The 47,840-nt window shown below is 53.8% G+C and carries 50 protein-coding genes and 1 pseudogene (1 of these 51 cut by a window edge); 31 read left to right on the forward strand and 20 right to left on the reverse strand.

The features are described from left to right. The 3 genes from QOL67_RS20430 to dusA all read right to left on the reverse strand — a co-directional run. Positions 1 to 298 carry the 5' portion of a calcium-binding protein gene (locus QOL67_RS20430; protein ID WP_283427844.1) on the reverse strand. It extends 1,040 nt beyond the left edge of the window, so the window shows 298 of its 1,338 coding nt (coding positions 1-298); it begins with the start codon at positions 296 to 298; its stop codon lies off the left edge, out of view. Positions 299 to 670: 372 nt separating this feature from the next. Then, entirely contained in the window at positions 671 to 1,498 is an 828-nt protein-coding gene (locus tag QOL67_RS20435; RefSeq protein ID WP_283427845.1) for a sulfite exporter TauE/SafE family protein, read from the reverse strand. Positions 1,499 to 1,576: 78 nt separating this feature from the next. Then, on the reverse strand, positions 1,577 to 2,617 hold the full coding sequence (dusA, locus tag QOL67_RS20440) for a tRNA dihydrouridine(20/20a) synthase DusA (RefSeq protein ID WP_283427846.1): 1,041 nt from the start codon (positions 2,615 to 2,617) through the stop codon (positions 1,577 to 1,579). 112 nt (positions 2,618 to 2,729) lie between these two features. On the opposite strand from dusA, the gene QOL67_RS20445 reads away from it, so the two are divergent. The 4 genes from QOL67_RS20445 (at position 2,730) to QOL67_RS20460 (ending at position 7,293) form a co-directional block, all read left to right on the forward strand. Continuing rightward, positions 2,730 to 3,764, forward strand: coding sequence for a site-specific integrase (locus QOL67_RS20445; RefSeq protein ID WP_283427847.1), 1,035 nt, complete (start codon positions 2,730 to 2,732; stop codon positions 3,762 to 3,764). Further along, a complete protein-coding gene (locus QOL67_RS20450) occupies positions 3,757 to 4,194 on the forward strand; it encodes a hypothetical protein (protein ID WP_283427848.1) in 438 nt (145 codons plus the stop codon). Before QOL67_RS20445 ends, QOL67_RS20450 begins: the two co-directional genes overlap by 8 nt. A gap of 71 nt (positions 4,195 to 4,265) precedes the next feature. Further along, entirely contained in the window at positions 4,266 to 4,619 is a 354-nt protein-coding gene (locus QOL67_RS20455) for a helix-turn-helix transcriptional regulator (RefSeq protein ID WP_283427849.1), read from the forward strand. A gap of 346 nt (positions 4,620 to 4,965) precedes the next feature. After that, positions 4,966 to 7,293, forward strand: coding sequence for a VapE domain-containing protein (locus QOL67_RS20460; RefSeq protein WP_283427850.1), 2,328 nt, complete (start codon positions 4,966 to 4,968; stop codon positions 7,291 to 7,293). A gap of 588 nt (positions 7,294 to 7,881) precedes the next feature. Here QOL67_RS20460 and QOL67_RS20465 read toward each other — a convergent pair. Beyond that, positions 7,882 to 9,621, reverse strand: coding sequence for an RNA-directed DNA polymerase (locus tag QOL67_RS20465; protein ID WP_283427851.1), 1,740 nt, complete (start codon positions 9,619 to 9,621; stop codon positions 7,882 to 7,884). Between the two features lie 390 nt (positions 9,622 to 10,011). Here QOL67_RS20465 and QOL67_RS20470 point away from each other — a divergent pair, with 390 nt between their 5' ends. The 11 genes from QOL67_RS20470 to QOL67_RS20520 all read left to right on the forward strand — a co-directional run bounded on the left by QOL67_RS20470 (position 10,012) and on the right by QOL67_RS20520 (position 15,769). Then, entirely contained in the window at positions 10,012 to 10,254 is a 243-nt protein-coding gene (locus tag QOL67_RS20470) for a hypothetical protein (protein WP_283427852.1), read from the forward strand. A gap of 32 nt (positions 10,255 to 10,286) precedes the next feature. Then, positions 10,287 to 10,484: a hypothetical protein gene (locus tag QOL67_RS20475; RefSeq protein ID WP_283427853.1), complete on the forward strand. Its 198-nt coding sequence runs from the start codon at positions 10,287 to 10,289 to the stop codon at positions 10,482 to 10,484. Positions 10,485 to 10,572: 88 nt separating this feature from the next. Further along, complete coding sequence (locus tag QOL67_RS20480) at positions 10,573 to 11,124, forward strand: hypothetical protein (RefSeq protein WP_283427854.1); 552 nt, start codon at positions 10,573 to 10,575, stop codon at positions 11,122 to 11,124. Continuing rightward, positions 11,121 to 11,543, forward strand: coding sequence for a hypothetical protein (locus QOL67_RS20485; protein ID WP_283427855.1), 423 nt, complete (start codon positions 11,121 to 11,123; stop codon positions 11,541 to 11,543). The genes QOL67_RS20480 and QOL67_RS20485 overlap by 4 nt, the downstream gene beginning before the upstream one ends. After that, the gene (locus tag QOL67_RS20490) at positions 11,536 to 12,945 is read left to right on the forward strand and encodes a phage major capsid protein (RefSeq protein ID WP_283427856.1); all 1,410 of its coding nucleotides are present in this window, start codon (positions 11,536 to 11,538) and stop codon (positions 12,943 to 12,945) included. The genes QOL67_RS20485 and QOL67_RS20490 overlap by 8 nt, the downstream gene beginning before the upstream one ends. Positions 12,946 to 12,950: 5 nt before the next feature. Then, positions 12,951 to 13,256, forward strand: coding sequence for a hypothetical protein (locus QOL67_RS20495; protein WP_283427857.1), 306 nt, complete (start codon positions 12,951 to 12,953; stop codon positions 13,254 to 13,256). Then, a complete protein-coding gene (locus QOL67_RS20500; RefSeq protein ID WP_283427858.1) occupies positions 13,253 to 13,627 on the forward strand; it encodes a hypothetical protein in 375 nt (124 codons plus the stop codon). Before QOL67_RS20495 ends, QOL67_RS20500 begins: the two co-directional genes overlap by 4 nt. Continuing rightward, the gene (locus QOL67_RS20505) at positions 13,624 to 13,797 is read left to right on the forward strand and encodes a hypothetical protein (RefSeq protein WP_283427859.1); all 174 of its coding nucleotides are present in this window, start codon (positions 13,624 to 13,626) and stop codon (positions 13,795 to 13,797) included. Before QOL67_RS20500 ends, QOL67_RS20505 begins: the two co-directional genes overlap by 4 nt. Continuing rightward, the gene (locus tag QOL67_RS20510; protein ID WP_283427860.1) at positions 13,785 to 13,931 is read left to right on the forward strand and encodes a hypothetical protein; all 147 of its coding nucleotides are present in this window, start codon (positions 13,785 to 13,787) and stop codon (positions 13,929 to 13,931) included. Before QOL67_RS20505 ends, QOL67_RS20510 begins: the two co-directional genes overlap by 13 nt. Positions 13,932 to 14,021: 90 nt before the next feature. Further along, the gene (locus QOL67_RS20515) at positions 14,022 to 14,354 is read left to right on the forward strand and encodes a hypothetical protein (protein ID WP_283427861.1); all 333 of its coding nucleotides are present in this window, start codon (positions 14,022 to 14,024) and stop codon (positions 14,352 to 14,354) included. Between the two features lie 632 nt (positions 14,355 to 14,986). Then, entirely contained in the window at positions 14,987 to 15,769 is a 783-nt protein-coding gene (locus QOL67_RS20520; protein ID WP_283427862.1) for a hypothetical protein, read from the forward strand. 1,126 nt (positions 15,770 to 16,895) lie between these two features. Here the strand turns inward: QOL67_RS20520 and QOL67_RS20525 are convergent. After that, positions 16,896 to 17,124 (reverse strand): annotated as a pseudogene (locus tag QOL67_RS20525) (transposase); the annotation flags it as partial. Positions 17,125 to 17,280: 156 nt separating this feature from the next. Between QOL67_RS20525 and QOL67_RS20530 the strand changes: the two are divergent. Continuing rightward, positions 17,281 to 18,201, forward strand: a complete 921-nt coding sequence (locus tag QOL67_RS20530) for an MBL fold metallo-hydrolase (protein WP_283427863.1) — start codon at positions 17,281 to 17,283, stop codon at positions 18,199 to 18,201. Between the two features lie 2 nt (positions 18,202 to 18,203). Then, the gene (locus QOL67_RS20535; protein ID WP_283427891.1) at positions 18,204 to 19,148 is read left to right on the forward strand and encodes an MBL fold metallo-hydrolase; all 945 of its coding nucleotides are present in this window, start codon (positions 18,204 to 18,206) and stop codon (positions 19,146 to 19,148) included. 63 nt (positions 19,149 to 19,211) lie between these two features. On the opposite strand, the gene hemA is transcribed toward QOL67_RS20535, so the two are convergent. The 9 genes from hemA to soxX form a co-directional block, all read right to left on the reverse strand. Next, the gene (hemA, locus tag QOL67_RS20540; RefSeq protein ID WP_283427864.1) at positions 19,212 to 20,450 is read right to left on the reverse strand and encodes a 5-aminolevulinate synthase; all 1,239 of its coding nucleotides are present in this window, start codon (positions 20,448 to 20,450) and stop codon (positions 19,212 to 19,214) included. After that, a complete protein-coding gene (locus QOL67_RS20545; protein ID WP_283427865.1) occupies positions 20,450 to 20,899 on the reverse strand; it encodes a DUF302 domain-containing protein in 450 nt (149 codons plus the stop codon). The genes hemA and QOL67_RS20545 overlap by 1 nt, the downstream gene beginning before the upstream one ends. A 103-nt stretch (positions 20,900 to 21,002) precedes the next feature. After that, a complete protein-coding gene (locus QOL67_RS20550; RefSeq protein ID WP_283427866.1) occupies positions 21,003 to 22,043 on the reverse strand; it encodes a c-type cytochrome in 1,041 nt (346 codons plus the stop codon). Beyond that, entirely contained in the window at positions 22,027 to 23,310 is a 1,284-nt protein-coding gene (soxC, locus tag QOL67_RS20555; RefSeq protein ID WP_283427867.1) for a sulfite dehydrogenase, read from the reverse strand. The genes QOL67_RS20550 and soxC overlap by 17 nt, the downstream gene beginning before the upstream one ends. Positions 23,311 to 23,343: 33 nt before the next feature. Beyond that, a complete protein-coding gene (gene soxB / locus QOL67_RS20560; RefSeq protein ID WP_283427868.1) occupies positions 23,344 to 25,047 on the reverse strand; it encodes a thiosulfohydrolase SoxB in 1,704 nt (567 codons plus the stop codon). 96 nt (positions 25,048 to 25,143) lie between these two features. Beyond that, on the reverse strand, positions 25,144 to 25,980 hold the full coding sequence (gene soxA, locus QOL67_RS20565) for a sulfur oxidation c-type cytochrome SoxA (RefSeq protein ID WP_430458981.1): 837 nt from the start codon (positions 25,978 to 25,980) through the stop codon (positions 25,144 to 25,146). A gap of 28 nt (positions 25,981 to 26,008) precedes the next feature. Beyond that, positions 26,009 to 26,338, reverse strand: a complete 330-nt coding sequence (gene soxZ / locus QOL67_RS20570; RefSeq protein ID WP_283427869.1) for a thiosulfate oxidation carrier complex protein SoxZ — start codon at positions 26,336 to 26,338, stop codon at positions 26,009 to 26,011. A 20-nt stretch (positions 26,339 to 26,358) separates the two neighbouring features. Continuing rightward, positions 26,359 to 26,781 (reverse strand): thiosulfate oxidation carrier protein SoxY, encoded by a 423-nt coding sequence (gene soxY, locus QOL67_RS20575; RefSeq protein ID WP_283427870.1) that lies wholly within the window; start codon positions 26,779 to 26,781, stop codon positions 26,359 to 26,361. A 32-nt stretch (positions 26,782 to 26,813) separates the two neighbouring features. After that, the gene (soxX, locus tag QOL67_RS20580; protein ID WP_346770619.1) at positions 26,814 to 27,407 is read right to left on the reverse strand and encodes a sulfur oxidation c-type cytochrome SoxX; all 594 of its coding nucleotides are present in this window, start codon (positions 27,405 to 27,407) and stop codon (positions 26,814 to 26,816) included. A 226-nt stretch (positions 27,408 to 27,633) separates the two neighbouring features. Here soxX and QOL67_RS20585 point away from each other — a divergent pair, with 226 nt between their 5' ends. After that, positions 27,634 to 28,695 carry a YeeE/YedE family protein gene (locus QOL67_RS20585; RefSeq protein WP_283427871.1) on the forward strand — a complete coding sequence of 354 codons (1,062 nt, stop codon included), beginning with the start codon at positions 27,634 to 27,636 and terminating at the stop codon, positions 28,693 to 28,695. Between the two features lie 70 nt (positions 28,696 to 28,765). On the opposite strand, the gene QOL67_RS20590 is transcribed toward QOL67_RS20585, so the two are convergent. Further along, positions 28,766 to 29,506, reverse strand: coding sequence for a cytochrome c biogenesis CcdA family protein (locus QOL67_RS20590; RefSeq protein WP_283427872.1), 741 nt, complete (start codon positions 29,504 to 29,506; stop codon positions 28,766 to 28,768). A 70-nt stretch (positions 29,507 to 29,576) separates the two neighbouring features. Between QOL67_RS20590 and QOL67_RS20595 the strand changes: the two genes are divergently transcribed. From QOL67_RS20595 to QOL67_RS20610, 4 genes are all read left to right on the forward strand, one after another. Beyond that, a complete protein-coding gene (locus tag QOL67_RS20595) occupies positions 29,577 to 29,945 on the forward strand; it encodes a thioredoxin fold domain-containing protein (protein ID WP_283427873.1) in 369 nt (122 codons plus the stop codon). 65 nt (positions 29,946 to 30,010) lie between these two features. Further along, positions 30,011 to 30,349, forward strand: a complete 339-nt coding sequence (locus QOL67_RS20600) for an ArsR/SmtB family transcription factor (protein ID WP_283427894.1) — start codon at positions 30,011 to 30,013, stop codon at positions 30,347 to 30,349. A gap of 42 nt (positions 30,350 to 30,391) precedes the next feature. After that, positions 30,392 to 31,441 carry a YeeE/YedE family protein gene (locus tag QOL67_RS20605; RefSeq protein ID WP_283427874.1) on the forward strand — a complete coding sequence of 350 codons (1,050 nt, stop codon included), beginning with the start codon at positions 30,392 to 30,394 and terminating at the stop codon, positions 31,439 to 31,441. Between the two features lie 364 nt (positions 31,442 to 31,805). Beyond that, the gene (locus QOL67_RS20610; protein ID WP_283427875.1) at positions 31,806 to 32,954 is read left to right on the forward strand and encodes an AraC family transcriptional regulator; all 1,149 of its coding nucleotides are present in this window, start codon (positions 31,806 to 31,808) and stop codon (positions 32,952 to 32,954) included. Positions 32,955 to 33,767: 813 nt separating this feature from the next. Here the strand turns inward: QOL67_RS20610 and QOL67_RS20615 are convergent. From QOL67_RS20615 to QOL67_RS20630, 4 genes are all read right to left on the reverse strand, one after another. After that, the gene (locus QOL67_RS20615; protein WP_283427876.1) at positions 33,768 to 34,040 is read right to left on the reverse strand and encodes a hypothetical protein; all 273 of its coding nucleotides are present in this window, start codon (positions 34,038 to 34,040) and stop codon (positions 33,768 to 33,770) included. Between the two features lies 1 nt (position 34,041). Beyond that, on the reverse strand, positions 34,042 to 34,242 hold the full coding sequence (locus QOL67_RS20620) for a hypothetical protein (protein WP_283427877.1): 201 nt from the start codon (positions 34,240 to 34,242) through the stop codon (positions 34,042 to 34,044). 782 nt (positions 34,243 to 35,024) lie between these two features. Further along, complete coding sequence (locus tag QOL67_RS20625) at positions 35,025 to 36,752, reverse strand: phosphoenolpyruvate hydrolase family protein (protein ID WP_283427878.1); 1,728 nt, start codon at positions 36,750 to 36,752, stop codon at positions 35,025 to 35,027. Beyond that, the gene (locus QOL67_RS20630; protein ID WP_346770620.1) at positions 36,749 to 37,396 is read right to left on the reverse strand and encodes a phosphoenolpyruvate hydrolase family protein; all 648 of its coding nucleotides are present in this window, start codon (positions 37,394 to 37,396) and stop codon (positions 36,749 to 36,751) included. The genes QOL67_RS20625 and QOL67_RS20630 overlap by 4 nt, the downstream gene beginning before the upstream one ends. A 182-nt stretch (positions 37,397 to 37,578) precedes the next feature. On the opposite strand from QOL67_RS20630, the gene QOL67_RS20635 reads away from it, so the two are divergent. Genes QOL67_RS20635 through QOL67_RS20670 form a run of 8 tightly spaced genes read left to right on the forward strand, consistent with a single transcriptional unit; the run spans position 37,579 to position 44,660 of the window. Next, entirely contained in the window at positions 37,579 to 38,445 is an 867-nt protein-coding gene (locus QOL67_RS20635; RefSeq protein WP_283427880.1) for a branched-chain amino acid ABC transporter permease, read from the forward strand. Beyond that, positions 38,442 to 39,404 (forward strand): branched-chain amino acid ABC transporter permease, encoded by a 963-nt coding sequence (locus tag QOL67_RS20640; RefSeq protein WP_283427881.1) that lies wholly within the window; start codon positions 38,442 to 38,444, stop codon positions 39,402 to 39,404. Before QOL67_RS20635 ends, QOL67_RS20640 begins: the two co-directional genes overlap by 4 nt. 14 nt (positions 39,405 to 39,418) lie before the next feature. Next, the gene (locus QOL67_RS20645) at positions 39,419 to 40,666 is read left to right on the forward strand and encodes an ABC transporter substrate-binding protein (RefSeq protein WP_283427882.1); all 1,248 of its coding nucleotides are present in this window, start codon (positions 39,419 to 39,421) and stop codon (positions 40,664 to 40,666) included. Further along, complete coding sequence (locus QOL67_RS20650) at positions 40,657 to 41,430, forward strand: ABC transporter ATP-binding protein (protein WP_283427883.1); 774 nt, start codon at positions 40,657 to 40,659, stop codon at positions 41,428 to 41,430. Before QOL67_RS20645 ends, QOL67_RS20650 begins: the two co-directional genes overlap by 10 nt. Further along, positions 41,420 to 42,157, forward strand: a complete 738-nt coding sequence (locus QOL67_RS20655) for an ABC transporter ATP-binding protein (RefSeq protein WP_283427884.1) — start codon at positions 41,420 to 41,422, stop codon at positions 42,155 to 42,157. Before QOL67_RS20650 ends, QOL67_RS20655 begins: the two co-directional genes overlap by 11 nt. Next, positions 42,154 to 43,350 (forward strand): Tm-1-like ATP-binding domain-containing protein, encoded by a 1,197-nt coding sequence (locus tag QOL67_RS20660; protein WP_283427885.1) that lies wholly within the window; start codon positions 42,154 to 42,156, stop codon positions 43,348 to 43,350. The genes QOL67_RS20655 and QOL67_RS20660 overlap by 4 nt, the downstream gene beginning before the upstream one ends. A 9-nt stretch (positions 43,351 to 43,359) precedes the next feature. Then, positions 43,360 to 44,220, forward strand: a complete 861-nt coding sequence (locus QOL67_RS20665) for a phosphoenolpyruvate hydrolase family protein (RefSeq protein WP_283427886.1) — start codon at positions 43,360 to 43,362, stop codon at positions 44,218 to 44,220. After that, positions 44,217 to 44,660: an SRPBCC family protein gene (locus QOL67_RS20670; RefSeq protein ID WP_283427887.1), complete on the forward strand. Its 444-nt coding sequence runs from the start codon at positions 44,217 to 44,219 to the stop codon at positions 44,658 to 44,660. The genes QOL67_RS20665 and QOL67_RS20670 overlap by 4 nt, the downstream gene beginning before the upstream one ends. Positions 44,661 to 45,158: 498 nt before the next feature. Here QOL67_RS20670 and QOL67_RS20675 read toward each other — a convergent pair whose 3' ends face one another. Continuing rightward, positions 45,159 to 46,193: a LacI family DNA-binding transcriptional regulator gene (locus QOL67_RS20675; protein WP_283427888.1), complete on the reverse strand. Its 1,035-nt coding sequence runs from the start codon at positions 46,191 to 46,193 to the stop codon at positions 45,159 to 45,161. 80 nt (positions 46,194 to 46,273) lie between these two features. Between QOL67_RS20675 and QOL67_RS20680 the strand changes: the two genes are divergently transcribed. Further along, positions 46,274 to 47,455 carry a phytanoyl-CoA dioxygenase family protein gene (locus tag QOL67_RS20680; RefSeq protein ID WP_283427895.1) on the forward strand — a complete coding sequence of 394 codons (1,182 nt, stop codon included), beginning with the start codon at positions 46,274 to 46,276 and terminating at the stop codon, positions 47,453 to 47,455. Positions 47,456 to 47,840 lie beyond the last annotated feature (385 nt).

Genomic DNA, 47,840 nt, shown 5'->3' on the forward strand with positions numbered 1-47,840 from the left:
TCCTCTCCCCTTCTTCGGTGCCCGCAAGCGTGTCCGCTTCATCAGTGCCGGTGATTGGGTCCGCTGTCGTGGTCGGGTCGCCAGTCGTGGTTGGGTCACCGGTTGTGGTTGGATCGTCGCCAGTCGTGGTTGGGTCACCGGTTGTGGTTGGATCGTCGCCAGTCGTGGTTGGGTCACCAGTTGTGGTCGGGTCGTCGTTTGTGTCCGGCTCTGCGCCGTCATCGTCATCGTCATCGGTAATTTCATAAATCAGCGCGCCACCTAAGACCGCCAGGCCCAAAATCCAAAGTAATTGCATCACTTACACCCATAATCCGAAATGAATTTCCTAAACTCTACACAAATTTTATTGAAATTTTAAGCGGCCATTTTGTTACGATGCCGACTTCGAAACAATGCGAGCGAAGTTGTTCCAAACGTTTCCAACATAGAAACGTGACCTCGGGTTTTGCCCACCTATAGGTGAAAAATTTGCGACTTAATCGCCACCGATGCCCCGACTTTTTTGAGTTTGGCTGGGACACGTACTTCGGGGTGCCTCTCAGACAGGCCTTTGTGAGTCGGAGAAACTGCACGCCGATTCGTCTTATTGATTATACTCAAGCCTAGTATCCACCTATGGCGGAGCTTAGCTGACATCAGGCCAACCGCCAGCGCATAAAAGGTGGAGTCACAACCCCGCCGCCTTACGCAGCATGTTCAGCGCCACCAGGGTCAAAAACACCGCAAACACACGTTTGAGGGGCTTGGGATCCATCGCATGCGCCAATCTAACACCCAACGGCGCAGTCAAAAGCGTCATCATTATGATCAGGCCAAATGCCACCATATTCACTGCCCCCACCGTGAACGGCGGGCGGGTCGCTGGATCAATCTCCATAAACAGAAAGCCAATCACAGCGGGCACAGCGATGGTCACGCCAAAGCCTGCTGCCGTGGCCACTGCGCGGTGGATTGGCACGTTAAACAGCGTCATCAGCGGCACACCAAAACTGCCACCGCCGATGCCCATCAAAACCGACAAAAACCCAACACACGGACTTACAATCGCCCGAGCAAGCCCGTTGGGCATAGCCAGCCCCAACCGCCAATGTGCCTTGCCCAGCCCCATATAAGCGCCAATCACAAACGCCAGAGTCCCAAACACAATCTGCAAAGTCACCGAGCGCAAATTGGCAGCAACCAGCACACCAATGAAAGCGCCAACCACAATGCCCGGCGCCCAGGTGCGCAAGATGTCCCAATCCACAGCACTTTTTTTGTTGTGGCTGGCAACAGACCGTAGCGACGTCACAATGATGGTCGCCAGTGAAGTGGCCAAGCAGACCTGCATCAGTTGCGGACCATCATAACCAAGCGCTTGAAACGCATAGAAAAAGGCCGGCACCAGCACGATGCCTCCACCAACGCCAAGCAGCCCCGCCAACACGCCGGCAACGCCGCCAATTACCAGTAAAAGCAGCAGCATTTGAAAAAGCAAAGCAGGATCGTGGGCCATAAGTCTCTCCGGGGAACGGTTGCGCAGCGAGATAAAGCGGAAAACCTGCGTGTCCGCAAGCAAGGCCCCCGTGCTCGGTTACACAGCCGCCTGTGTTACGTTTTGTAAAGCAGCCAGAACGGTGTCGGGGCCCGCCCCTCGGGTGGTGGCATGCTCCGACAAATAGCGCCGCCAGGCCCGCGCGCCGGGTTTGCCTGCAAACAAGCCCAACATATGACGAGTTATCTGATTGAGCTTACCACCTTGTGTGAGGTGCGTTTCGATATATGGCAGCATCTGATGAACAACATGGATCGGATCGGTGTCTGCACCCATTCCATAGATCTCGCGATCCGCAGTGCTCAATATGTCGGTTGGATTATGGTATGCGGCACGGCCGATCATAACGCCATCCATGCCATGCGCCAAATGGGCAAGCGCTTCTTCTAAAGTCGAAACGCCGCCATTGATCGACAAATGCAACGCGGGAAAGTCGCGTTTCATTTGATAGACCAACGGGTAGTCCAAGGGCGGAACATCGCGGTTCTCTTTTGGGCTCAACCCCTTTAGCCACGCCTTGCGCGCATGAATGGAAATGCGTTTAATTCCAGCATCTTGCATCCGACTTATAAAGTCAGGCAGAACCTCTTCGGGTGCTTGATCATCTACCCCAATCCGGCATTTGACCGTAATTTCAGCATCCGTTTCTGTCTGCATCGCGCGGACACAGTCAGCCACCAACTCCGGCGCCTTCATCAAGACGGCGCCAAAAGTGCCAGACTGTACCCGATCAGACGGGCAACCCACGTTGAGATTGATCTCATCATAGCCCGCGTCGGCCCCAAGTTTGGTGGCTTGCGCCAGTTCCTGTGGATCACTGCCCCCAAGTTGCAACGCCACCGGATATTCATCAACGCTATGATCCAACAAATGCACAGCACCACCGCGTACCAAGGCTGGAGCTGTGACCATTTCGGTATACAACAAAGTGTTCCGAGACAGCAGTCGGTGAAGATACCGACAATGACGATCCGTCCAATCCATCATGGGCGCAACGGACAATCTTGCCGCTTTGGAAACATTGGATTTTTTATTATCTATCAACACGTTGCGTTCCGTTGCTTGTGTTTTCAGTTGCATCTGATGTGGTCCGAATGTGGTCTGATTGTGCAAACCGTTGCAAACGCCATGCAAACGAGAGTATGAATTGCAAACAACTCTCACACCGTTTGCAAACACAGGAATCGTCTGCATGGCTTCGATCTATAAATCACGGGACAAATGGACCGCGCAAGTAAACTTGGACGGAAAGCGTCGATCCAAAACATTTGACCGCAAGCGCGATGCGGAACGATGGGCGCGGCAAGAGGAAGCGCAACAAGACACCACAGGCACCGTCATGTCGTCTGTTGCCGACCTGCGCTTTAACGACATCATTGAAGCCTACCTGGATGAATTTGGCGATCAGGCCAGCCGATCCAAACTAGGCACGATCCGTCACATATCGGAACTGATTGGCAGGACTCCCCTGCCCGATCTGACATCGGCACGGATACGCGAATTTGCAAAGATGCGGAAAGCCGAGCGCGCTGGACCTGCAACGATAGGTCAAGACCTGACTTACATCCACACGATCCTGAAAATGGGCGGCGCGATTGCGGATGTGGACACAGATGCCGCGCTTGGGGCTTACACAAAAGCCCGCGCGATCCTGAATGCCTCTGGCGCGGTGGCGAGGCCCAAGGAACGCGACAGACGCCCGACAGACGCCGAGCTGGTGGCCTTGCGCGATCAATGGGCCAAGCGCCGCCGTGTCGTGCCGATGTGGGATGTGACGCGCTTTGCCATCGCAACTGCCATGCGCCTGAGTGAGATCACACGCCTGACATGGGACGATCTGGACGTGGAAGGCCGCATGATCTGGATACGGGACCGAAAGCACCCACGCGCCAAAATCGGCAATGATCAAAATATTCCGCTCTTAAATGGTCCCGTTGTGATCGACGGTGAGACAGTGGACCCGCTTGCGATCATCCAAAGCCAGCACCGAACCGATCCCGAAATATTCCCGCACGACCCCCGCACGATCAGCACCACATTCACGCGCGGCGTGGCGTCGTGCGGTATCTCTGACCTGAGATTTCACGATCTGCGTCATGATGGTGTGTCGCGTTTGTTTGAGGCTGGTTTCCAGATCGAACAAGTCTCGCTGGTATCGGGACACCAAGACTGGGCGCAACTGCGCAGATACACCAATTTGCGCGGCGAGGATTTGCACCATGTCTGAGCCGATTGTTTGGGGTCCGGTTTCGTGGCTTATCGAACCGATTGACCTTGAGTCAGATTGGTACAAAGCGGCGATGGAAAAGCGGACATATGATTTAGGTTTTTCCGATTTTTCCGAATTGGCCGAGGCCGAACATGTAAGCAATCGAGCCAGTGACGGTGACGAAATGGCGGCGGTAGCCATGCCCTACATCGAATGGAAACGCACCCGCGTCATGCAAGCACGGAAAGCTGCGGGCGGGAAGCGACGCGGCAAGTGGGATCATGTGCGTGGCGATGCTTTGGAGATTGCAAAGCAGGTACGGGCCGCACGTCCTGATCTGAAAGCGTCCAGTGTGGCGGGAGTTGTGATGGATCGTTTGGCAGACGAACACGCCGAGATTCCCGCCAGAACAACGATCATGGGTTGGATGAAAGATTTTGACGGTTAGCGCCGCTAGTCGGCAGACTCGTGAAAAAATGTGCTTACTAAAAGTCTCCATCAAACACGATGGAGAATCAAATGCCCGAACCCAAATACATGACGCCCCAAGGGGCAGACCTGCCCGACTTTGCGGATGGAACCCACGAGGCTTGGCAACAACTGGACGTTCAAGCCCGCGCCGATCTGCTTTTGCAGGGTGTTCCGTTTCCGTCCGAAACAGCAACCGAAACCCGATGCCGCCTGAAACGGGACATGGGTCTTTATGACGATGACGATCTGTGCGCCTTGCTGGACAAGAGCCACGACACCTTAGCCCGTATGCGCGTCAAAGGCACAGGCCCGACACCGATCCGTGTGGTGCGCGAAATCTTCTATGACCGAGAGGACGTACACGATTGGATCAAACGTCACCGCGACGGGGTGGCGGCGTGAGTTGTGCGCCTTGTGCGATCTGCAAGCCCCCCCCTTCAGCCTCGACCTCGGGTGTCATGCGAAAGTCCGCACCGCAAAGGCCACTATCGACGACGGCAGAAGTGTATCGGGACTTGAAGCCAAAGCGGCCATTGCGGACGACCCGCAAAGTTTACCCTGACGTTTGAGGTGAAACGATACGGAAAAACAATCTGTAACAGGTTGTGCGGAACCGTCCGTACTTTCCTGCCTCAACAGCACCAACTTCGCGCAAACTGATCCTTTGGTGCGATACGACCCGCAGAGCGATGGGGCACCTGCGGGCCGTGAAATTGTAGCCCCCGCACGACTACAAAGGATCAATCCAATGAATATACCGTCAAAAACGACCGCACAAGGTCTGCACCAATGGGCTTTGTCAGCAGGATTCTGTGACACAATCCCCGTCATTCCAGCAGGTGCGACGTTACACCCCGAGTCCCGCGTTGATCCCCGCCACTGCGGCAAGGTGCCGGGGCTGTACTATGAAGGCGGATGGCATGCGTCAGCGGGTTGGCCTGAATATCAGATGGATAATGCGCTTGCGGACCGATGGGACAGGCTGGGGGCCAATGTCGGTTTGAAGATGGGAACGACCTACTGCGCGTTGGATGTGGACATCCTGGACGACGTTACGGCACAGGCCGTGCGGACCCTGCTGGCACAGATGCGCGTGACAGCGCCTGTCCGCGTCGGCAAAGCCCCTAAGTTTCTGATGCTTTTCAAGGTGCAGGGTGACGCGGTGATGCGCCGCCAGTATCCGCTAAAAAACGGTGACGTCGAAGCCATGGTGGAAGTGATGGGGCAGTCACGCAAGAACCGCCCAACACAAGCTGTGATACTGGGAACGCACCCTGAAGGTCACACCTACACTTGGGAGTCACCGATCAGCGATGCGACACTGCCGACACTCACACAGGTCCAGATGGACAACTTGGTTGAAGCTGTTTTGCAGGTCTGTGTCGAACGAGGCTGGGAACGCGGTCGGCCCAGTGCTGGCGGTAGCAACGGTGATGGCCGCACGTCCGATCTAGGCAACCCAATGGACGACACGTTGGTTGCGGACGTTCTGCGGTATGTACCCAACGACAATCGGTCATGGGACGACTGGATCAGGATCGGTCTGTGTCTGCGCACGGTCCTTGGGTTTGATGACGGATGGCCCTTCTTTTGGGAATGGTCCAGTCGGTCGAGTAAATTCGATCCGGCATTCACGGAACAGAAATGGGCCAACTTTGAACCGGACGGATCACTGTCGTTTGGGACGCTGGTGCATGAGGCGCGAGAGGCCGGCTTACCGGAAGAAATCAGCCGCCGTGTGACGACAGACAGCGACTTTCGCAAGGCCGCTGCCGCAGGTATGCCGATCGAGGCACCCGCGCTGCCCATACTGCCGTCAGACACCACACCAGCCGCACCACGGGTGCAACCGCCCCCCCTCGCATTTGAAGACGGCACGTTCACGTACCGTGGCGACGGTACGTTGCACCCCAACACAAACAATGTGTTCCTGTATCTGAAAAATCAGGAACCCTGGAACAACGTCTTTGCGTTCGATGCGTTCCGGGGCGAAGCGGTTGTAAAGATACCCTATCCGGGTGAAGTGCAGACCCTACCACATCCACGACCGCTGGAAGATGCCGATTACAGGTCTATTCACGCAATGATGCAGCAAACCGGACTATGGCCCGCGACCATATCCAAACTGACCGTCATGGATGCTGTGGATCGCTTGTGCGACGCCAACAGCGAAGAACCCGTGCAAAACTATCTGAACAATCTGCCTTCATTCATGCCGATGGGTCTGCTGGACAATTGGCTGTTTCTGTATCTGGGTGTCGAACGCACAGGTGACGCCCTCACGGACGAATACATCCGTCAGGTGGGTCGATGCTGGATGGTAGGAGCCGTGGCACGGGCGTTTGAACCTGGATGCCAGATGGATAATGCGCTGATCCTTGAGGGACCGCAGGGTGTCGGTAAGTCGTCAGCATTGCGGACCCTACTGCCAGATCCCGAATGGTTTGGTGACGCCCTGCCCGATTTCCACAGCAAGGATTCGTCAGAGTACATGAACGGCCTGTGGATCATCGAAATGTCAGAACTGACTAACGTGATCAAATCTGAGGTCGAAGACATGCGCAAGTTTATGACGCGACGAGTTGAGAAGTATCGCCCTAGCTACGGGCGCAAGGATATCCGCAGACCGCGCCGCGCCGTGCTTGCTGGATCAACCAATCGCGACGACTACCTGAAGGACGTTGACGGCGAACGTCGGTTCTGGCCCGTCGTTGTGGGGCAGATCGACTTGGAAGGGCTGAAAGCGAACCGTGACCCGCTTTGGAAGGAAACCTACGACGCCTATCAACGCGGTGAGCGTTGGCACATGGACCCGATTGTGGCTGGTTACGCCAAGATGCTACAGCAAGAACGTGTCGAAGATGATCCGTGGGAACCAAAGATCGTACCCATCGTTCGTGATTTAAACGAAGTTTCACCGCAATTCATAGCGGATCAAATGGGCATCCCACTAGAAAACTGGAACCAATCCACGTCGCGTAGGATCACAAGGATACTGAAGCGGTTGGGATTTGAACGTGCGGGTCGCTTCAAGACCGCTGCACAACGTGATGTTTCACGATACGTTCGAAAGTAGTTGCCCAGTTTCCCATGCAGTTGCCCATGCAGTTGCCCACGAAAACCCCTTATTTATATACCTATAGTTACCATTATGGGCTAATGGGACATAATTATTGGTATAAGAGGTTAAGTAAAAAAGGGGGGGTATGTATGTGGGTAGTGAGAGGGCTTATGGGAGCTATATGGAATCAAGTTGCCCAGTTGCCCAGTTGCCCAGTTGCCCACGGCAAACGCAAATATCGCCACAGAGCAACTTGAACCATTCATTTTATAAAATGAACGACTGTTTGCGTTTCGACGGCGACGGTTCACTGCATTGCCAAGCATGGAACACTTGCCATCCGACATAGTCCGTCAGATGACGGCAGCCCGTTCAATGCAACTTATTCTGTGAACTGCACCGACGGCATTTAGGCGCAGGTCTTTGCGAAGTCGGGAAACCGGCACATTCCTGCCGTTCACCGAGGGGTCAAGTCGCTGCCGTCGCAGCCTGCATTGCTGACATTGGCTTCCGACCAACTGAAAGTTGGTGGGTGAAGGAAATCAGATCGTTGATTGTAGGGGCGCTTACACACCGTAAGAGCAGTCGATTCAGGCTACTTCTTTAATAGTCGCCAGATTGGTGTCCCGCTTCTGCAACCCCGCGAAGGTTTTCAAGGTGTTTTCGAACCTCCTCCATGTTTCTTTTGCGTCTTGTACTTCTGTTGCCAACTTCACTGGAGGACGTATTTATGTTCCGCTTGGGGTCATAAAAAACAACATTGCGAGACGACATGGCCTTAAAAAGTGGTTTTTTCAGAAGCTTGTTGTGATCGACCATCCAGCCGTGACGGTACGCTTCATATGCCAGCAACCAAGTCCAATCTGACTTCACGCTATCTTCTGAAATCTTGCCTTCCCAGACCTTGGTAGGAAGCTTGCCGATACAGAGTCCCTTGGACTTCATGTCGAGTAGGATCAGCGCGATTGCCGCAGACTCCACATCCGCAAGCAGTTCTTTAATAGACCTGATGTCAACGGGACGTTTCATGCCGCGCAAGGTGTAAAGCAACCAAATTGCCTCGTAGTGATGCCCTTTTTCCAAAGCTACTTTCACCAGATAGATGAACCTAGAGCCGATTCGCTTGGCCGACAGAGCGTTAGTCCGGTTCTGGACATCCAATACAACACGACAAATGCGATCCATGGCACCAGGAGCAACCACAGCCGCTTTGATGAGAAACGACTCCACCAAGGGCATATCCACTGCCTTGATTGCAGCACCTTCAACAACGGATAGTGCGTAGATTACCACCGATGCCGTAGGGTTTTGAGATTGGAGAATAAGGGTAAGTTCAAGAAACTCGCGCAGTCGGGACCCAGCAAGACTACCACTACGGTGAGACAAAAAGGCTTTCATCTCAGAAATCCACGCACTCTCACGTTCACCAACAATTCGATCTATTGAAGTTTTGCTGCCGTTGATATCCAAGCCATACTCTCTGTAGAGTCCACTGATGGCTGAAAGCACTGTTTCCGCCCCCTCAAGGGTGCCAATTCCAACCATCCAGTCATCCTGCAAACGGTCGATATTGTCCTTGTCCGAATTTGGAAATCGCGCAGAGTAACTTTGATCTATTCGAGCAGAGATCGTCTCAGCGATAATTCTGGAGGTTTCAGGACCAACTGGAATTCCAACAGTCTGATTCCGATTACATGAACGAACCAACAAATCGAGCCGATCTGCAAATGACCCTTTGTATGCATTCAGGTTTCGTTTCACCCGTTCCTTGCCATAGGCCGCCCAAGCAATTGAATGTGTGTATATGGATGGATAGAAGCGAGTAATGTCGGTGGTTATAACCCAGTCAGATGTAGCCTGAAGGTAGGATTTCTTAGCCTCGTGAAGAGCAAAGTTTATCCCCTTGATGGCTCGTTCGTAATCATTGCCGACACGGATTTCATCGACCGAGTATGTTTGTCGAGATAGCCACCTCTGCACTGACCTCCAATTAGCACCGACCTCCCGTGCCAGCAGCGCTTGCGGCAGAGGATGAGTGATGTGTATCTCTCGCCTTTCATACCCACGCTTGGGCTTGGAGAGTTTTTCTGCTTCTGCATCACCAAGCTTGTACGTGTACGCCCCGCTTCGTTTTTTCCCGCCCGGCAATTCGTCCGACAACTTTAACATCCGGAAAACACCGGCTTTCTCCCAGTCTTGAAGAATGTCATCCACTTGCTCACCGAAGTCCTGCGTAGTGAAGACAGACGGAAGCTCTTTGGGAAAGTATCCTTTTGTCAGGAGTGCTTTATGAATTTTCATTGAACCTTGACTGCCCGGAGAGTTCTTAAAGTATTGATGCAAGTGAAATTCTTAGCACAACACGTAACGGATGATTAGAAAATTATCGAGTCGCCTCTTAATAACGATCTGTTTTGATGTTCTCGTTGCGACACCACGCCCCTACACCTCAATGCTATTGCCCGCTCCGTGACGACGACGGCACGCTGCGTTGCGTTTGCCTCTGCAAGACGGACTGTCTCGCCTGGGGGAGGGTATGCTCTAGGACGTATTGGGGGGCCGCACCGCGCAGGGTCGTGAATCTCTGCGAAACTTGTCAAAAATCAGCCTATGTTGTCCGCACAGTGGGGTGCTATAATACCCCATCCCGCGCCCGCCCCGGCACGGACAGCGCAGCCATTTAGAGCGAAACAGATGGAAACAGACCCGATCAAATCACTTCAGGTGGCAAATATGATTCGTTACGCCAGACGACAGATCTCGATCCTGACGGGCTGTTCCACGACCTACAAAAGACCTTCGCTTGATCAGCACATCATCCGCAGCGCAGGCGTGACGATCCAAGTCGATATGGACAGCCGGTCCGCAAACGACCTAGTGCGTCAATTCCGCGCTGAGGCCGCGACACAGGGAGTTTTTTATGAGCCGCCGCAGACCGCCGCAAAACGTCCGCAAGAAACCACCGCCGACAGATGATTGACCCAAGACAAAGGCTGTGGACGGGCGTGATGCTGACCGCGATTAAAGACGCAGTAAATTCGTCCGAGTCGTTGGAACGAACGCTTGCCCGATCTTGGCTGTTGAACGGGACCGACTTTGGCTACGTCGCATCGTTGGCCGGCTTCGATCCCGATGCCATCCGTCGGCAAATTTTCCTCCTGCGCGATCGAGGATGGACCAAGACTGACATTAGCGTATTACGCTAACGTATTACGTTTAAACGATTTTTGATATTCGAATCATCTACTCCCTGCTACTCTCGCTCTACCAGAAACTTGGACGGGGCGAACGCATATGACCATCACAGTACGATCAGCCCCGACGCACAGTCGCAAGCTGGTGAAATCTTCCCCCTACATCCGGCGACAGATCGCACAGGCATCGAAGGCTGAAGAAAAGGCCGTACCTGGCGCAACCGCCGAACGCGAACGCCTGACCGCGAAATTCGGCAAAGACATCCGCGACGTGGAAGCCGCGATAGGCCAAACCCGTGCCGTTGCATCCGACATGGACCGCACCAACATCATCCTGCGCACCGGCAAGCAACTGCCCGACGCTGGCCCAGTCAGCCGACTGGCAAACCTCGCTATCCGGCTGGGTGCCAAGATTGACCCCGACCTGCCCGCGACCGTCGCAGAACGCGCCACCAGCGCCGCAGACGCCGCCGAAACCCGCATGGACAATGCCGATGCCGAACTGCGGTCTACGGCGCTTTTGGCGCAACTATCGGCGCACCTGCCCGCCGTGGACTTCGACATCAAATCCCCTCGCGTGGCTGGTATCCGGCGCGACTATTTGAGTGCCACCCAGATCGCCGCCGACCGCCGAAAAGGACAATCCAAATGACGAACCCCTTCACCAGCGGAAATAACAACCCTGCCGATCAGCTTCATGTGGACGGTCGCCAGATCACCGGAGTCGGTGGTGGTGCCAGTCCAAATTCGGTGATCTATGACCCAGCCACCAAGGCGGTGAACCCAGCGGGAGTCGCGCTTGTTCAAGACCTGATGAAACAGGTCCAGCAGCGCGAAGACGCGCTGATCAAACGCTTTGAAGACCGTGAAAAGATGCTCTTGCGCGTGGTCGCAAAAGCAGTCGGCAAGCGTCTGGAACCCATCGAAGCTGCGCTGGATGTCACCCGCGCCGAAGTCGCCGACGCCATCCAGACCGCTGCCACTGGTTTTTTTGATGATGATCCCGCCCCGACCGTCGAAGACCTCAAGCGGATGCACGCCCAGCACAAAAAGGACATGAAAGATGCCTAAAGATACCCCCCTTGTTTCCGGCGACCTTCGCAGTGAAAAAATGGAAAGTCAGGCCCGCAAAGCCTTGCAACAACGCGCTTACGAAGTCGCGTTTGAAGCCGCCGCTGAAGACGTGAACGCAGCCCCCCAGCTTGCGAAGACTGTGGCGCGTCTGGAAGGCGAAATCGAAGGCATGAAGGCCGAAGCGGCCAAGCCTGTGAACGTGACCGTCAAAGCGCCAGCCAAGCCGAAGTCAGGCACCGGACAGGTCCAGATACGCGGTCTGCGCATGGCCGCTGTGCGCTTTGCAATCGGCGCGATCCAACACCAGACCAAACGCGACCCCCGCGCCATTGCTGCTGACCTGCTGGGCAAAGGCGACCAGTACCAGCAGGCGATCCGCAGCGCCACCACACCAGCAACCACAACCGCCGCAGGTTGGGCCGCTGAACTGGTGCGCAGTGACGTGCGCGAATTTTATCGGGACATGGAACAGGCCAGCGTCTTCGCCCAACTGGTGGCACGGGCTGGTCTGACGATCTTCGACGGTGCCAACAGCGTCACATGGCCGATGCGGGCAGATGCGCAGCGTGGGTCTATGCGTCCAGCATGGATTCAGGAAAATGCGACAATTCCGGTTGTGGAAACGCGACTGGCCAGCACAACAATGAATCGCTTCAAGCTGGGTGCTATCACCACCGCTTCCAACGAACTCCTGCGCACAAGCAACCCTGATTTGCTGCCGTTGCTGGAAGGGTTTATCCGACAGGACATGAGCGAGGCCCTGGATGCCGATCTGTTGGACCCGGCCAACCCGATCCAGCCAACGATCCGACCCGCTTCGATCACCAATGCTGCCCCAAATAAGGCCAGCGCGGGCAATAACCTGGCCAGCATTGTGACAGACTTCAAATGGCTGCTGGGACAGGCCAGCGCCTTGCGGATGATCGACCCTGTGGTGATCTTGCACTCTGACCGCGTGGTTGGCCTTCAGATGGTACAAGGCACCGGCGGCACCGAACAATTCCCGCTGCGTGACGAAGTGGCAGGTGGAAGCCTGTTTGGTTTGCCTCTCATTCACTCGCCATATGCGCCCGCCGGACAGGCGGTGATCACCGATGCTCACGCCTTCAAATGCGTGGCCGATCCGGTCGAAGTGGACACCAGCAGCGCGGTCACGTTGGCGATGGCTTCAGCGGACGGAGTCATCCCAGCAATGTCCACCCAACCCGAACCGCCACACCCAGCCGACGAAGTGGGAAACGATGGGTCCATCCATATTTCCGACGCGGCTAGCACCCTGCCACCGACTGAGGTCCGGTCGATGTTCCAAACCAACTCGACCGCCCTGCGTTTGATCGCGCCCTTGTCATGGACACAGATGAAGCCTGCAACCTCTTACCTGACAGGTGTCACATGGTGAGGCCGATGCAGCACGTCCGCATGGCACCCAACCCCGTGACCGTCAGCGTCGTCTGGGTCAACGCACAGACCTGCGACGTGGGCTTGCGCCAGAATAGCCCTGTGCGCCTGTCTGGCCCGCATGTGCGCCTTGCTGTGGGCCTGCTGCTGGCCGAATGGCAGGTGCCGCTTTGTGCGACCTGCTGGACCCGCACAGGCCGTGGCGCAGAACACGCCGGACAGTCGGATGAATTCCTGACACCCGCGCTGGCCTATGCGCAGACCAACGGCGCAAAGAAGGCGCAGACACTGTTGAAGGAACATCGGATATGACCGACGAAATACTGGACCGAAGTGGGTGGAACTGTGTTCCGAACAATGACCACCTGTTCAACCGCAAGCCAAAGCCAGCACCCCCCACGGCGAAAAAGCCGCGCAATGCGACACCGCCGACGATCTGGGCGATTGATGACGAATACCCGCCCCGTGATGGTTATCGCCGCCTGTTTAACCGCCACGGCATTTTTGCTGGATACCTGCGGTGCAGTGTCAGCAGCGACGAAGACGCCTTCATAACCGTCCGTGGTGTGCCGATGCGGAACGCATTGTGGAAGCGCCAACGACCGAAGGAAATTCCCGACCAAGATCCCGCAAGTGGTGTTGGTGGTGCGCCCTCGCCCAAATGGACACCGGACTTCGGATGAAAAACGAACGCGACATCCAGCAGACCGCACAGACCACCAGCGCCAAGCTGTATCGCGAAGACACAGTGCGGGCCACACAACTACGTCAGCGGGCCGCTGAGTGCCGCAAGGCCGGTCTGCACACTGCGGCCCGCAAATTAGAGTATGAGGCCGACCGATGTTCGACATGACGCCCCAAGACAACCGCCCCGACCGACCTGATGATCCGCTTTATCTGGCCTTGTGTGCCCTCGCTGGCAAATGGCTGGACCAACACGATCTGGATGAAATCGCCCACCGCGTAGAACGGATTTTGAACGAATGACGACCCTGACCCAAGCGGTATTTGCCGCAGCACGGGAAGCGGTTGGGCGTGATCTGACCGAACTGATCACGCGCAAGGTGCGGGACAGCCGTGTTTGATGACATAACCGATTTCTGGCGTTCCGAGTTACAAGACGCCCTCGCCCCGTTCCGCGAACGTGGTGTGACGGTCAGTGTGGTTTGCGAGTGGGTTTGCGACCAATGGGTGCGTGTGGCGGTCCACCTGGATCACGCGACTGTAATTGATGCCCGTCTGTTTGGCCTGAGTGAAGGCGCTGCGGATGACGTGGCTGATCTGCTCTGGCGTCACCGTATCGACCTGCTGCGGCGTCTGCGTGGCGTCGGAGCCAACCCGCAAAGTCTCGCCCCGTTCTTGGCCCGTGCGGCATGGCGCGGCCCCTCTTTGGTTGCTGCGGGTGCTTGATAGCATGTTGGGGCTGTTAACGCCGCACGGTCTGGTTGGGTAAGTTTCAACGCCGAGGAAGGTTAGACAAGATACAGTTGACGAATCGTCCTTGAGTTGAAATTTTGCGGAAAAATAAGGTTTACCAACAGCTTGCCACGCAATCCTACATTTGAGCAAATTAACGACTGGATGAGTGCAGATAAATCTGCCGAGTTTGTCTCTTGGTGGACTCCGAAACCACAGCCGTGCTTTCTGGAGATTCAAGCCCCATTGGTTAGCAACGAAGCCACGCTTCAAGGGCTTGAATTGCGTATCTTGTGTAACAAGGACCGTCCAGACGAAGGGGTTTCAGTTTCGTTGCTCTCTGAAACCACCACCAAGCCAAAACCTTTTGCTAGAATAGATTGGCGCGGCAGTGTCCACGGTAACTTGAACAGGTGTTGCGGAGAGTACCACCTTATCGACGCTGGCCGAACGCATTTCCATAATCCACGCATCCATACTAACTTTGAAAATCCAATTGACTTCATGCTTGAGAACATCCCCATTGCAACAGCAATCGATCCAGAGCCGCCTGACCTAATGACTTTTCTTCGTGAATCTGGCAGACTGCTCAACATAACTAACTTAGATCAAGTCGAACGACCACCATGGCAACCGTCAACTTCATTCATATAAGCGACGCAGAAGGCGGCGAAGCAACAAAAGCCCTTAATCGGGCCGTTGCCGATATGGTGCGGGTATCAACAATCAACGGTCGTTGGCGAGTTCAAATGCCAGTGGCGTCACGCTTTGGATCAATGGTTGACGTTTCAGTCTGGCCGGAAGGTGATGGCGACACCTTCCTAGTTTCGGACGATGGTGCAGCCTATCACGCTGCTGCAACTGCGGCGGCAAGCAATAGAATATTCACTTCTGTAGCCAGATCGTTCTGTGAAAAGTATGGAGCAATTTTCGACGGTGGCACAATGCTGTTCATGCGCGTTTCGGCAGATCGGCTGAAGGGCGCGATAGTGGCGATGGCCGCCCTCACAAAGGAAGTCATAGATGAAACCCTAGAACGCTCATTTGCTGAAAAGGCCCACAGAATCAAAGACCGCTTTCTCGAACGAATTGATAGAGCATTCCCCCATGCAGAGGTTTCGCAGAATGTCGGAATTCGTGGGCATTCAACAGCAGAACATGAGTTCGACGCATTGGTCGAAATAAATGGTGGAGCACTTGCTTTCGATCTGTTTTCGAAAGCGGCTGTTTCAGTGAATTCGGCCTACGTTAAACTGGCAGATTTGTCCCGCTTAGAGGTTGGCCCGAAGCCAATCGGAGCAACACGAAAACGCAAAGACATCGGCCCAAAACTCAACTTAATCAACTCAGTAGCCACGGTGATTGAAGTTGATACTGACCTAGAGAATTATGCCCGTTTGGCAGCATAAAACCTAGGGCAATCGATTTTCTAAGTTTTTGACGGGTGGGGTCTGTCGCGCCGCGCATTGCCTGCATGGCCTACGCGGCGCTTACCGTCTTCGCGACTCCTCAAGGGATGAGTCGGATCGGGTGCGGGCAGGTTACGTCTCTGCAAACAAAACTGCAAACGAAAGCCAAGTTGATTCACCTAATGGATTGTAATTAGTGTGAAATAAGCACTTCAGTCGGCACAATCCATCATCGGGGCGACAAACAGGCGTGCGGCCTTGGAAACTAGCGGTTTTGTCAACAATTGAGCAATCTCCGTGGTTCCTCTGAGGCAACCGTTTGCAACTTATTCTATTGGGCTTTGCGTTATTCTGCGTTTTTGGTTTACCGCGAGGCATACCATCTTGGCGCTTGGCATACCGCTGCTCTATAGCGTCGGTATGCCAAACGAAAAAGGAAAATAGTGGGCACAATCATTGAGCGCAAGAGCGTCACAGGAACTAAGTACAACGCGCAAGTAATCAAAAAAAACGGCGGAAAAACTGCTCTCTCCAAGTCAAAAACCTTTGATCGAAGATCTACATCAGAAGCGTGGATCAAACGTATCGAACGAGAATTTTGGCGACGGGCGCGTCGTCCAAAGTAAGAACAACACAACAGTCGCTTCCCTAGTCGATCAAGTATCTTCTTTGCAGAGCGACATGGCCAAAACCAAGGCTCAGGTCCTTAAGACAATTAAGTCGTTTGCCATCGCAGAATATGAAGTGACGTCTCTAACATCAGCTGACTTGGTGGAATTTACGTCTTCAGTTGCCGAGGGAATGTATGGCCCCAAGTTAGATCGCCTTCGACGGCCGCCAGTTAACTTAGCCATCAAACGAACTGCCCGTGCTTGGCTGAACCAAGTTTAGACATTCCCTTTGACGAAACAATCACTCAAAGAACACGCCAGTCTGCGGCCATTTTATGCCTCATCGGAAAATCAAGAAAGAGGACGAGGCGCCCAAGCATCGCCGAACTTGATGACCCTCTCGCCTGGGCTTTTTGCCGCCTTTCTCATCTTCGACTCCTAAGTGGGTACGATGAGCCAAGAACTCTCTATTATCAAACTGCCCTATATGGCCCCATAAGAGCTGACGTCAAACACTTGAGAACACATTCGCCACGTCGAAGGGGTTCGTTCTCCTGAGTGAGGCTCAAATCCTCTTTTGAAACAACATTGATGTCTCGGTGCACTGGCATCCATTTGGTCAAAGTCGACATTCCGACACCCAAATCATCAGCTGCCTGCTTGCGAGTCCCCACCGTCGGTCTGTGCAATACACACCGCATCCTGCCGGAATTCGTCTGTCCGTTTCGCACCATAAACTGTCACCCTTATTGCTGAAAATGCTACCAAAAAAGCGGCACCAATCCGAATAGTTAATCAAGGAACATCTTCAAACACATCGTCTCTAAACGTCATGCCTAAAGCCTTGCTACGGGGATCACATTAATACATATTCGAATAGGAGAATTAATGGAGCGCGAGATGACCTTACTCAGAAGACAATTTCTTTCCGGCAGTGCTGCTCTAACAGCAGGCACGGCGCTCGGCCTGCACTCGGGCCCATCACATGCCCAACTCGCGTTGGGTGACTTCAAAATTGACGTGGTAAGCGACGGTTCTCTGACATTGCCGGGCAGCTTCATTTTCGACCCGATGCCAAAGGAAGAACTGCTCGCGATCCTTGAAAAACACGGTCAATCCGCCGAAGTTTTGACCCCACCCTGCAATGTTACCCTGCTGCGACAAGGGGACCGGACAGTCTTGTTTGACGTCGGGGCCGGGCCAGATTTCTCTCCAAACTCCGGAATTCTTTTGAACTCTCTTGATGCCTTGGGAGTCTCCCCAGACGAAGTGACAGACATAATTTTCACCCATGCACACCCGGATCACCTGTGGGGATTGCTGGATGATTTTGACGATCCTCTCTTTCCTCAAGCCAGTTACATGATCGGCAAAGCGGAATGGGAATACTGGATGAACCCCAACACTATCACAGACATAGGCGAGGCTCGTGCGTCCTTTGCAGTCGGCGCACAGCGCAGGTTAGCGATGATCGAGGATCAGATTTCGTTATTTGAGGACGGTGACGAAATAATGACAGGCATCGCCGCGCGCGCAACGATTGGACACACTCCCGGTCACATGGCGCTGGAAATACGCAATGGGTCCGAGGCCGTTATGGTTCTGGGTGACAGCATTGGCAACGACCACATTGCCTTTTCTAGGCCGGGCTGGATTTCCGGGTCTGACCAAGACCCTGAAACGGCGGCCGAAACACGTATTGATTTGATGGATCAGCTGTCACATGAAAAGACGCGCGTGATTGGATACCACCTGACAGGCAATGGCACCGGTTATGTGGACAAGGTGTCTGATGGCTATGCTTTTGTGGCGGAGGCTTAATGATGAAACGCTCCATTCTCGCAATTGCCCTGCTTGCCGCTCCTGCCCTTGCAAGTGAAGACATCGCTGATCAATACCCCGGTTCAGTGCTGTACTCCAAACCATACGAAGTGCTTCCGGGCGTCTTCTCGGCGATTGGCGCCACCGCCCCGCCAACCTATGAAAACGCCGGTCACAACAATAATCTTAGTTTCATCATAACCGGCGACGGTGTTGTTGTGATCAACGGTGGCGCGTCTTACCAACTGGCCGAGGCGCTGCACCTGGAAATCAAGGCCGTGACGGATCAACCGGTAAGGCTGGTGTTCAACGAAAACGGCCAGGGCCACGCCATGCTTGGCAATTCATACTGGGTTGATCAGGGAGTCGAGATTGTCGCCCATGTGGATGCCGCCACTGAATTTGAAAGCCACGGTGGGCAATCTTTGCGTGCGGCTCAGGCACGCGTGTTGGAGAAAGCAGACAACACACGTGTCGCCCTTCCGACGCAGACATTTGATGACAGCTATCTGGTAGAGATGGGCGACATGAAAATCGAAGCCCGCTACCTCGGCCCGGCCCACAGCCCGGGTGACATCGTCATTTGGCTACCTCAGAAAAACCTGGTTGTTTCCGGCGACATGGCCTTCCACGAACGTATGCTGCCGATTTTTGAGCATACAATGACAGCGGATTGGATCGAGACATGGGACACCGAATTTGAAGCGCTCAAGGCGACCTATGTCATTCCGGGTCACGGTCATCCCACAAATATGGATCAAGTGCGGCGCTATACCCGAGATTATCTGGTGTTCTTACGCGCACAGATCGGCGTGCATCTGGATGAGGGTGGTGATCTGGCGGACGCCTATTACGTTGATCAGTCTCCCTACACAAATCTTGATACATTTGAAGAGCTTGCGACAAAAAATGCCGGGCGTGTGTATGAGCAGATGGAATTTGAATAACTGAAAAGGTTGAGGCCAATCCGCGTTGATGCTGGTTGGCCTCACTTTCCATTTTGCCCGAACTTATTGGGCGGCCAATGGTTGCCGGGCCAGCTGACACTTATCCCACAAGTCACCCAATGCCCCAATCAGATGGGCAATGTCCTGATCTGAGTGAACCGGGGACGGCGTGATACGCAGTCGCTCCGTCCCTTTGGGCACTGTGGGATAGTTGATCGGTTGAATGTAAACGCCATAGTCTTTGAGCAAGACATCTGAGATGAATTTACATTTCACCGGGTCGCCAACCATCACCGGAATGATATGACTGGGGTTGGCAACGTGAGGTATACCCATCCGCTCAAGATCCGCCCGAACTTGTGCAACTTTGCTTTGTTGCGTTTCACGCTCGACGCCACTCTGTTTCAAGTGACGAATCGAAGCTGCCGCTCCTGCGGCAATCGCTGGCGGTAGCGCGGTGGTGAAAATAAACCCGCTGGCAAAGCTGCGCACAAAATCACATAGCTCACCAGAGGCGGCGATATAGCCTCCAACCACGCCAAACGCCTTACCCAAAGTGCCTTCGATCACCGTTAGCCGATGCATCACGCCTTCACGTTCGGCAATACCGCCGCCACGCGGGCCGTACATGCCAACCGCATGAACTTCATCCAGATAAGTCATGGCGTTATATTTGTCTGCCAGATCACATATCTGCGCGATCGGGGCGATATCACCGTCCATCGAATAGACGCTCTCAAATGCGATCAGTTTTGGGCACTCCAAAGGCAATGAGGCCAGCTTGTGTTCCAGATCTTCCAGATCATTATGCTTCCAGATCATCGTCTCCGCTCTTGAGTGGCGAATACCCTCAATCATGGACGCGTGGTTCAGAGCATCTGACAGCACGACACATCCGGGAATACGGCTGGCGATGGTTCCCAGTGCCGCCCAGTTGGACACGTAGCCTGAGGTAAACAACAGCGCGGCTTCTTTGCCGTGCAGATCGGCCAGTTCCGCCTCAAGCAGCACATGATCGTGGGTGGTGCCTGAAATGTTTCGCGTGCCACCGGCCCCGGCCCCACACCGATCCAGCGCATCATGCATCGCAGCCAGTACTTTAGGGTGTTGCCCCATCCCCAGATAATCGTTGGAGCACCAGATGGTCACGCCATCTGACGTGGGTTCACCGTCCGCACCGGCAACATGTGACTTTGCATTTGGGAACGCCCCACACTGACGCTCCAGCTCGGCAAAGACGCGATAGTTGCCCTGATCGCGCAACTCATCCAGCGCGCCTTTAAAAAATTGTTGGTAGTCCATTATTCTGCCAAAGCCTCGCCGACAATCTCTGCCAACAAGGCCTGAACCTCCTGCATCGGACCTTCAGGGTAGTTGCGGTAACCAAGCATAACTTGGCCTTCGCGGTCCGCCACAAAAATTCCATAGGGGCAATGCGCGATGTTCATGGGATCGGCTTCCATCATTTTGCGTGACAAAACGGCCGAGCAAAAAATGTAAATTTCGGCCTGATCAAACAGAGTGACATCACTGCCCACGTCCTGCTTTGTCCGGCTCAACATGTCACCGACATGACTGACGTAATCGATATTCAGCCCTTTTCCGATGATCGCACTTTCAAGACTGAAAGCCGCGTCCTCAAAGCTGCCGTCGTAGTTGTACACCGTCGACGTGTTCTCCGCGACAGCTGCTCCAGCAGCGGAGATTGTTGCGACTGCGGCCAACACACCGCCAAACAAAAATGATCTCATGATCTCACTCTCCGGTTGCGAACAACTCTGCTGCCTTATTGAGAGCCCATGTGGCCATTACAGCCACAAGGGCCAGGACGCGTCAAACAAAGCGCCCCTGACGTCACTCGTCAAATGATCTAAGATATTCGATAAGTGCGCGCTGATCGGCCTCTTTCTTCAGACCGGCAAAGGACATTTTTGTGCCCTTCATATAGGCTTTGGGTTTTGCCAAAAATGCGGACAGTTCTGCGTCATTCCAGACCAATCCAGCCTCAGCAACTTTCTTCATTGGTTTCGAGTATTTGAAGCCATCAACCGCGCCGGCTGCACCGTCAACAATATTGGTCAAAATTGGTCCGGTCCGGTTCTTTGCGCCCTCGCCAACTTGATGGCACGCCTTACATTTTTTAAAGACCTTTTTCCCAGCCGCTGCCAGTTCAGCGTTGATAACAGTGGGTTTCGCAATCTCGGCTTCCACTTCGGCGCCCGCTGCCTCCACTTCATTCGCCTCAGGAGTTTTGGCGGCGTTATTCTGTGTCGGAGTTACGTCCAAAACCAAGGCCCGCATGGTCACAACAACATCATTCTTGCAGTTCTGCATACAAGGTTCACCTGTCCATGCCGGATATTCCGTCTCGGCCCGGTCATCGATGATGAACCCATTCGCGTTTGGCATGTCTACGTCCAGAAAAGTCTCGTTGGACAAGACAAAATCATCCTCCACCAGATCGTTGGAATACAGAATGTAGGCCACCATGGCATAGACTTCATCGTCCGAGAGGCTGCCCGCATTGCCATACGGCATCGACCGTTTGATGTAGTCAAAAGTGGTTGTCAGATACGGCCAATAGGACCCAACCGTTTTTAGCGGATCGTCGTGGTTCAGCGTATCCGCGCCACCTGCGAGTTTAGGCCAATTGTCGATACCTTCGGCAAAATCACCATGACAAGACGCGCATTTGTCAGCAAAAATCTCCTCGCCGTCCAATGCATCGCCCGATCCTACAGGCAGACCCATGCCATCCGGGCTGATGTCCCCATCCCACGCGGTGATTTCCTCCGGCAACGCCATGCGACCCAGGCCAAATTTTTCGGCTACAACCGGTCCGGCAACCATGGCGATCACCACAGTCAGCGCCGTTGATTTAAGAAACTTCGACATTTTCTGCCTCACCGTTTGAACGCACCAACCAGGTTTGAATACAGTTGTTGTGATAGATCGAGTTCAGCCCGCGCACCTCACGCAGTTGCGTTTTGGTGGGTTGCACATAGCCGGTGTCATCCATGGCACGCGACTGCAGCATCATCTCTGAACCGTCCCAATCGGTATCGAGATAGAACCGAGTCAGTGCCATCTTTTCTCCCGGTTTCGCCAAGCGCGCCGTTTCCCAGGTCATACCTCCATCCTTGGACACATCAACGCGGGTGATCGCCCCACGCCCGGACCATGCCAGGCCAGTGATCACCAGTGGCCCAGTACCGTGCTTGATTGGCGCCTGCGGGCTAGGGCTGGTCACAACGGATTTGGCATCCATCGCCCAGGTCCACTTGCGGCTGGTACCGTCTGCAAGCGTATCGGTGTATTTGCTGGTCTCTTCGCGGCTCTCCACCGGACCATCCGTCACCTTGATGCGGCGGATCCATTTGACCCACATGTTGCCTTCCCAACCGGGGACAACCAAACGCACAGGGTAGCCATGCTCTTTGCGCAGCGCTTCGCCGTTGGCCTTAAAAGCAACCAAAACGTCATCCAGCGCCTTTTCCATCGGAATGGAACGGCCATTTGACGACGCATCCGCCCCTTCAACAAAAACCCACTTGTCCTTAAGATCGCCAGCCGTATCTAGGCCAGCCTCTTCCAGCAGCGTGCGCAGTGGCACGCCGGTGTATTCCATGTTGTGAATCATACCGTGGGTGAATTGCGCTCCGTTCAACTGTGCGCCCGCCCATTCCATGCCTGTATTGGCCGCACATTCACAAAAATAGACGTGGTTTTCACGCGGGAACCGTTCCAGATCGGCGTAACTAAACACCAGCGGCGTATCGACCAAACCGTTGATCATCAGACGATAATCGTCCTTCTTCAAATCGATCGCCCCCGAATGGTGCCGTTCAAACGCACAGCCCTGAGGGGTGATGGTGCCATCCAATGCGTGGATCGGCGTGAAGTTGATTGAGCTGACCGTATCCGCCGTCAGCCATTCCACGTTGCGACGAATGACATCCCCCTCGTGTTCCGTTGGCAGACCATAGCGCACCGCATCCACACCATCGCCAAACTCTTGCGCCCAAGGCTGGATCTCGGTGATCAAAGGGTCCGGAGATTGCGCGCGGGCCGCACTGGCTGTCAGCGCCCCTGCCCCCGCAGCCACAGCGCCACCTAAGAAAGCACGCCGCGAGCGACTTGTTTCGTTGTCTTTATCTGACATATCAGATGCCTCTTTAATTGCGACTTGTGGAGCTTAGGCTCCGACAACTTTCACACTGTTGTTTGGGTCAAGAGAGATGGTGCCCTGTTTGGCGATATGCGCTTCGACCACATCCCAAATTTTTGGACCTTCGGTGCCCTCATTGACCGACGCCCATCCCGCAACTTGATAGGTTTTGGATGGATCAATACGCTCGCCGGTTTTCAGCAACGTCATCTCTGTAATCCGGCTGCCCTGCGGCTTGGTCACATCAATCCGATAGCCAATGCCACCAACGCGAACCATATCGCCGCCCTGCTGATAGTAGGGGTCTGGATTAAATAGATTGTCGGCTACATCCTCGAGCACCACATGCAGGAACTCACCGGTCATTTCAGTTCGGTAGGCCTCGCCATAGCTCATCGACGTCACATTCCAGATGTCTTCGCGGGTGATATCCTGCCCCGGCAGGATAGACGGACCCCACCGCACCCCCGGCGACAGCGCAATATCCGCCTCACGCTCCGAAATCAGCGCGTCACAGATCAGGTCGTCCCAAGTGCCGTTAAAGTTGCCACGGCGGTACAGCGTCTGATCTTCGGCTGTACGACCAATGACTTCGCTTAACTGGTCCACGTACGGCGCGCGTTGTGCATCAATCAGTTGTGCGACATCTGGGTCAGGCGTGATCACATCGCTGAAGATCGGGATCAGTTTGTGGCGAAAGCCCATCATGCGGCCATCGCGCACATCCAAGTCCACGCGACTGACAAATTTTCCGTTAGAGCCCGACGCCACAATAATGGTTTCGCCCACCAACACAGGTTCGGGCAACGCATCATGGGTGTGGCCTGACAGGATCACGTCGATGCCTGTCACCTTGCCCGCCATCTGCTTATCGACGTCAAATCCGTTGTGGCTTAGACAGACAACCAGCTCAGCCCCTTTGGAGCGGACCTGATCCACCATTTCCTGCATCCGCTCATCCCGAATACCAAACGAATACTCGGGGAACATCCAGCCAGGGTTGGCGATGGGCATATAGGGGAAAGCCTGGCCAATTACCGCGACCTTCACTCCGCCACTTTCAAAGAACTTATAGGGCGGGAACAGCTCTGTTGGCTCATCCCACTCCGCGTCAAAAATGTTCTGCCCCAAAGCCGCGAAAGGCAGACCTTCGACAATTTCGTTCACCCGTTCAGACCCAAGCGTGAACTCCCAGTGAAATGTCATCGCGTCAGGTTTGAGCGCGTTCATGACATTGACCATGTCCTGACCTTGGGTGTGGTGACAGGTGTAGCTGCCATGCCAAGTGTCACCCCCATCCAGCAACAACGCATCCGGACGTGTCGCTCGGATCGAATTGATAACGGTCGAAACTCGATCCAGCCCCCCCACGCGGCCATAACCTTTTGCAAGAGATGAAAAATCACTGTGGCTCAAGGCGTAGGCGGATGGGCTGCCATCGTCGATGCCATACAGCTTGCGGAAATCGGCTCCTGTGACATGGGGCACTGCCCCCTTGTTGCCCCCGACCCCGATGTTGACCGAAGGCTCACGGAAATAGATCGGCTTCAGTTGCGCATGAATGTCGGTCACATGGATCAGCGAGACATTGCCAAAAGTATCAAACTCCAAAAGCTTGTCCTGTGTCAGCAATTGCTGCGCGGCCACCCGCGCCCAGTTTCCAAACCCCGATGTCCCATAAAGCGCGGCGGCGGCCATGCTGGTTTGCAAAAAGTCACGGCGAGATATCATAGTCGATCCTTGTTGTGGTGATATATACGCATATATGAATTTGTATGGGTGTGCAAAAGCCCCAGCACCGTCTGGCACTGGGGCTTCGTATCTTTTTTAGTTTCTGACCGAAGGCGTTTCAACAGAAAGCCCTTGGCCACGCGACGCGATATAAAGCTCAAGCGATTTGAACTCCTCGCCGCCAACTTTGTAGGGCTCAGCCCGAATATTCTTCATGCAGCCCTTAAAGCGGGCATGTGTTGAATTCAGCTTGGCATTTTTCAGACGATAAGTCGGAAAGCCATTGGTCTGACCCTGACTCAGGTGGTCCGCGCGGATCATCGTGTCGTAATTGTCTTCATGACAATTTGAACAGGCCATATCCAACTGCCCAACGCGGGTATAATACAGCTCCTTGCCCTCCTCCCAGAACTCAGCAGCCTCTCCATCTATGGCAACATTCATTGGCATGCCACGCGACTGCAACCCAATCAGGGCCGTCATTGCGGTCATCTGGCCACCAGAATACTTCCAAGGCTCCGCCCCCATGTGATCAGTCCGGCAGGTGTTCACCAGATCCTCCATGGTGACCACTTTGCCGCCTTCAACTCGAGGCAATGTGGTCCGCAGACCCGCAAATTGTTCGACGTCATCATGGCAGGAGGCGCAAGCCTTGCCCTCGCCTCCATCAACCTCGTTCCAAAGATCAATCGCTTGATCAACAAAAACGAACCCCGGGTTGTCAAAATCATCAAGCTGTAAGGCCTGCGTTTCTTTTGCGCGGTAGATCCACCCGGATGTCACCTCATCAAGGTTTTCCGCATGGGCTGGGGCCGCAGTTTGGATTGTGAACTCCTGCCCGTCTATCGACAGCGCCGCGGATTCCTCCGCGTGGGTACTGACTGCCATCCCCACAAAACATGCTGTACTAACCAGTACTTTAAGCGTCTTCATTCGGTCGTCCTCCCTATTCTGTCCGACCTCAGCCGATCGCGATTTTTTTCGCTGTTTCGTAGACAGACCCATCATCGTCGTACCATGTGAATTTGAACTCACCGGCCTCGGGGACCATTGCTTCAAACTCAAAATACGGGTTGGTCGAAACCGCAGGTTCAATGGTGACGTCGATGACGTTTTGCCCATTAAAATCCGCCGTGAACCGGTTAATGATCGAGCGTGGGATAAGGTTGCCGTCATCGCCCTTGCGCTGACCGGATTCCATCTTGTGGCTGATCAGAGTTTTGATTGTGATGACATCACCAGCCGCAGCTGTCTTTGGAACTTTGACGCGAGGTTTTACACCAGAAGCCATAGTTGTTCTCCTCGTCTGAGTTAGCCGCCGCAGCCGCCGATTGTTACTTTTACGGTTGCACTTGCCTTACGGAACGTACCGTCTTCCATTTTGGCAATCGCAACGACATCCTGTGTTTTTGCCAATCGGATACGGGTTGATCCGGAGCGGGATCCGGCCAGCGGCCCGAATTTGAATGTCGCAACAGCTGGTGTTGGGTTGCCAGATGCAAACAGCGCAATCTCAACAGCTCCAGCGGCCGAAACCTCTACTGGAACAGTGTTGCCGTTTTCCGCAATTTCCGGGGCGGTCAGATCGATGCCACCTTCGGTGATTTCTGCTCCGCCGGTTATGGCCGCGATCGCGTCATCGGTCAGCGACGCAAGTGCCGGCAGACCAATCAGGGATGCCATCGCAAATGTGCTTGTACCAAGTGCAAGCACTCTTCGACGTGTTAGATCCATTTCGTTTCCTCCCATTGAGTCCGGGTAAATTATTATTCTTTCAGGGTCTGAAGATACGCGAGGACATCTTCGACCTGTTGCGCGGTCAAGATGGTCTTGCCCTCAAATTTTTCCAGCGTGCGTTCAAACCCCGCATTTTGGTAAAACGCAGGCATGATGCTGTCTTCAAAAACCATTTTTGAATTGGCCACGATCGCGCGAAGTTCTTGCTCTTCCCAACGATCTGCAGCACCGGTCATTTCAGGGCCAACTTCACCGTGAAACGACTCCTCGGGCATGTCTGCATTGACATGACAGGCCAGACAATTGCCCAGCTTTCTGTTCTTGAAAACATCCCGGCCATTTGCAGGGTCTCCGGCCACGCCAGTCAACGACGCTTCAACAACGCCATCTTCATATTTGACATCACCTGGAGCCACGGGCTCAGCGGCCAACGGACTTGCCAGAAATCCCGCCACTGCGATTGATAAACCGATGATCCTCATGCGTCCTCCCAAACACTTCAGTTCGCCGCAACGTACCGCACGATTCTGTGAAAACGCAATAACAAATTCATTTACATGAATTTTTGTATTTGTCTGACATCCCAAAATTCCCTCGAAACACATCGCCTCATCAAAGCCCAATCGGCAACAATTTGGTTCAGCTATTGGTTACGAATATTTCATATAGTTCAATAAGTTAGTCAACAATCTGCGATCCGAATAAGTTACATTCCCTACGCACCTTTAATCACCCAATCCACATCCCATCGCATGCACAGCCAACGTCAAGTGCGGGTGTGATCTGAATCAATGCAGGCTTCACAATGAACGCTACATATCGCAATGTGTGAATGGATTGGAGCACATCATGGACTTGATCACCTTGGTTGAGCAGATCGGCGAAGCCCCTACCGCAGCCCTTTTCGGGTTGCTCACTGGAGTAGTGTTTGGTGCCTCTGCCCAGCGATCCCGGTTTTGCCTGCGCGCCGCCACCGTAGAATTTGCACGCGGCAAAATGCAGGACAGCGTCGCTGTTTGGCTCCTCACCTTCTCGACTGCGCTTGTCTGGGTGCAAGGTGCACGATTGCTCGGCCTGATGGACTCCTCCAGCGCCCGCATGATGGCCGTCCCTGGAAGCTGGTCGGGCGCCATACTAGGCGGGCTCATTTTTGGCGTTGGCATGGTGCTCGCGCGCGGCTGTTCCGGACGGCTACTGGTGCTCGCCGCCACGGGCAATTTGCGTTCAGTGGTGTCCGGACTGATTTTTGCGGTGGTGGCCCAGATGAGCCTTTCGGGCAGCCTGTCTCCCCTGCGCAATCAATTGGCTTCCACTTGGATCACCAGTGGCGGGCGCAACATGGATTTGCTGGCAGCAACAAGGTTGCCCGATTCCTCTGGCCTACTCCTCGGTGTTGGCATAGCGATTCTGGCCTTAATCCTTGCACGTCGCCACAAGATCGGTGCGGCGCGCCTGGTGTTTGCCTCAGGTGTTGGCTTTGCAGTGGCGCTGGGTTGGGTCCTGACCTACGCGTTAAGCTTGATTGCCTTTGATCCAGTACAGGTAGAAAGCGCCACCTTCACAGGGCCATCAGCCAATACACTGATGTTCTTTCTCGAGCGCGATTCTGTGCTGCAATTTGACATAGGCCTGGTGCCAGGCGTGTTCCTCGGCGCGCTTGTCGCTGCTGCTATGGCTGGGGAGTTGAAATTTCAGGCCTTTGATAATGCACCGACAATGCGCAAGGCGATGGTTGGAGCAGCGCTGATGGGTTTTGGCGGAATGCTGGCCGGCGGTTGTGCCATAGGAGCTGGTGTAACTGGAGGATCCATATTTGTCGGCACCGCGTGGCTGGCCCTGTTCTGCATGTGGATTGGCGCCATAGCAACGGATTGGCTCGTGGATCAGCGTGACGCAAGACAAACAGCGTAAGAACTGGACTGACCAAACCGCGACCAAGGCAATTCTCGAAGAAACAGGCCTCACACTAGGGGCTTTGATTTTAGCGTAAAACACCAATGTCCGGCGCGATGGCCAGCATCCACTGCGCTATGAAGTTTATTGAGTTTGTCGCGATCAGCAGCCCGAATACAATCAACATGGCACCCATGGCTTTCTCAACCAATCCAAGATGTTTGCGGAATTTTGACATCCACTTCATGAACGGGCCGATAAAAAGAGCAGCCAACACAAACGGCGCCGTCATACCCAATCCATAGACAAACAACATCCCAGCCCCAGCCGACGCGGTATCGGCACCTGCTGCAGTAAATAGGATCGCCGCAAGAACAGGACCAACACAGGGTGTCCAGCCAAATGCAAAGGCCAAGCCAATCACATAAGCCCCCACCAAGCTCATGTTAGCGGTGGTGGTCGCATCGGACCGCAATTGACGATAAAGAATGCTGACCCGGAGTATCCCAAGAAAATGTAAACCCATCACGATAATGATTGTCGCTGCAAGCCACCGCAGAATGTCAAAGTATTCGCGAAGCACCTGACCAAACGTCGTTGCCGCCGCTCCCAACCCCATGAAGATTGTGATCACGCCAGCCGCAAAAAAGCAGGCCGCCAACACGGCACGCAACCGCGTTTTTCTGTCCATCTGTGCCTCTGCGGAAATCTGGTTAATACCAACACCAGCCAAATAGCTCAGATAGAACGGCACAATTGGCAAAATGCACGGCGACAAAAACGACAAGACGCCCGCAAATGCAGCACCAGCAAGGGTAATTTCCATCATCGCAGGCGCTCGCTCTTGTGTAATTCAAATATTCATATTATGTTGTTTGTTGAGTAAAGGTCAATTTCACATGTCACTCCGTCTTATCCTTTTCAGTCTGTTTCTTAGCCTATCGTCGGCATTTTCCGCTGCGGCTGGGCCTGTTTTGGTGATGGTAGAAGAACAGGGCTGCGTCTGGTGCGCGCAATGGAACGATGAGATCGCGCATATTTATCCAAAGACCACCGAGGGCAAAGCCGCGCCTCTTAGGCGATTGGATATTCACGCAGCGCGGCCCGATGATTTGACGTTTAGCCAATCACTTAATTTCACGCCTACATTTGTTTTGATGGTAGACGGACAAGAAGTCTCCAGGATCGAAGGATATCCCGGAGAGGACTTTTTCTGGGGACTGTTAGGACAGATGTTGTCGGACGCCAGCATTGATGTTTCTGGATGAACTCCCGATATTATGGCAAGCACAGCGACCAAATGGTCATTACAGATCTAAAGGAAGAGAACCAGATGGGCCTGCCAGTATTTGACAGTAACATGTGTGCCGAAGACATGGACAAGATGGCAGACAATGCCATGAAAGCCTCCTATTTCCTCAAGGCGATCAGCCACGAGGGGCGATTGATGATCTTGTGTCACCTCGCCTCGGGTGAAAAGTCGGTAACCGAGCTTGAAAACCTTCTGTCATCCCGACAGGCTGCGGTATCTCAGCAGCTGTCCCGGCTTCGACTTGAAGGGCTGGTGACACCCAGACGTGACGGCAAAGTTATCTACTACAGCTTGACCGATGACCGGCCCAAAAAGATCATGGAAGTTGTCTATGATCTTTTTTGTCGCGACGACGATTGAACCGATCGAATGCAGTCGCAAACAGTGTAATGGAACGCGACGATGCTTGATTTGGTCTCTGAACCCTTAGCTGTGGCCTTTGTCGGTCTGGTAGGCGGTTTGCTGCTCGGCCTTGCCGCACGTATTGGTCGGTTCTGCACCTTGGGCGCCATAGAAGATTTGTTCTATGGTGAGAACACGCTGCGCCTGCGCATGTGGGGCATCGCCATTGGCCTGTCCGTCATGGGAACCTTTGGTCTGTCCGCAGCGGGTTTACTTGACCTGAGTGAAACTCTCTACCTGTCGAGGCAATGGAACCCATTGGAGAGCGTACTTGGCGGGCTGCTGTTTGGATATGGCATGGCCCTCGCCGGTAACTGCGGTTACGGCGCGTTGGCGCGAGTCGGCGGCGGAGATCTGCGCTCACTGTTGATTGTTTTAGTGATGGGCATTTCCGCATATGTCACGCTAGGCGGTCCACTTTCTCCGCTGCGTATATGGATGTTTGGCGCATCAGAACAGGCATCGAATTTCCCCACCTTCGCCCATTTGGCCACGCCGTTGACCGGGATCTCAATGGAGGTCACAGGCATGATAATTGGTGCGGTTATTCTTGCGCTGACTTTGGGAAACAAAACACTTCGGAATTCGCCCAGCCATGTGTTCTGGGGCGCCGTTGCCGGGCTGGCGATAGTTCTAGGTTGGGCCGGAACATATTGGGTCGCCAGTCACGGGTTTGACGCAACTGCGGTTGTCAGCCACACATTTTCAGCCCCCATTGGCGAAACAATGCTGTATCTCATGACCTCATCAGGCAATTCGATTAGTTTCGGCACTGGTTCAGTCATCGGGGTTCTGATCGGAGCCCTAATTGGCAGCCTGTATATGGGCCACTTCAGATGGGAATCCTGCGATGATCCCCGCGAACTGCGCCGACAAATTCTAGGCGCCGCTTTGATGGGCATTGGTGCTGTTGTTGCGGTTGGCTGCAGCGTCGGTCAGGGGTTATCTGCGTTTTCAGTCCTGTCCTACAGCGCTCCGCTTACGTTGCTCAGTATTATGTCAGGAGCTGCTTTGGGTCTGCGACAACTGATCCTGGGATTTGCACCGTAATAACCCTGCTGTCGGCATCTCCAAAACCGTCACGTATTGAGCCCACAGGCCAACGTCACAGGTGACCCAAGCCGTCGTTATTGCCAAAGATAGTCGCCGCAGTGCAGCCTCCACCATCAGGAACAGCTTCACCAATGCCAACCAACCCACCAATTCAATTCGGGCCTCAACCAACACTGTGAGCATGCAAATTGGGCGCCGAGAATACTAAAGTGCGTCGCCTCTGCCGGCTGCACCCAAGTTTTAGCGGGAGCACCTAAGAACGCTCCAACTTTGCCGTTGCCGTGTTTCAGAAGGTTTCTAGGTGTAAGTTGTCCCTCCAATCCGTTCCCAATGCCACAATTTTTGGAATCGGAGCATCATTTTGAGAAATCGGCGCGCCTATCGACAGCAGCATCTCTATATTGGCTCCAATCCAGTTCTTGAGACAACGAATAGGCCAACCATGATCTATCTCGACCTGGCCCTGCGTGGCGGTGCCATTACACTTTTGCTTTTGTTGGCTTTTTTGCTTTGGCGCGCACCAATCAGCCTGGAAGGTCGCTTATCAGTGGTGGCGTTGGCTTTGTCCGAAACCGCTTTTCTAATCATCACAACTGCTCTGCCACTCGATCTGCATCCAGCGTTGCAATCAAATCTCACGCTGATAGCCAGCTTCACTCCTGCAGCGATTACTTGGCTGATCGTGACCATTTTTCTCGATGCTCCAGGACATCGGTGGCCCTGGCTCCTTGCCTCGTTGGCCACCTCGATTGCGCTTTTCACTCATGAGACATTTCCAGACATTTTCTCCCTGTTTTTGCCAATGTCCGTAGTTCTCTATGGCGCGCTTTTGATCCTCTCACTCAGGTCACGCCGTGACGATTTGGTGGATTGCCGTTGTCGGGCACGACCAGGCTTTGCAGCCGCTATTGCAAGTCTTGCGTTGCTCCTGACCGGGGGGCAAGCAACCCGTTTTCTTCAGCAGGACAGCCTTGCGCTGGCTCTCCTGCAAGCCGTTGGCACCCTTGTTGTTGCCCTCAATTTCGCGGTGTGGCTGCTACTTCCTGATGCGAACCGCTGGCCCGGCGAGACATCTTCGGAAACCACCACCCGGTTGCCGGTCCAAGATGATTTTGCTGACCCGGCTCTGATCGCGGGCATCCAGTCAGCAATGAGCGCGGGCATCTGGCGAGAAGAAGGGTTGACCATCGGGGCACTCGCAAGAAAACTCGCGGTGCCTGAACATCGCGTGCGTCGCGCGATCAACCAAGGTCTGGGTTTCCGCAACTTCTCAAGCTTCATCAATCGAGCCCGGATCGAAGCCGCATGTGCCGCATTGACAGATCCCACCCAAATGAACGCAACGGTTCTGGAGATCGCATATGAGGTCGGCTTTGCCTCAGTAGGACCATTCAATCGGGCTTTTCGCGCAGAATTCGGGCATAGCCCAACTGAATACCGACGCGCCGCGCAGTCTGGTGCATTCCCCGATTCTGAAAAATCATCGCCAAATGCTGTAAACCTGCACTGAGTTTTAAATTCGACGCGCAGGCATGGGGTAGACGTAACAAACAAGGGCATCAATTCCACGAAACGGAGATGCTCGATGCGTGCCATAATTCTAACTATGCTGATAATTTTTGCCAACACAACTCAGGCCCCAGCTCAAACGATGCCGACGATGCCCCCCACGGCCTCACCTGAAATCGGAACCTTTTGTGGCTTCCTAAAGAGATGCCCAAAAGCGTCGGCACCCAAGTCTGACGACTAGACTGCCGGTCCGATCCGGCCGTAGAGACGCAAACTCGCTTTGAGTCGAACTGCGCCTGATGCAGTTGCTGGCCACGTGAATTAAACCGGCTGTCGAAATCGAACCCGGATCTATCTCGGGTACGCCGCCCAAAATTGGCTTTTCCGCACAGGCGTAAGTCAGCGTTGCCTGTGTGGGGCTCGTCACCGACCAAACTACTTCGGCGTACAGTAATGATTCCAGCCTACATCAAAATACGTTAGAGGCCGTTCAAAAGAGGCAATCTCAGCTTCTGTATTGAAGATTAGGGCTAACACACAGCCTCCCGTAACAGTGGAAAACTCGCACAAAACCCAGCACGGTCATTTCGTCGCCGGAATACCCCTTGCGTCGCAAGACGGCGTACAATGTGTTATCTGACATAAGGCGATGCCAAGAACGCAATGACGGGAAAAGATATTCCGCATAGGCTGTAATCTCACGAAACTCCGTCAAAATTCGATGGCTTGATTTGGTAAGGGTACATTGTGACCCCGGGCGCATCTTCATTTGAGACGCAGCGATCGACCATACCTTCGTCTCAAAATCGAACTTCTACCATTTCGCCTGGCGGATCTTGCCCGGTCGTTGGGCTAACATAGCCAACAGTTGCATCGCCATTCGTGTGATCTCCAGCCCATCGAGTCCATCGATAGCGGTCATGAGTGCTCCAAGTTTCGGGATCCGTGATTGCACACGGTGTTTGCGGTTTGGACACATCAAGCCATCTTCAAATGCATAGGCAGAATCTGTTTCGGCCACCCATACTGGCAACAGCAAACCGAAAGTCGGACCCAATCCGTGCGCACAAGCGATGAACCGTTTCATGTTATTCTTTGGCTTCGACTTTATGAAGATATGCCAGGATCAATGGTGCGGTGACTGCCGTGATGGGCTTGCGTCCAAAGTCTGCGTTCGTGAGCTTCACATGATAAATCGTTTTGTCGAGAATGGCTTTCGTTTTGCCCTCTTTGCGTTGTTTCTCCAGAAATGCATCGCCGATTTTGGCGAACGTGTGGCTCTGCGCCACTAGAGTTTCGCCCTTGCGCCAAAGAGATATCAGTGTACGCACACATCGGCAGTTTCTTCTCTTTTCCATGCAGCCGATATTTGACGTTCCAAACGTTTGGAGCCGGATGGCGTCACAAGCAGATAAAGCCCCTCAAAGTACGAAACCTTATATGGCTTTTCTCTGGGCTTGAGATTTCGAATCTGAACATCGCTAAGTGGCATCTGGGGGCATCGCCTTTTCATCAAAGTCGCGAAGCCCCCAAAAAGCCCCCCAATCTGGGGGCATCTCACCAAACGCCATAGGATGGCATCGGACAAAGAACTTCATCAAAACCCATGTAACACAGAGTGTTTCGGATGTCTTCGGACTACGGTGAATTGAAAAATGGTGCCCACACGGAGCCGCAAAAAGCACCTAACAGTATGAAAATATATAAAAATAATTCACATGAAAATACCCATACCCCCAAATATACCCCATCAGAGAAATCCACAATTCTAAAGCATCGAACTTCGGGCTGATACAGCCCCTACTCACTGCCCAGATACTGACTGCAAAAGGCCTTTAGCTGCCGTTGGTGCAAAACACGTCTAACGGCTGCTGTCAGCCCAAAGTGGACTCTTCCCTCATGTGCGATCATGGCGTAAGCGGACATTCACACAACTGGGCTGGACGTCTGCTCTGCGGGACGAGGACGAAACCGATTTGGCTCAACGTCCGCTTTCTGCCAACCCAGTGATATGGCGGTGATAGCCTGAAATTGTGCATAACCTTTTGGGGGCGCTGAACACCCATCAATTCTAATCCAATTGGAATTTTTTCATTTTATTATAGAGCGTGCGAGGAGCTATACCCAGATATTGGGCTGTTGCCCCTTTACGATAATTGTGCTGTTTCAGTGCCGCGGCGATCCACTCTCTCTCGCCGATCGGTTCGATCGGCCTCTCGGGGTGAGCTGGCATTTCCTGTTCTGGAATCTGAGTTAAGGTTAGAAAATTGACGTCCCGCGCGGTGACGCGCCCGGAAGAATTCAGTGTCAAAATCCGCCGGATCGCGTTCTTTAATTCCCGTACATTTCCCGGCCAGTCATATTCAAGAAGAACCCTGAGTGCGGCGTTGGTAAATTGTATGTCTTCGTTTCGGGTCAGATTGTGAGCAAAAAAGGCAGCAAGTTCGGCGATGTCGTCCCGTCTTTCACGCAAAGGCGGCACCGCGATTTGGATTGCATTTATGCGGTGGTAAAGATCGCGTCGAAACTCATTGACCTCGACGAGATCCTCAATGTTCTGATTACTGGTGCTAAGCAACCGGACATTTACCGTCCGACCGTCAAGCGCTCCAATGCGTTGAACATAACCCGTTTCCGCAAACCTTAAGATCAAGCCTTGTAACTCAGCGCTTAACGCTGAGACCTCTTCGAGTATGATGCCATTGCCGTGTGCCGTTTCCAGTGCACCACGAGTTAGTGGAACATCTCTGCGGTTAAGGCCGGCCACTTGCCCCATAAGCTGAACAGGCCCGACATCACGTGAAAGGCTGGTGCAATCTACGACAACCGGGTCGCGTTTTTCTGCGTAGTGTTGTTTATGAATATCTGCGGCCAACAGGCTTTTGCCTGTGCCGGTTTCACCGGTGATCAACACTGGCATATCGCTTGGCGCTATGTCGGCCACTAATTTCCGCAAAGTCTGCATTGCATGTGAACTGCCGATGAACGCTGAAGGCTGGGCGACGTCGTCCTTGTTGCCGCGACCCATCTTGGCAATGACCTTGTATGATCGTGCCACTTCTTCGATGGCCTGTTCTAAAGGTAACCGGTCAATCGTTGATCCTGCTATGTAACCGTTCACCCGGCTTAACCGCGTGACGGTCAATGCGTCTTCCGGTGACGTTATGGGGCCACCTTCGATTAAGGTTGCGATATTGGCAGGGATGCCTTCAAGCACTTGATTGGCCAAATCGGCTGCCCCTTCTAAAGTCAGGCTGGTCGAAACGCCTGTGCGGCCGCCAGTAAAGCCCACAACAACGCAAATGCGGTCAGCGCCGGCCTCTACCATCATCCGGGCTTCGCGGTTTGTGCAAACATACGCCAAGGTCTTCATGCCACGCTCTGATGCGGCCCGTATCAGTTCGCATTCTTTGCCAAACCCAATTCCTTCGGCTTCCATCAATTGACGCAGCTGCCCTTCAAGCATCGCCGCAGACGGAAAATTGCACACGCCCGCGAACCCAATGCTATTTGCTTTTTCGACAATTTCGATTGGGTCGATGGCTGGGTCACGCACGTTCAGCCCTGCCAGAACCGGTGAAACGCAGCGGTGCAGGATTTCCTCTTCTGCTATTTCAAAGACCCATTCATTCGCCGGACGAAGCGGCAGGTATGACGCCAGCGATGAAGCTCCCCGCATGCGAAGTCTGCCCGCATTCAGAACCAGCAAGAAATCTGCCCCAGCGCGATCTACGGCAAGCGCGGTCAGGCCCGATCCAACGGCGGCACCAAAGATGAATGGATTCTTTTGATCCGTCATGGGGTGGCCTTGAAGATCAAAGCGCCATCGGCCCCCACATCAGTTGCCTGAACAGCTTCGTTCAATCCGACGTGTTCATAAAGAAGAATTTCGACACCATCGACTTGATGACGCAACTTCTCGATCAGGTCACCCAACGAGGCAATCAACAAATCCGGCGGCCCACCTGTGGTTTGCGGGATCAGTCCGGGGTGCAACACTAGTTGCCGCAATCCCGCACTTAATGCAGCTCGCCCTTGTTCCAGTGACCGGAAGAAAGCAAGAGATTGAAAGCCATGACGTTGTGCTCCGGCAAGCCAGGCGTATTCAAGTTCTGGTGTCGCAGGCATTGAGGCCATCATCCTTTTCGTATGGCCTTGAAACAAAATTGCTGAAGGCCAATTGCTCACCCCTACATATCCATGATCAGCAAGGCGCCGCAGAAAGTTATCCGCGGTTCCAAAGGGGTCACAGGTCAGAACGCCTGCATAGCTGACCCGCTCGACAGGACGGATGTCAAAAAGCGCCCTGTTGTTGTCCAACCGTGGCATCACCATCGCCAAGTCCGCCTGACGGCCACTTAGCCCGTTCAGCGTTGGGCAAAAAACATGGCTTACTTGTTCAGAAGTTGGATTCGGAAAGCCGGAAAGTTCGAAGTATTTCATTCGCAACGTATATCAGCATAAATCGGCAATAATAGGCAAAAACTGCTGGATTTCTGAATTGTTGGCGAGGGTGTATTTTCAACCTGTTGATTTAAAGTGATAATTTTTCTCAAACTTGACGATCATTAACTTGTGGTGGCCCGGCGCATTGCCGAAAATAGCCCAAACACTGGGGAGATTTCATGACGTTCTTTCTGATCGTTACGCTAAATGGTCTGACACTCGCGGCGCTATACTTCTTGGCCGCCAGCGGGTTCACTTTGATCTTTGGCCTGATGCGCACCGTAAATATGGCTCATGGGGCTCTGCTTTTGCTGGGTGGATATGTTGGCTTTGAAGTGGCAAGAGCCACAGGCGTCTGGCCGCTGGGCATCCTCGGAGGCGGGCTGGCCGCGGCCTTTGGGGGTGCGCTAATTCAGTTCGGAATCCTTGGGAGATTTCAGGGGGACGAACTGCGTCAGACACTGGCTTCCATTGCCATTTCAATCATTATGGCTGACCTGATGCTCTGGTATTGGGGTGGTATCACTTATCAGGTGGCTTTGCCGGATGCGCTGGCTGGTGGTTTCAAGCTGCCTTTGTTGGGCGTGGGCTATGCCTCTATCCGCCTGGTATTAATTGCTTTTGCAGTTGTTGTCGGAATTACGTTGTGGCTCATCATCGCTAAGACCCGGTTGGGAGCAATCATTCGCGCAGGTGTCGACGACCGTGAAATGCTGCGCGCACTTGGCTTTGACGTGGCGAAGATCTTCATCATTGTCTTTGCGCTTGGCGGATTGCTTGCCGGGATGGCGGGCGTTGTTGCCGCCAGTGCACTGTCGATCGCGCCGGGGACCGATCTTCAATTCCTTCTCTCATCGCTTGTGGTGGTCATCGTCGGCGGCATGGGAAGTGTTGGCGGCGCGGCGCTTGGGGCGCTTCTGATTGGTCTGGCCGAGCAGTACGGGTTGGCATACGCGCCCACCTATGGCGTGGTCTTTACCTTCGCAATCATGGTGTTCGTGCTGGCGGTCCGTCCGCAAGGCCTGCTTGGAAGGTCAGAAACATGAAATCTGCGCTCTTCATTCTTCCGTTCGCTCTGGTTCCATTTTTTGCCAATGATTTTTGGCTGGTGCAGATTTTCGGACGCGCATTGATCCTTGGTGTCATTGCTCTGAGCCTGACCTTTCTTGCGGCCTACCTTGGCGTTGTGTCCTTTGCGCAGGCCACCATGGCCGGTGTCTCGGGATATACCGTCGCCTATTTCGGACCTAACTCAGTCGATGTTGGACGAGAATTGCCTTTCTACGTGGTTCTTCCGCTGGCAATAATTATGGCCACGCTGTCAGGGGTGATCATCGGGCTGATCGCACGGCGCAGTCAGGGCATTTATGCCATCATGATCACACTGGCAGTTGGCGTCGCGTTCTTTTACTTCACCCGCCAGAATTATACCTACTTCAATGGATGGACCGGTTTTTCGGGAATACGGGCACCCGAGATTGCAGGCACAAATCTGCGGGACCCCCTGCCGTTCTATTTGTTGATAATCTCGGTAGCCATGCTGTGTTTGATGCTTGTTAATGGCTTCATCAAGTCACCGCTTGGATTGACCATTCAGGCAGTGCGCGACGCGCCCAAGCGGGTGCTGGCAATTGGCATCCCAACGACCCCCGTCATCGTATCAGCTTACGCCATTGCCGGGTTTATCGCGGGCTCCGGCGGCATTCTGAATGTTTGGTATCAAGAACGGATTTCATCCTTCTCGGTTGGTCTCGGTCCAATTGTCGACATTCTCGTTATCGCCGTGATCGGTGGATTGAAGCACCCGATTGGGGCGTTCATCGGTGCGCTTGCTTTCGTTCTGCTCGACACATTTGCCGTCGATTTCATTGATCGTGAGCGGTTCAACACGCTCATCGGTCTCGTACTTCTCGCCATCATCATGGGGGCCCCAGACGGCCTGCACGGATTGGCGAAATCTTGGTTGGCTCGCTTCAAAAAGCGAGTAGCCGAAAATCAGGTGTAAACAGGGAGGAAACTATGTTTACTAAACTAAAGACTATTACAATGACTTCTGCACTTGCCCTTAGCGCATTTGCAGCACCAGCGTCAGCTGAAGATATCAAGATCGGAGTGATCTCGATTCTGGAAGGCGCATTTGCGGCCCTCGGACAGGACGGTATTCGCGGCGTCGAACTTGCAATTGCTGAGGCAGGTGGCGAAGTCGCGGGCAATGACATTGAAATCATCGTGATGTCGTCCGACGCAAGCCCCGACAGCGCGGTGAACGCCGCACGTAAGCTGATCGAGCAAGATGGCGTTGACCTCATTGTTGGCCCATTGTCCGGCTCCGAAGGTCTTGCATTGCGCGACCTTTCCAAATCATTCCCTGCCGTTACGTTCCTGAATGGTTCATCCGCGGCACAGGACACCACTTTGCGTGACTCATCCGACAACTTCTTCCGCTTCGGCGGCGATGGTGCACAATGGATGGTCGGTGTCGGCAGCTACGCCCATGATGATCTGGGATATGAAAAAGTTGCTGTTGTGGCCGAAGACTACTCCTTCCCATATACGCAGGTTCTTGGCTTCATGACCGAGTTCTGCGCAGCGGGCGGTACGGTTCCAGAAAAATTCTGGACCCCAATCGGAGCGAAAGACTATTCATCAATCGTTTATTCGATCCCCTCGGATGTCGATGCTGTTTTTGTCGCCCTTGGTGGTGCAGATGCCGTGAACTTCCTGACCCAATACAATCAAGCTGGTGGCACCAAGCCAATCATCGGTGGCTCGATCACAATCGACCAGTCCATTCTGGATAGCGAGGGCCCGTTCAAGCAACAGCTGATCGGTGCACCAGCCGGCACACCCACGGTCAGCGACTATGATGGAGCCGAGTGGAAAGCATTCTCTGCAAGCTACACCGAGCACTTCCCTGATGGATTTACTGCACCCTCCATCTTTGCGCACCACTACTACATGAGCGCACATGCGGCCATTTTGGCTCTGGAAGAAGTTGAAGGCGACCTGTCCGGCGATCAGGCGGCGTTCCGCGCGGCTCTGACTGATCTGGAATTTGTAACGCCAACCGGCGGCACAATGCGTTTGGATGAAAACCGCAACGGCATCGTTGATAACTTTGTCACCGAAGTGTTCGAGCGTGAAGACGGAACACTTGGCAACCGCGTTGTCAAAGTTGTGCGTGACGTCGACCAGTCCCTTGGTCAGGATCCAGCGACCTTCTTGGCGCAGGGCTCCGTAAGCCGGGACAATCCTTCGTGCCCATAAGTCACGATCATAAAACAGCCAATGCCCTGGAAATCCAGGGCGTTGGCCGCCGTTTCGGTGGGTTTTGGGCCGTCAAGGATGTGTCCTTGTCTGTCCGGCCCGGCGAACGCCGCGCGGTTTTAGGGCCAAATGGGGCTGGAAAAACCACCCTTTTTAATGTTTTGACGGGCGATTTGGTGGCCTCTGCGGGTACAATTCGCATGGATGGAGCCGATGTCACCCAGACGCCGATGCACAAGCGGATCAAGGGCGGTCTGCGCCGCACCTATCAACATGCACATCTCTTTGACGGGCTGACAATTCGCGAAACGCTGTTTTTGGCCGTGAGCGGTGTAGCAGGCGGCTGGCAGCGGTTTTTGCCGCTTAAGCCAAATGATGACGCGATTGGTAAGGCCGAAAACCTTGCCGGGATGGCTGGTCTAAGCTCTGATCTGGATCGCGAAGTTGCTAACCTGTCTCATGGCCAGCGACGCCAGCTTGAAATTGGCATGGCGCTTGCTGAGACACCAAAGATGTTGCTGCTGGATGAACCGGCTGCGGGGCTGTCACCCAGTGAACGGCCGCGATTGGCAGAGCTTTTGTTGTCACTTCCCAAGGACATCACAATTGTCCTGATCGAACATGATATGGACATCGCCCTTCGGACCTCGGACAGCGTATCCGTCTTGCACAATGGTCGCCTGTTGGCCGAAGGCTCGCCAGAAAACATCATGTCCAACGAGGCCGTGCATAATGTCTATATGGGAGGCGCACATGGGCACTGAACCGTTGTTGAGAATCCGTGACTTGCATGTTCATTATGGTACCAGCCATGTTTTGCATGGCGTAGATCTTGATGTGGACCACACTTCGCTGGGGATGCTGGGCCGCAACGGAATGGGCAAGACGACACTATGCGCGGCCATCATGGGATTGGTTCCCACATCCGGTGGATCAATCCGGTTTGACGGCCATGACATTACCAACTTAGCGCCGGAAAAGCGGGCCAGGTTGGGGATTGGTTTTGTGCCGCAAGGGCGACGGGTTTTCCGGTCCCTCACTGTCGAAGAACATTTGCGCATGATGCAGCGCAAAGGTAGCGCCTGGACCATCGAACGTGTGTTTGACACCTTTATGCGCCTCAAGGAACGGCGTCGCAATCTTGGTGATCAACTGTCTGGCGGCGAACAGCAGATGCTGGCGATTTCGCGCGCACTGATGCTTGATCCCAAGTTGCTGGTTCTGGATGAGCCGACCGAAGGTTTGGCCCCCACAATTGTATCTGATGTTATTGATCTTGTCGTTCGTCTGTCTGCCGAAGGTATGGGGATCATGCTGGTTGAACAGAATATCCACGCCGCCTTTGCCGCCGCCACGAACGTTGCAATCATGGTCAATGGTGTGATCGTCGAAAAGCTGCCAACCGCTGCTCTTGAAGGCGATACCGAGCTTCAGAAACGTCACTTGGGAATTGAACCGGGGCAGATCACAGCAGAGGAAGACTTCGTATGAGCAAAGCATATGTCATTGGAACTTGTGACACCAAAGCACCGGAATTGTGTTTCGTGCGCGATCTCATACGTGCCACCGGTGTTGAGACAATTCTTGTCAATGTCGGCACAAAAGGTGGTGAAGAGGTGGCCGATGTGCCCGCTTCTGAAGTGGCGATGTGCCACCCGGACGGGCCCGCTTCAGTCTTTGTCAATGATCGCGGGCAAGCCGTTGTCGAGATGTCGCGTGCTTTACAGGCATTTATTCTGGAGCAGGCAGATGTCGGGGGCGTGATTGGCCTGGGTGGATCGGGCGGATCTGGCATCATTGCGCCTGCTTTGCAGGCTTTGCCGATTGGCGTGCCCAAGGTGCTGGTCTCAACGCTCGCATCGGGCGATGTGTCGACCTATGTTGGTCCGTCGGATGTCAACATGTTCCATCCTGTCACCGATGTGTCCGGTCTCAACCGTGTGTCACGCAAGGTTCTGGGTAATGCGGCCCATGCAATAGCTGGTATGATGAACTGGCAGCCGCCTGTGGTGATTGACACACGTCCACCCATTGCTCTGTCTATGTTCGGTGTGACCACACCTGCGGTTCAGGCCATCACCGCCACATTGCAAGAAGACTACGATTGTCTCGTCTTTCATGCCACCGGAAGCGGTGGACGTTCCATGGAACAACTTATCAGCCAGGGCGATATTTCCGGAGTTCTGGACATCACCACAACGGAAATCTGCGATCTGCTGGTCGGCGGTGTACTAAGCGCCGGTGAAGAGCGTATGGACAGCATAGCCCAAACTAGCGTGCCTTATGTCGGCTCCTGTGGCGCTTTGGATATGGTGAACTTCTGGAGCCCGGAATCCGTGCCGGACAGGTTCTCGGACCGGCTGTTTTATTACCACAACGCCCAAGTCACTTTGATGCGCACGACAGAAGCAGAATCCGCTCAGATCGGTGAATGGATTGGGCAAAAACTGAATGCGTGCAATGGCCCCGTTCGTTTCCTTGTCCCGCTAAAAGGTGTGTCAGCACTGGATGCCGAGGGTGTGCCATTCTGGGACCCCAAAGCGAATGCCGCATTGTTCACTGCGCTCGAAGATACCGTCCAGCAAACGGAAAATCGCCAGCTGATCAAATTAGATCATCACATAAATGACCCGGAATTTGCGGCTGCAGCAGTAGCTCATTTTCAGGAAATTACTGCAGCTTAAGAGGATACCATGCCGCATCTTACCCGAACCGAAATCCTCAAACGATTGCGCGCAAAGATTGACCGCGGTGAAACGCTTGTTGGCGGCGGGGCCGGAACCGGCCTGTCCGCAAAATGCGAAGAAGCAGGTGGTGTTGATCTGATTGTGATCTACAATTCTGGCCGTTACCGGATGGCGGGTCGTGGATCGTTGGCGGGCTATATGTCATACGGTAATGCAAATGAAATCGTGATGGATATGGCATCCGAAGTCTTGCCCGTTGTGCAAGACACGCCGGTGCTGGCAGGTGTGAATGCGACCGATCCATTTTGCCTGATGAATAAGTTTCTGGATGATCTGAAGGCAACCGGTTTCACCGGTGTGCAAAACTTCCCCACCGTCGGCCTTATTGATGGTAAGTTCCGCTGCGAGTTGGAAGAAACTGGCATGTCCTATGCGATGGAGGTCGATATGATAGCCCGCGCGCATGCCAAAGACATGCTGACGACGCCTTATGTGTTCAATAAAGACGAAGCTGTTGCGATGGCCAAGGCGGGTGCAGACATTATCGTGGCGCATTTTGGTTTGACCTCGGGTGGGGCCATTGGCGCGACGGATACACCAGCGATCGACGCCTGTGCTGCGCAATTCAACGACTGGGCCAAAGCTGCCAAGGCGGTGCGCGATGATCTGATTTTCATCTGCCACGGCGGACCACTTGCAGAGCCAGCAGATGCACAGGCCTTCTTGTCCCTTTGTCCTGATTGCCATGGGTTCTACGGTGCGTCTTCAATGGAACGTCTGCCGACTGAACGCGCAATTCGTGAACAAACGGCAGCTTTTGGTAATCTGAAACGCGCCATTCATCACGTAAAAGGAGCTGCAGAATGATTAAGGTTTTTTCGTCAACAATTATTGATGTCCCCGTTGATCAAGTCTGGGAACGGGTCAAGGACTTCAATGGTTTGCCCAATTGGCACCCCGCTGCCACTGACAGCCGCATCGAAGACACCAATGCGCCGGGATCGGTCGGTTGTATCCGTAATTTTGCCCTGACCGATGGATCCGGCCGTATCCGCGAAACCCTGTTGGCCATCTCGAATACAAACCGATCCCTGACCTATGACATGCTGCCTGGGGGGCCGTTGCCTTTTGTCGACTATGTCGCCGTTATGCAATTTGCTCCGATTACTGATCGCAACCAAACCTTCGCAACATGGTCTGCAGAATTCACCGCAGGCGACGGTCAGACAGATCATTGGCGAAAATTCGTTGCTGATGATGTGTTCATTGGTGGTTTCAGGGCGCTCGAACAAAGTTTCCAATCTTGAATGAGGTACCGAGATTAGTAAGTTTAGACTGGTTGAACTGTAACCACCTCGGTTTAGATGATCTTGAAACCTTACATGAGGTTAATAATGGGATTGTAATCCCTACCTAGGCGGGGCTGTTTTCTAAAAATTGAGCAATTGCGCACGCGCAAGCCTCAATCGACCTTCCGCACCGTTGTGGTGCGGAAGCGAGAGTTTTGGCAAGTTTGAGCTAATTACATCTAGTATTTGGAATGACCTGATCTCCAAATTTCCGAAGCGGACATTCGCCACGGAGCAGAAATTTTGCACAGTGGGCTCAAAGCCGCCTTGCGGCGGTGCAGCAGCACGTCTGCAGCGAAGTCGCGTCCCCCCAGCTGCCAGATGACGGCAGTCAGCCCAAAGCTGACCAACGCCCTCTTGAGTAAATTTGGCGAAAGCGGACACTCACACAACCGAGGTGGACGACGGCAGTGCGGACGAGGCGGTCGATCGCTGCACGTGCACCAATGTCCGCTTTTAGAAACGCCTTATGACAGGTGGAATATTCTCGGGGGTAATGACCTGAATATGAGATATGGCTATTTGAGGCGAAACGGGTAGGAGCCTATGATGATGCAAGAAGGCTTGGAACACGTTTTGTAGATCCACGTGAAGGTCATGGTGCAGTACATAGCTAAGACGCCCATCATTAATTAGCTGTCTGTTATCATGGTCCAGATCGTGGGCTACAAATACATCAGGCAATGACCCGTTCTGTTCGAGGGCATTCAAAATCGCTGTATTACCGCCGCCCATTGAATAGACGGCACATACTTGATCCAGACCTGCGACAACTCCTTGCATGATGCGCGATGTTTCAACATGCACGCCGCTGCCCCCACTTGCATCTATGACACGCAAGTTTGGGCACAGTTGGTTCAGGCTGGCCTTGAACGCCACTTCTCGCTCTTCCTCCCCCAAGAAACGATCATTGCTTCTTGAAGTCAGGACTGTTCCGTCACCGTCGCCGATTGTTTTCGCAATCAGGTAGGCCGCCGTGCGGCCTGCGCTTTCATTATCAAGGCCAACATAGGCTATGCGCTTTGTCGTGGTCAGGTCCGTTACCAAGGTGATTACAGGAATACCGGCCGCGATCAATTGATCCACAGCCGATCTAATTGTCGGCAGATCACGCGCTTTGATACACACGCCATGGCTGCCAAGTTTTGCGATGCGCGACAAAGCCGCGGTGACATCGTCTTCACTCATGATCTCTTGCGCTTGGAACCTCGGACGGCACACGGCGCTTCCAATACATGGTAACACCTGTTCAGCGGCACGCTGTACTTCACGGCTAAAGCGCGTTGGCGCTTCTATCACAAAATCGAAAAACAGGCGTCGTCCACGGGCGGCCAATTGCGCCTCTTGTCCTTCAAGTTCTGAAATGGCTGCCGAAACACGTGCCTTGGTTTGAGGACTGACATTCGCGCGATTGTTTATCGCGCGGTCGACTGTCGCGGTGCTGAGCCCTGACTGTCTGGCAATTTCTTTGATTGGAAATCGGTGTGTCATTTGATGTGTTTCTGATGCCTTTTGGGGAACCAATCAAGTGTTCGTTTCTGCATATTCAGGGAAAGACAGGGAGACTTTCTATGAAGAACCACATCGAAACTGAAGCAGGGTATTTTGATAGCGCAGCATGTGATCTGAACGCATTCACTGCGCTTATCGATAAAACTGCAAACGCATCAACCGTTCCCAACGCCGACGACATTCAAAGGAATGTCCCCATTTATGACATGTCCAGATTGCGCTCGTCGCTTGAGGACAAAGAGCGCTGTCGGACAATTATGGCCGAATGGGCGCATGTCTTTAGGGCGGGTGCGGGTGTTCTAGTTCTTCGCAGAGCCTACGAGGACACTGTCGTTCTTGACGAAGCCACTGCGATCTACGAACAAATCATTGCCTCCGAAAAACTGGCAAGCGGCGGTGGCGGTGACCACTTCGCGGCATCGGGGTCCAATGACAGGATATGGAATTCATTGCAGAAATTGTGCGAAGAAGCTCCGGAGGTGTTCTTACGATATTTCGCCAATACATCCATCGCTGCGGCGTGCGAGGCATGGCTCGGCCCGAATTATCAGGTGACCGCGCAGATCAATCTGGTTCATCCCGGTGGTGCGGCGCAGCAAGCCCACAGAGATTATCACCTTGGCTTTCAAACGGCTGAAATCAGTGCCGAATTTCCCGCGCATGTCCATGAACTTTCGCCTGCTTTGACGCTGCAAGGTGCTGTTGCACATTGTGACATGCCCGTCGAAAGTGGCCCGACAAAACTCTTGCCGTTCTCGCAACTTTACCGCGCTGGGTATGCCGCGTGGCGAAGGGATGATTTTCGAGCACTGTTTGAAGAACGCTGCATTCAACTGCCGCTGGCAAAGGGGGATGCCCTATTTTTCAATCCCGCGCTTTTTCATGCTGCGGGCGCAAATACGAGCAATGACATCCACCGCATGGCCAATTTGTTGCAGGTGTCGTCTGCATTCGGGCGGGCCATGGAAACGGTAGATCGCGAGAAGATGAGCAAATTGTTGTACCCCCATGCGCTTGCCGCGCATCAAGAAAGAGCTTTGGGTGCTTCAGCCCTAAAGGCTGCAATTGCTGCGTCCGCAGAAGGGTACTCATTTCCGACCAATTTGGACCGCGATCCCCCCAAAGGCGGGCTAGCACCTCAAACGCAGCAAGCGCTTTTTGAGAGTGCACTTGCTGAGAGTCTAACCCCTCAGGAATTCGAAGCGGTTCTCACCGAGATGCACATCAAACAATTGGCGTAGTTGCAAGATATCTACGTAAAGTGTCTCACGATTTCACTAGACCAAACTTGCAATGCGGCCATTCACTGCTCTGCAGAAAACTGTCAAAATGGGCTCAAATGCGACTTTAGCTGCAATCGGCCTGAATGTTCGCTTCAGAGAACCGCAGAGTCTTTGCAAAGCCCACTTCCTGCGCATCGCTGACTATGAAGGATGGCGCTGCATTTAGGCCAGCGCCATTTCAGCTCTGATTGGCCGCTTTCCTCAATCTGATGCAGCCTTCATGCAGGTGCGGCGAAAGTCTGCAATCCGCCGATTCTGTGGAAAAACATCGTGTTGCTGGCGCAGAAAATGAGGGACTGAACGTCGCGCGAGCGCCTTTCTTTTCAGGCTTCGCTCGTTTGCT

Source organism: Shimia sagamensis, from assembly GCF_900182745.1.
Lineage (GTDB): Bacteria > Pseudomonadota > Alphaproteobacteria > Rhodobacterales > Rhodobacteraceae > Shimia > Shimia sagamensis.

Excerpts from the sequence above, each read along its gene's own strand:
- QOL67_RS20455 (WP_283427849.1), top strand. The coding sequence starts at position 4,266 with ATGCCCGAACCCAAATACATGACGCCCCAAGGGGCAGACCTGCCCGAC.
- QOL67_RS20520 (WP_283427862.1), top strand. The coding sequence starts at position 14,987 with ATGGCAACCGTCAACTTCATTCATATAAGCGACGCAGAAGGCGGCGAA.
- QOL67_RS20670 (WP_283427887.1), top strand. The coding sequence starts at position 44,217 with ATGATTAAGGTTTTTTCGTCAACAATTATTGATGTCCCCGTTGATCAA.
- QOL67_RS20645 (WP_283427882.1), top strand. The coding sequence starts at position 39,419 with ATGTTTACTAAACTAAAGACTATTACAATGACTTCTGCACTTGCCCTT.
- QOL67_RS20680 (WP_283427895.1), top strand. The coding sequence starts at position 46,274 with ATGAAGAACCACATCGAAACTGAAGCAGGGTATTTTGATAGCGCAGCA.
- QOL67_RS20635 (WP_283427880.1), top strand. The coding sequence starts at position 37,579 with ATGACGTTCTTTCTGATCGTTACGCTAAATGGTCTGACACTCGCGGCG.
- QOL67_RS20500 (WP_283427858.1), top strand. The coding sequence starts at position 13,253 with ATGACCGACGAAATACTGGACCGAAGTGGGTGGAACTGTGTTCCGAAC.
- QOL67_RS20510 (WP_283427860.1), top strand. The coding sequence starts at position 13,785 with ATGTTCGACATGACGCCCCAAGACAACCGCCCCGACCGACCTGATGAT.
- QOL67_RS20530 (WP_283427863.1), top strand. The coding sequence starts at position 17,281 with ATGACCTTACTCAGAAGACAATTTCTTTCCGGCAGTGCTGCTCTAACA.
- QOL67_RS20630 (WP_346770620.1), bottom strand. The coding sequence starts at position 37,396 with ATGAAATACTTCGAACTTTCCGGCTTTCCGAATCCAACTTCTGAACAA.
- QOL67_RS20450 (WP_283427848.1), top strand. The coding sequence starts at position 3,757 with ATGTCTGAGCCGATTGTTTGGGGTCCGGTTTCGTGGCTTATCGAACCG.
- QOL67_RS20470 (WP_283427852.1), top strand. The coding sequence starts at position 10,012 with ATGATTCGTTACGCCAGACGACAGATCTCGATCCTGACGGGCTGTTCC.
- soxY (WP_283427870.1), bottom strand. The coding sequence starts at position 26,781 with ATGGATCTAACACGTCGAAGAGTGCTTGCACTTGGTACAAGCACATTT.
- soxZ (WP_283427869.1), bottom strand. The coding sequence starts at position 26,338 with ATGGCTTCTGGTGTAAAACCTCGCGTCAAAGTTCCAAAGACAGCTGCG.
- QOL67_RS20435 (WP_283427845.1), bottom strand. The coding sequence starts at position 1,498 with ATGGCCCACGATCCTGCTTTGCTTTTTCAAATGCTGCTGCTTTTACTG.
- QOL67_RS20535 (WP_283427891.1), top strand. The coding sequence starts at position 18,204 with ATGAAACGCTCCATTCTCGCAATTGCCCTGCTTGCCGCTCCTGCCCTT.
- QOL67_RS20480 (WP_283427854.1), top strand. The coding sequence starts at position 10,573 with ATGACCATCACAGTACGATCAGCCCCGACGCACAGTCGCAAGCTGGTG.
- QOL67_RS20495 (WP_283427857.1), top strand. The coding sequence starts at position 12,951 with ATGCAGCACGTCCGCATGGCACCCAACCCCGTGACCGTCAGCGTCGTC.
- soxB (WP_283427868.1), bottom strand. The coding sequence starts at position 25,047 with ATGATATCTCGCCGTGACTTTTTGCAAACCAGCATGGCCGCCGCCGCG.
- QOL67_RS20605 (WP_283427874.1), top strand. The coding sequence starts at position 30,392 with ATGCTTGATTTGGTCTCTGAACCCTTAGCTGTGGCCTTTGTCGGTCTG.
- QOL67_RS20655 (WP_283427884.1), top strand. The coding sequence starts at position 41,420 with ATGGGCACTGAACCGTTGTTGAGAATCCGTGACTTGCATGTTCATTAT.
- QOL67_RS20665 (WP_283427886.1), top strand. The coding sequence starts at position 43,360 with ATGCCGCATCTTACCCGAACCGAAATCCTCAAACGATTGCGCGCAAAG.
- QOL67_RS20585 (WP_283427871.1), top strand. The coding sequence starts at position 27,634 with ATGGACTTGATCACCTTGGTTGAGCAGATCGGCGAAGCCCCTACCGCA.
- hemA (WP_283427864.1), bottom strand. The coding sequence starts at position 20,450 with ATGGACTACCAACAATTTTTTAAAGGCGCGCTGGATGAGTTGCGCGAT.
- QOL67_RS20460 (WP_283427850.1), top strand. The coding sequence starts at position 4,966 with ATGAATATACCGTCAAAAACGACCGCACAAGGTCTGCACCAATGGGCT.
- QOL67_RS20545 (WP_283427865.1), bottom strand. The coding sequence starts at position 20,899 with ATGAGATCATTTTTGTTTGGCGGTGTGTTGGCCGCAGTCGCAACAATC.
- dusA (WP_283427846.1), bottom strand. The coding sequence starts at position 2,617 with ATGCAACTGAAAACACAAGCAACGGAACGCAACGTGTTGATAGATAAT.
- QOL67_RS20490 (WP_283427856.1), top strand. The coding sequence starts at position 11,536 with ATGCCTAAAGATACCCCCCTTGTTTCCGGCGACCTTCGCAGTGAAAAA.
- soxA (WP_430458981.1), bottom strand. The coding sequence starts at position 25,980 with ATGAAGACGCTTAAAGTACTGGTTAGTACAGCATGTTTTGTGGGGATG.
- QOL67_RS20615 (WP_283427876.1), bottom strand. The coding sequence starts at position 34,040 with ATGAAACGGTTCATCGCTTGTGCGCACGGATTGGGTCCGACTTTCGGT.
- QOL67_RS20595 (WP_283427873.1), top strand. The coding sequence starts at position 29,577 with ATGTCACTCCGTCTTATCCTTTTCAGTCTGTTTCTTAGCCTATCGTCG.
- QOL67_RS20550 (WP_283427866.1), bottom strand. The coding sequence starts at position 22,043 with ATGTCGAAGTTTCTTAAATCAACGGCGCTGACTGTGGTGATCGCCATG.
- QOL67_RS20600 (WP_283427894.1), top strand. The coding sequence starts at position 30,011 with ATGGGCCTGCCAGTATTTGACAGTAACATGTGTGCCGAAGACATGGAC.
- QOL67_RS20640 (WP_283427881.1), top strand. The coding sequence starts at position 38,442 with ATGAAATCTGCGCTCTTCATTCTTCCGTTCGCTCTGGTTCCATTTTTT.
- QOL67_RS20475 (WP_283427853.1), top strand. The coding sequence starts at position 10,287 with ATGCTGACCGCGATTAAAGACGCAGTAAATTCGTCCGAGTCGTTGGAA.
- QOL67_RS20485 (WP_283427855.1), top strand. The coding sequence starts at position 11,121 with ATGACGAACCCCTTCACCAGCGGAAATAACAACCCTGCCGATCAGCTT.
- soxC (WP_283427867.1), bottom strand. The coding sequence starts at position 23,310 with ATGTCAGATAAAGACAACGAAACAAGTCGCTCGCGGCGTGCTTTCTTA.
- QOL67_RS20445 (WP_283427847.1), top strand. The coding sequence starts at position 2,730 with ATGGCTTCGATCTATAAATCACGGGACAAATGGACCGCGCAAGTAAAC.
- QOL67_RS20675 (WP_283427888.1), bottom strand. The coding sequence starts at position 46,193 with ATGACACACCGATTTCCAATCAAAGAAATTGCCAGACAGTCAGGGCTC.
- QOL67_RS20625 (WP_283427878.1), bottom strand. The coding sequence starts at position 36,752 with ATGACGGATCAAAAGAATCCATTCATCTTTGGTGCCGCCGTTGGATCG.
- QOL67_RS20590 (WP_283427872.1), bottom strand. The coding sequence starts at position 29,506 with ATGATGGAAATTACCCTTGCTGGTGCTGCATTTGCGGGCGTCTTGTCG.
- QOL67_RS20660 (WP_283427885.1), top strand. The coding sequence starts at position 42,154 with ATGAGCAAAGCATATGTCATTGGAACTTGTGACACCAAAGCACCGGAA.
- QOL67_RS20505 (WP_283427859.1), top strand. The coding sequence starts at position 13,624 with ATGAAAAACGAACGCGACATCCAGCAGACCGCACAGACCACCAGCGCC.